Annotated in this window: 56 protein-coding genes and 1 pseudogene (2 of these 57 only partly in view); 30 read left to right on the forward strand and 27 right to left on the reverse strand. The window is 73.4% G+C overall.

The features are described 5' to 3' along the window. Together HNR25_RS21975 and HNR25_RS21980 are read left to right on the forward strand one after the other, a co-directional pair. Positions 1 to 1,167, forward strand: partial view of an SGNH/GDSL hydrolase family protein gene (locus HNR25_RS21975; protein WP_184638278.1) — the 3' portion only. 171 nt of this gene lie to the left of the window's left edge; the window shows 1,167 of its 1,338 coding nt (coding positions 172-1,338); its start codon lies beyond the left edge, outside the window; the stop codon is at positions 1,165 to 1,167. 251 nt (positions 1,168 to 1,418) lie between these two features. Beyond that, positions 1,419 to 1,880 (forward strand): hypothetical protein, encoded by a 462-nt coding sequence (locus HNR25_RS21980; protein ID WP_184638280.1) that lies wholly within the window; start codon positions 1,419 to 1,421, stop codon positions 1,878 to 1,880. Positions 1,881 to 1,934: 54 nt separating this feature from the next. Here the strand turns inward: HNR25_RS21980 and HNR25_RS21985 are convergent, their stop codons facing one another. Further along, positions 1,935 to 2,864 (reverse strand): diacylglycerol kinase, encoded by a 930-nt coding sequence (locus HNR25_RS21985; protein ID WP_184638282.1) that lies wholly within the window; start codon positions 2,862 to 2,864, stop codon positions 1,935 to 1,937. Beyond that, entirely contained in the window at positions 2,861 to 4,474 is a 1,614-nt protein-coding gene (locus tag HNR25_RS21990; RefSeq protein ID WP_184638284.1) for an FAD-binding oxidoreductase, read from the reverse strand. Before HNR25_RS21990 ends, HNR25_RS21985 begins: the two co-directional genes overlap by 4 nt. Positions 4,475 to 4,491: 17 nt before the next feature. Between HNR25_RS21990 and HNR25_RS21995 the strand changes: the two genes are divergently transcribed. Together HNR25_RS21995 and HNR25_RS22000 are read left to right on the forward strand one after the other, a co-directional pair. Then, positions 4,492 to 5,112, forward strand: a complete 621-nt coding sequence (locus HNR25_RS21995) for a TetR/AcrR family transcriptional regulator (protein ID WP_246463812.1) — start codon at positions 4,492 to 4,494, stop codon at positions 5,110 to 5,112. Between the two features lie 91 nt (positions 5,113 to 5,203). Continuing rightward, a complete protein-coding gene (locus HNR25_RS22000) occupies positions 5,204 to 6,745 on the forward strand; it encodes a glycerol-3-phosphate dehydrogenase/oxidase (RefSeq protein ID WP_184638286.1) in 1,542 nt (513 codons plus the stop codon). A 231-nt stretch (positions 6,746 to 6,976) separates the two neighbouring features. Here the strand turns inward: HNR25_RS22000 and HNR25_RS22005 are convergent, their stop codons facing one another. From HNR25_RS22005 to HNR25_RS22030, 6 genes are all read right to left on the reverse strand, one after another. Next, positions 6,977 to 8,935, reverse strand: a complete 1,959-nt coding sequence (locus HNR25_RS22005; protein WP_184638288.1) for an aconitate hydratase — start codon at positions 8,933 to 8,935, stop codon at positions 6,977 to 6,979. Positions 8,936 to 9,076: 141 nt separating this feature from the next. Continuing rightward, the gene (locus HNR25_RS22010; protein WP_184638290.1) at positions 9,077 to 9,889 is read right to left on the reverse strand and encodes an IclR family transcriptional regulator domain-containing protein; all 813 of its coding nucleotides are present in this window, start codon (positions 9,887 to 9,889) and stop codon (positions 9,077 to 9,079) included. A gap of 159 nt (positions 9,890 to 10,048) precedes the next feature. After that, on the reverse strand, positions 10,049 to 10,555 hold the full coding sequence (locus HNR25_RS22015; RefSeq protein WP_184638292.1) for a DoxX family membrane protein: 507 nt from the start codon (positions 10,553 to 10,555) through the stop codon (positions 10,049 to 10,051). A 6-nt stretch (positions 10,556 to 10,561) separates the two neighbouring features. Next, positions 10,562 to 11,425, reverse strand: a complete 864-nt coding sequence (locus HNR25_RS22020; protein WP_184638294.1) for a dioxygenase family protein — start codon at positions 11,423 to 11,425, stop codon at positions 10,562 to 10,564. Beyond that, positions 11,409 to 12,278, reverse strand: a complete 870-nt coding sequence (locus tag HNR25_RS22025) for a citryl-CoA lyase (RefSeq protein WP_184638296.1) — start codon at positions 12,276 to 12,278, stop codon at positions 11,409 to 11,411. Before HNR25_RS22025 ends, HNR25_RS22020 begins: the two co-directional genes overlap by 17 nt. Beyond that, on the reverse strand, positions 12,271 to 13,449 hold the full coding sequence (locus HNR25_RS22030; protein ID WP_184638298.1) for a CaiB/BaiF CoA transferase family protein: 1,179 nt from the start codon (positions 13,447 to 13,449) through the stop codon (positions 12,271 to 12,273). The genes HNR25_RS22025 and HNR25_RS22030 overlap by 8 nt, the downstream gene beginning before the upstream one ends. 243 nt (positions 13,450 to 13,692) lie before the next feature. Here HNR25_RS22030 and HNR25_RS22035 point away from each other — a divergent pair, with 243 nt between their 5' ends. The 3 genes from HNR25_RS22035 (at position 13,693) to HNR25_RS22045 (ending at position 17,478) form a co-directional block, all read left to right on the forward strand. Then, positions 13,693 to 15,177, forward strand: a complete 1,485-nt coding sequence (locus HNR25_RS22035) for an amidohydrolase family protein (RefSeq protein WP_184638306.1) — start codon at positions 13,693 to 13,695, stop codon at positions 15,175 to 15,177. Between the two features lie 486 nt (positions 15,178 to 15,663). Further along, complete coding sequence (locus HNR25_RS22040) at positions 15,664 to 16,701, forward strand: arabinan endo-1,5-alpha-L-arabinosidase (RefSeq protein ID WP_184638309.1); 1,038 nt, start codon at positions 15,664 to 15,666, stop codon at positions 16,699 to 16,701. Between the two features lie 141 nt (positions 16,702 to 16,842). Continuing rightward, a complete protein-coding gene (locus HNR25_RS22045) occupies positions 16,843 to 17,478 on the forward strand; it encodes a DUF5134 domain-containing protein (protein ID WP_184638311.1) in 636 nt (211 codons plus the stop codon). 86 nt (positions 17,479 to 17,564) lie between these two features. On the opposite strand, the gene HNR25_RS22050 is transcribed toward HNR25_RS22045, so the two are convergent. After that, on the reverse strand, positions 17,565 to 18,197 hold the full coding sequence (locus tag HNR25_RS22050) for an IclR family transcriptional regulator (RefSeq protein ID WP_184638313.1): 633 nt from the start codon (positions 18,195 to 18,197) through the stop codon (positions 17,565 to 17,567). Here HNR25_RS22050 and HNR25_RS22055 point away from each other — a divergent pair. After that, a complete protein-coding gene (locus HNR25_RS22055; RefSeq protein ID WP_184638315.1) occupies positions 18,168 to 18,884 on the forward strand; it encodes an FAD-dependent monooxygenase in 717 nt (238 codons plus the stop codon). The genes HNR25_RS22050 and HNR25_RS22055 overlap by 30 nt on opposite strands. Positions 18,885 to 18,977: 93 nt before the next feature. Here the strand turns inward: HNR25_RS22055 and HNR25_RS22060 are convergent, their stop codons facing one another. Then, positions 18,978 to 20,498 (reverse strand): MFS transporter, encoded by a 1,521-nt coding sequence (locus HNR25_RS22060; protein ID WP_184638317.1) that lies wholly within the window; start codon positions 20,496 to 20,498, stop codon positions 18,978 to 18,980. 125 nt (positions 20,499 to 20,623) lie between these two features. On the opposite strand from HNR25_RS22060, the gene HNR25_RS22065 reads away from it, so the two are divergent. After that, a complete protein-coding gene (locus HNR25_RS22065; protein ID WP_184638318.1) occupies positions 20,624 to 21,160 on the forward strand; it encodes a MarR family winged helix-turn-helix transcriptional regulator in 537 nt (178 codons plus the stop codon). Between the two features lie 191 nt (positions 21,161 to 21,351). On the opposite strand, the gene HNR25_RS22070 is transcribed toward HNR25_RS22065, so the two are convergent. Both HNR25_RS22070 and HNR25_RS22075 read right to left on the reverse strand, forming a co-directional pair. Next, positions 21,352 to 23,019, reverse strand: coding sequence for a sodium:solute symporter family protein (locus HNR25_RS22070; RefSeq protein WP_184638320.1), 1,668 nt, complete (start codon positions 23,017 to 23,019; stop codon positions 21,352 to 21,354). Continuing rightward, the gene (locus HNR25_RS22075) at positions 23,016 to 23,351 is read right to left on the reverse strand and encodes a DUF4212 domain-containing protein (protein ID WP_312862683.1); all 336 of its coding nucleotides are present in this window, start codon (positions 23,349 to 23,351) and stop codon (positions 23,016 to 23,018) included. Before HNR25_RS22075 ends, HNR25_RS22070 begins: the two co-directional genes overlap by 4 nt. Positions 23,352 to 23,618: 267 nt before the next feature. On the opposite strand from HNR25_RS22075, the gene HNR25_RS22080 reads away from it, so the two are divergent. From HNR25_RS22080 to HNR25_RS22100, 5 genes are read left to right on the forward strand one after another with little or no spacing between them, the layout of a single operon-like run. Then, complete coding sequence (locus tag HNR25_RS22080) at positions 23,619 to 24,035, forward strand: hypothetical protein (RefSeq protein WP_184638322.1); 417 nt, start codon at positions 23,619 to 23,621, stop codon at positions 24,033 to 24,035. 2 nt (positions 24,036 to 24,037) lie between these two features. Beyond that, entirely contained in the window at positions 24,038 to 24,394 is a 357-nt protein-coding gene (locus tag HNR25_RS22085) for a hypothetical protein (RefSeq protein WP_312862684.1), read from the forward strand. Beyond that, positions 24,394 to 26,079 carry a solute symporter family protein gene (locus tag HNR25_RS22090; protein WP_184639699.1) on the forward strand — a complete coding sequence of 562 codons (1,686 nt, stop codon included), beginning with the start codon at positions 24,394 to 24,396 and terminating at the stop codon, positions 26,077 to 26,079. Before HNR25_RS22085 ends, HNR25_RS22090 begins: the two co-directional genes overlap by 1 nt. Then, positions 26,076 to 27,365: a GAF domain-containing sensor histidine kinase gene (locus HNR25_RS22095; protein ID WP_184638324.1), complete on the forward strand. Its 1,290-nt coding sequence runs from the start codon at positions 26,076 to 26,078 to the stop codon at positions 27,363 to 27,365. Before HNR25_RS22090 ends, HNR25_RS22095 begins: the two co-directional genes overlap by 4 nt. 4 nt (positions 27,366 to 27,369) lie before the next feature. Then, entirely contained in the window at positions 27,370 to 28,119 is a 750-nt protein-coding gene (locus tag HNR25_RS22100) for a LytR/AlgR family response regulator transcription factor (RefSeq protein ID WP_184638326.1), read from the forward strand. Between the two features lie 102 nt (positions 28,120 to 28,221). On the opposite strand, the gene HNR25_RS22105 is transcribed toward HNR25_RS22100, so the two are convergent. Further along, positions 28,222 to 29,085 carry a Rossmann-fold NAD(P)-binding domain-containing protein gene (locus tag HNR25_RS22105; RefSeq protein WP_221457776.1) on the reverse strand — a complete coding sequence of 288 codons (864 nt, stop codon included), beginning with the start codon at positions 29,083 to 29,085 and terminating at the stop codon, positions 28,222 to 28,224. A 171-nt stretch (positions 29,086 to 29,256) separates the two neighbouring features. Here HNR25_RS22105 and HNR25_RS22110 point away from each other — a divergent pair, with 171 nt between their 5' ends. Together HNR25_RS22110 and HNR25_RS27170 are read left to right on the forward strand one after the other, a co-directional pair. Next, positions 29,257 to 30,252, forward strand: a complete 996-nt coding sequence (locus tag HNR25_RS22110) for an AraC family transcriptional regulator (protein WP_184638329.1) — start codon at positions 29,257 to 29,259, stop codon at positions 30,250 to 30,252. Positions 30,253 to 30,402: 150 nt separating this feature from the next. Next, positions 30,403 to 30,504: a hypothetical protein gene (locus HNR25_RS27170; RefSeq protein ID WP_376767530.1), complete on the forward strand. Its 102-nt coding sequence runs from the start codon at positions 30,403 to 30,405 to the stop codon at positions 30,502 to 30,504. Positions 30,505 to 30,552: 48 nt separating this feature from the next. On the opposite strand, the gene HNR25_RS22115 is transcribed toward HNR25_RS27170, so the two are convergent. After that, positions 30,553 to 31,638, reverse strand: a complete 1,086-nt coding sequence (locus HNR25_RS22115; RefSeq protein ID WP_312862685.1) for a 4-oxalomesaconate tautomerase — start codon at positions 31,636 to 31,638, stop codon at positions 30,553 to 30,555. 446 nt (positions 31,639 to 32,084) lie between these two features. Here HNR25_RS22115 and HNR25_RS22120 point away from each other — a divergent pair, with 446 nt between their 5' ends. The 4 genes and pseudogenes from HNR25_RS22120 (at position 32,085) to HNR25_RS26225 (ending at position 34,362) form a co-directional block, all read left to right on the forward strand. Next, positions 32,085 to 33,140 (forward strand): RNA-guided endonuclease InsQ/TnpB family protein, encoded by a 1,056-nt coding sequence (locus tag HNR25_RS22120; RefSeq protein ID WP_312862686.1) that lies wholly within the window; start codon positions 32,085 to 32,087, stop codon positions 33,138 to 33,140. A gap of 207 nt (positions 33,141 to 33,347) precedes the next feature. Beyond that, entirely contained in the window at positions 33,348 to 33,713 is a 366-nt protein-coding gene (locus HNR25_RS26215) for a hypothetical protein (RefSeq protein WP_246463813.1), read from the forward strand. After that, positions 33,644 to 34,083, forward strand: a pseudogene (locus HNR25_RS26220) (beta-galactosidase trimerization domain-containing protein); the annotation flags it as partial. The gene HNR25_RS26215 and the pseudogene HNR25_RS26220, both read left to right, overlap by 70 nt. 105 nt (positions 34,084 to 34,188) lie before the next feature. Beyond that, the gene (locus HNR25_RS26225; RefSeq protein WP_312862742.1) at positions 34,189 to 34,362 is read left to right on the forward strand and encodes a Beta-galactosidase C-terminal domain; all 174 of its coding nucleotides are present in this window, start codon (positions 34,189 to 34,191) and stop codon (positions 34,360 to 34,362) included. Between the two features lie 102 nt (positions 34,363 to 34,464). Here the strand turns inward: HNR25_RS26225 and HNR25_RS22135 are convergent, their stop codons facing one another. From HNR25_RS22135 to HNR25_RS22145, 3 genes are all read right to left on the reverse strand, one after another. Continuing rightward, positions 34,465 to 35,175, reverse strand: a complete 711-nt coding sequence (locus tag HNR25_RS22135; RefSeq protein WP_184638331.1) for a hypothetical protein — start codon at positions 35,173 to 35,175, stop codon at positions 34,465 to 34,467. Between the two features lie 141 nt (positions 35,176 to 35,316). Next, positions 35,317 to 35,847 carry a hypothetical protein gene (locus tag HNR25_RS22140; RefSeq protein ID WP_184638333.1) on the reverse strand — a complete coding sequence of 177 codons (531 nt, stop codon included), beginning with the start codon at positions 35,845 to 35,847 and terminating at the stop codon, positions 35,317 to 35,319. A 189-nt stretch (positions 35,848 to 36,036) separates the two neighbouring features. Next, positions 36,037 to 36,738 (reverse strand): TetR/AcrR family transcriptional regulator, encoded by a 702-nt coding sequence (locus HNR25_RS22145; RefSeq protein WP_184638335.1) that lies wholly within the window; start codon positions 36,736 to 36,738, stop codon positions 36,037 to 36,039. A gap of 383 nt (positions 36,739 to 37,121) precedes the next feature. Here HNR25_RS22145 and HNR25_RS22150 point away from each other — a divergent pair, with 383 nt between their 5' ends. From HNR25_RS22150 to HNR25_RS22175, 6 genes are all read left to right on the forward strand, one after another. Continuing rightward, the gene (locus tag HNR25_RS22150) at positions 37,122 to 37,505 is read left to right on the forward strand and encodes an aminoglycoside phosphotransferase/kinase family protein (protein WP_312862688.1); all 384 of its coding nucleotides are present in this window, start codon (positions 37,122 to 37,124) and stop codon (positions 37,503 to 37,505) included. Between the two features lie 170 nt (positions 37,506 to 37,675). Beyond that, positions 37,676 to 38,875, forward strand: coding sequence for an MFS transporter (locus HNR25_RS22155; RefSeq protein ID WP_184638339.1), 1,200 nt, complete (start codon positions 37,676 to 37,678; stop codon positions 38,873 to 38,875). 214 nt (positions 38,876 to 39,089) lie between these two features. Continuing rightward, positions 39,090 to 39,848, forward strand: coding sequence for a dienelactone hydrolase family protein (locus HNR25_RS22160; protein WP_184638341.1), 759 nt, complete (start codon positions 39,090 to 39,092; stop codon positions 39,846 to 39,848). Positions 39,849 to 39,920: 72 nt separating this feature from the next. Next, complete coding sequence (locus HNR25_RS22165; RefSeq protein WP_184638343.1) at positions 39,921 to 40,097, forward strand: hypothetical protein; 177 nt, start codon at positions 39,921 to 39,923, stop codon at positions 40,095 to 40,097. Between the two features lie 92 nt (positions 40,098 to 40,189). After that, positions 40,190 to 41,137 (forward strand): ABC transporter ATP-binding protein, encoded by a 948-nt coding sequence (locus HNR25_RS22170; protein ID WP_184638345.1) that lies wholly within the window; start codon positions 40,190 to 40,192, stop codon positions 41,135 to 41,137. Further along, complete coding sequence (locus HNR25_RS22175) at positions 41,134 to 41,910, forward strand: hypothetical protein (RefSeq protein WP_184638347.1); 777 nt, start codon at positions 41,134 to 41,136, stop codon at positions 41,908 to 41,910. Before HNR25_RS22170 ends, HNR25_RS22175 begins: the two co-directional genes overlap by 4 nt. Before the next feature lie 37 nt (positions 41,911 to 41,947). On the opposite strand, the gene HNR25_RS22180 is transcribed toward HNR25_RS22175, so the two are convergent. After that, positions 41,948 to 42,391: a DUF3237 family protein gene (locus HNR25_RS22180; RefSeq protein ID WP_184638349.1), complete on the reverse strand. Its 444-nt coding sequence runs from the start codon at positions 42,389 to 42,391 to the stop codon at positions 41,948 to 41,950. Positions 42,392 to 42,820: 429 nt separating this feature from the next. Then, on the reverse strand, positions 42,821 to 43,915 hold the full coding sequence (locus tag HNR25_RS22185; protein WP_184638351.1) for an NAD-binding protein: 1,095 nt from the start codon (positions 43,913 to 43,915) through the stop codon (positions 42,821 to 42,823). A gap of 268 nt (positions 43,916 to 44,183) precedes the next feature. Between HNR25_RS22185 and HNR25_RS22190 the strand changes: the two genes are divergently transcribed. After that, the gene (locus HNR25_RS22190; RefSeq protein WP_184638354.1) at positions 44,184 to 45,854 is read left to right on the forward strand and encodes a BCCT family transporter; all 1,671 of its coding nucleotides are present in this window, start codon (positions 44,184 to 44,186) and stop codon (positions 45,852 to 45,854) included. 31 nt (positions 45,855 to 45,885) lie between these two features. Here the strand turns inward: HNR25_RS22190 and HNR25_RS22195 are convergent, their stop codons facing one another. The 4 genes from HNR25_RS22195 to HNR25_RS22210 all read right to left on the reverse strand — a co-directional run bounded on the left by HNR25_RS22195 (position 45,886) and on the right by HNR25_RS22210 (position 49,438). Then, entirely contained in the window at positions 45,886 to 46,479 is a 594-nt protein-coding gene (locus HNR25_RS22195) for a CE1759 family FMN reductase (protein WP_184638355.1), read from the reverse strand. After that, a complete protein-coding gene (locus HNR25_RS22200) occupies positions 46,476 to 47,573 on the reverse strand; it encodes an LLM class flavin-dependent oxidoreductase (RefSeq protein WP_184638357.1) in 1,098 nt (365 codons plus the stop codon). The genes HNR25_RS22195 and HNR25_RS22200 overlap by 4 nt, the downstream gene beginning before the upstream one ends. A 59-nt stretch (positions 47,574 to 47,632) precedes the next feature. Next, positions 47,633 to 48,145 (reverse strand): MarR family winged helix-turn-helix transcriptional regulator, encoded by a 513-nt coding sequence (locus HNR25_RS22205; protein ID WP_184638359.1) that lies wholly within the window; start codon positions 48,143 to 48,145, stop codon positions 47,633 to 47,635. Positions 48,146 to 48,403: 258 nt separating this feature from the next. After that, complete coding sequence (locus HNR25_RS22210; RefSeq protein WP_184638361.1) at positions 48,404 to 49,438, reverse strand: zinc-binding dehydrogenase; 1,035 nt, start codon at positions 49,436 to 49,438, stop codon at positions 48,404 to 48,406. Positions 49,439 to 49,754: 316 nt separating this feature from the next. Here HNR25_RS22210 and HNR25_RS22215 point away from each other — a divergent pair, with 316 nt between their 5' ends. Together HNR25_RS22215 and HNR25_RS22220 are read left to right on the forward strand one after the other, a co-directional pair. Next, on the forward strand, positions 49,755 to 50,123 hold the full coding sequence (locus HNR25_RS22215) for an Ldh family oxidoreductase (RefSeq protein WP_184638363.1): 369 nt from the start codon (positions 49,755 to 49,757) through the stop codon (positions 50,121 to 50,123). Positions 50,124 to 50,271: 148 nt separating this feature from the next. Beyond that, positions 50,272 to 51,117 carry a siderophore-interacting protein gene (locus tag HNR25_RS22220; protein ID WP_184638365.1) on the forward strand — a complete coding sequence of 282 codons (846 nt, stop codon included), beginning with the start codon at positions 50,272 to 50,274 and terminating at the stop codon, positions 51,115 to 51,117. A 107-nt stretch (positions 51,118 to 51,224) separates the two neighbouring features. On the opposite strand, the gene HNR25_RS22225 is transcribed toward HNR25_RS22220, so the two are convergent. Then, positions 51,225 to 51,641: a nuclear transport factor 2 family protein gene (locus tag HNR25_RS22225; RefSeq protein WP_184638367.1), complete on the reverse strand. Its 417-nt coding sequence runs from the start codon at positions 51,639 to 51,641 to the stop codon at positions 51,225 to 51,227. Between the two features lie 540 nt (positions 51,642 to 52,181). Here HNR25_RS22225 and HNR25_RS22230 point away from each other — a divergent pair. Next, the gene (locus tag HNR25_RS22230) at positions 52,182 to 52,892 is read left to right on the forward strand and encodes an NmrA family NAD(P)-binding protein (RefSeq protein ID WP_312862743.1); all 711 of its coding nucleotides are present in this window, start codon (positions 52,182 to 52,184) and stop codon (positions 52,890 to 52,892) included. A gap of 59 nt (positions 52,893 to 52,951) precedes the next feature. On the opposite strand, the gene HNR25_RS22235 is transcribed toward HNR25_RS22230, so the two are convergent. From HNR25_RS22235 to HNR25_RS22245, 3 genes are all read right to left on the reverse strand, one after another. Next, a complete protein-coding gene (locus HNR25_RS22235) occupies positions 52,952 to 54,151 on the reverse strand; it encodes a globin domain-containing protein (RefSeq protein WP_184638369.1) in 1,200 nt (399 codons plus the stop codon). A 92-nt stretch (positions 54,152 to 54,243) separates the two neighbouring features. Further along, positions 54,244 to 54,705 carry an RrF2 family transcriptional regulator gene (locus HNR25_RS22240; protein ID WP_184638371.1) on the reverse strand — a complete coding sequence of 154 codons (462 nt, stop codon included), beginning with the start codon at positions 54,703 to 54,705 and terminating at the stop codon, positions 54,244 to 54,246. A gap of 181 nt (positions 54,706 to 54,886) precedes the next feature. Further along, positions 54,887 to 55,231, reverse strand: the 3' portion of a protein-coding gene (locus HNR25_RS22245; RefSeq protein ID WP_184638373.1) for a helix-turn-helix domain-containing protein. 366 nt of this gene lie beyond the right edge of the window; only the last 345 of its 711 coding nucleotides appear in the window; the start codon falls outside the window, past its right edge; the stop codon is at positions 54,887 to 54,889.

Consider the following 55,231-nt stretch of genomic DNA (forward strand, 5'->3'; position numbering starts at 1 on the left):
GCCGCCGCGCCCACCGCCGCCCCGCAGTCGGCCACCCCCGTCCTCGAGGACGAGACCGTCCGCCAGGTCGTGCACACCAGCGTCGGCGGCGACCGCATGCGGCTGCGCCTGACCAACGAGTTCGGCGAGACGCCGCTGCGCATCGGCGAGGTTCGCGTCGCGCTGCGGGACGGTTCCTCCGGCACCGACACGGAACCCGGGAGCGACCGCGCCGTCACCTTCGGCGGCCGCACCCCGGTGACGGTCCCGGCCGGCGCCCCGATGCTCAGCGACCCGGTGGATCTGCGCCTGCCGCCGCGCTCGGACCTGGTCGTCAGCATCCACCTGCCCGAGCGCACCCCCGTGACCACGCTGCACGGCTCCTCCTACCAGGAGAACGCGGTGGCGGCGGGCAACACCACCGGCGAACCCGCGGTCACCCCCACCGCCACGATGACCCAGTGGTACTTCCTCTCCGGGGTCAGCGTGCGCGCCCGCGGCACGCGCACCGGGGCGGTGGTCGCGTTCGGCGACTCGATCACCGACGGCGCCGAGACCACGACGGGCGCCAACCACCGCTGGCCCGACCTGCTCGCCGAGCGGGTGGGCGCACGCACGGGCGTGCTCAACGCGGGTATCTCGGGAAACCGGCTCCTGCACGACCCCAACCCGCCCGAAGGCGGTGAGGCCGAGGCGTATGCGGCGTTCTTCGGGCAGAGCGCGCTGCGCAGATTCGACCGCGACGTGCTGACACACCCGGGGGTCGAGCACGCGATCGTGCTGCTGGGCGTGAACGACCTCGGCCATCCCGGCACCGCGACCGCCCCGGCGTCGGAGACCGTCACCGCCGAGGAGGTCATCGGCGGGCACCGCCAGATCATCGCGCGGGCCCACGCCGCCGGCCTCAAGGTCTACGGCGGCACGATCCTGCCGTTCAAGGGCGACACGTTCGGCTTCTACAGCGCGGAGAACGAGGCCAAGCGGCAGCGGATCAACGAGTGGATCCGCACCGACGGCGAGTACGACGCCGTCATCGACTTCGCCGAGGCGATGCGCGACCCCGACGATCCGCAGCGCCTGAACCCCGCCTACGACAGCGGCGACCATCTCCATCCCGACGACGCCGGAATGGCCGCCATGGCCGACGCCGTGCCCACCCGGCTGTTCCGGCCGGGCAAGCGGCACTGACCCCGCACCTCCGCCCCGGTTGGACACGGAGCAGCCGGGGCGGAGGCGGGTCCGCGGCGGGATCGCCCCTCCCTCCGGCAGCCGCCCGCCGCAGGCCCGCCGCCGCCTCCGCGCGCCCGTGAGCATCACCGGGCGGGCGCGCGGAGGCGGATCCGTGCAGTCCCCGCGGAGGATGCGGGAATCCCCCCTTCGGGGGAGGCCGCCGCGACCGCGTCCGGGCTAGGCTGCCGACGCAGACGTGAGGAGACCGAATGGGGGGCGACGACGTGAGCGGGACCGGGGAGCCGACCGGGAGCGGGGGGCGAACCGTCGGCGGCCGGGACGTTCGCCTACCGGGCGCCGCCGCTGCCGCCACGGCCGTCGTACTGGCCGTCGCGCACCTGGCGGTCGCCGGTTCGGCGGCCGCCGGTACGGCACCGGGGCTCGGGACCTTCGCCTGGATACTCCTGCCGCCGGTGCTCGTGGCCGGCTTCGCCCTGGCCACCCTCGCGTTCGCCTTCGGCCGGACGCCTCTGCCGCGCGGCCTGCTGCTGGGAGCGGTGTGGACCCACACCGTGCTCGTGGCGGCGCTCGTGGCGCTGAGCCTGGCCGGGTTCGCCACCGGTGTGCCGGTGACCCTGTCCACGGTGTTCGGCGCCCCGTTCGCCTATGCGCTCGTGTCGCTGATCGCCTACACGGTCCTGCTGGTGCGACTGCGCGCCGGCCACCGCTGACGCCGCGCGGGCCGGGGCCCGGCCCGCCCCCGCGCTCGGGGGAGCGGGGCGCCGCTACGCCGCCGCGGGCACCAGGACCTCGACGGCGCCGGGGACGGCTTCGGCGCGCAGCGGCAGCTGCCCCGCCGGCTCGCCGTCGGCGTAGGCGCGCATGTCGGGGGTGTGCACCCGCACGGACGCGGCGTGGAACGTGTGCACCAGCGGATGGGCGGTGTGCGTGCCGCGGTAGATCCGGGGGAACGCCCGCAGCAGCTGCCCCGCCGTCGCCGGGCTCACCGCGGTGACCGCGAGGCGGCCGTCGGCGGGGTCGGCGTGCGGGCAGACCCGCATGCCGCCGCCGTAGCAGGAGGTGTTGCCGATCGCGACCAGCGCCGCCTCCAGCTCCTGCACGCGCCCGTCGGCCTCGATCGTGAACGGCAGCGGACGCAGCCGTCCCAGCTCCGCCAGGACCGCCGCCGCGTAGCGCATCCGCCCGCGCGGCCGGCGCATCCGCTCGGTGCGCTCGACGACGAGCGAGTCGAAGCCGCTGGTGAGCACGGTTCCGAACCACAACGGGCGGTCGCCGCCCTCCGGCGGAGCGCAGCGGCCCAGGTCGATCCGGCGGCGGACGCCGCCGAGAAGGACGTCGGCGGCGGCGTCGGGGGGCGTGGCCGGGATGCCCAGCACGCGGGCGAAATCGTTGCCGCTGCCGGTCGGCAGCACGGCCAGGGCGGTCGAGGTGCCGGCCACCTCCTGCAGCGCGAGGTGGACCATGCCGTCCCCGCCGGCCACGGCCAGCACTCCTGCGCCCGCGGCCACGCAGTCGCGGGCCCGCCGCCGCGTCTCGGCGGCATCCCGTCCGGCCACCACGTCGACGTCGACGCCGCGGGCGAGCAGGCGCCGCGCGGTCCGTGCCGCGATCTCGCCACCGCGCCGACCGCCCGCCGCGGGATTGGCCAGCAGCGTGACGGCGGACGGTGCGGCGTCGCCGCCGACGGGGGTCACGACCGCTCCGGGATCAGCTTGCCGGGGTTGAGCACGCCCGCCGGATCCAGCGTGTCCTTGACCGCGCGCAGGACCTCCACGCCCAGCGGGCCCACCTCGTCCTCCATCCACGGTCGGTGATCGGTGCCCACCGCGTGGTGGTGGGAGATGGTGGCCCCGCATGCGGCGATCGCGTCGCCGGCCGCGCGCTTGGCCGCGCGCCAGCGTCCGCCGGGATCCGCGCCGGCGGCCGCCGCGACGGTGAAGTACAGCGACGCGCCCTCGGGATAGACGTGGGAGGCGTGGCACAGCACCAGCGGCGCGGCACCCTCGGGTGTCGTCAGCGCACCGGCGAGGGCGTCGGTGACCGCGTCGCGCAGCCGGTGCAGCTCAGACCACGTCGTAGCGGTCTCCAAGGTCTCGGCGAGCACCCCGGCGTCCAGCAGGGAGTCGCGCAGGTACGGCGCGAGGTAGCGCCCGCTGCGCCAGTGGGCGACCCGCTCGGGGCCCAGTCCGGTGCCCCCGGCCCGCCGCAGCGTGTCCGAGCACAGCTCCCGCACGGCGGCCACGCGCTCCGCACCGCCCTCGTGGGTGACCACCGCCAGGCATCCGGGAGCGGCCTCCTCGCCGGCCAGGACGGCGTTGACCGACGTCTCCTGCTCGTCGGAGAGCCGGACGAGCGTGGGCCGCACGCCGTCCTGGGCGAGCGCGCGCAGGGCGGCGGTGCCCGTAGCGAAGTCGGGGAACGTCCAGGCCTCGTCGTGCCGCTCTTGGGGACGGGGGTGCACGCGCAGCGTGACCTCGGTGATCACGCCGACGGTCCCCTCCGATCCGAGCAGCAGCCGGCGCAGGTCCGGACCGGCGGCCGAGGACGGTCCGCGGCCCGGTTCGAGCGTGCCGCGCGGCGTGGCCGCCCGCAGCGACACCACCATGTCGTCGAAGCGCCCGTAGCCCGCCGAGGACTGCCCGCTGGAGCGGGTGGCCGCGTAGCCGCCGACGGTGGCGTACTCGTAGCTCTGGGGCCGGTGCCCGAGAGTGAACCCGTGGGCGGCCAGCAGCTCCTCGGCCTCGGGGGTGCGCAGACCCGCTTGCAGGGTCGCGGTGCGGGAGACGGCGTCCACGGCCACGAGCCGGCTCAGGCGCCGCAGGTCCAGCGCGACGGCCGCGGCGAACCCGCCCCGCAGCGGCTCCACTCCGCCCACGACGCTGGTGCCGCCGCCGAAGGGCACCACCGCTACGCCGTACCGGGCGCACGCCGTCAGCACCGCCGCCACCTCGTCGTGGCCGGCCGGCAGTACCACCGCGTCGGGCGCGTCGGACACGTCGCCGCCGCGGCGGCGCAGCAGGTCGGGTGTGCTCTTGCCGCCGGCGTGGCGGACGCGGGCGGCCGCGCCGGTGTCCACGTTCTCGTCGCCGACCGCCGCGGCCAGCGCCGCGCGGGCGTCCGGCGGCAGGGATCCGGGCGGCAGGCGCAGCTCGGCCTCGGGGGTGCGGGGCAGCCCCGCGTCGGGCGCGATGCCCAGCACCTGCCCGATCAGTTCGCGCTGGGACGGGGTCAGCGGCGCGGCGTGCGCGGGGTCGCCCCAGGAGTCCCAGGACGCCTCCCCCACGCGGTGAGTGGGCTCGGTCATACGTTACAGTTTTCCATATGGTGTCAATCAGTAACGAGGAGGAGTCTCCCTCCGACCCGATGGCGCAGAGTCTGCTCGACGCCGCCCGCGACTCCATCGCGGTGTTCGGGCTGCGTCGGCTCACCCTCACCGACGTCGCCCGCCGCGCCGGCGTGAGCCGCCCGACCGTCTACCGGCGCTGGCGCGACATGGACACCCTCCTCGGCGACCTGCTGACCCGCGAGATGCACGCGGTGGTCGCCTCGGCCGCACCCCGCGCCTCCGCCGGCGCGGCCGACGGCCGCAGCCGCCTGGTGGCCGGCGCCGCCTCCGTCCTGGCCGACCTGCGCGCCCACCCGCTGATGTCGCGCATCCTCGACACCGAACCCGAGGCGCTGGTCACCTACACCTTCCGCCGTCTGGGATCCAGCCAGCGCAACGCGCTGGCCATGGTCGAGGAGCAGATCCGGGCGGGCCAGGCCGACGGCTCCGTCCGCCCGGGGGAGCCCGCACAGCTGGCGCGGATGGTGCTGCTGCTGGTGCAGAGCGCCGCCCAGTCGTGGCGCCTGACCGAGGACGTCCTCCCGCTGGACGGGCTCACCCGCGAGGTGCGCCGCATGCTCGACGGTTACCTGCAACCGGGAGAGGACGACTCCTGATGGACCCCGCCGCGCACCCGAACCGAACCGCGCCCGACCGCACGGGCGCGCCCGCGCCGGGCCCCGCGCGCCGTGCCCGGGGCGGGCGCTCGTGAGCCCCGCCGGCGCGAGCGCCTCCCTCAGCGCCGCACGCCGTCGCCGCGACCTCGACCAACTCGACCGCGATCCCCGCGTCGACCTGCTTGTTGTGGGCGGCGGCGCCACCGGCGCCGGAATCGCCCTGGACGCGGCCGCGCGCGGACTGTCGGTGGTCCTGGCCGAAAAGCACGACCTGGCCTTCGGCACCAGCCGGTGGAGCTCCAAGCTCGTACACGGCGGCCTGCGCTACCTCGCCACCGGCCAGGTCGGCATCGCCCGGGAGAGCGCCCGCGAGCGCCACATCCTCCTCTCCCGCACCGCTCCGCACCTGGCGCGCAGACTGCCCATGCTGCTGCCCCTGCACAGCGGCATCGGCCGTCCCCAGGCCGCCGTGACCCGCGCCGGGCTGCTGGCGGGCGACGCGCTGCGGATGTCGGCGGGCACCCCCGCCTCGCTGCTGCCCGCCTCCCGCGGCGTCTCGCGCCGCCGCGCCCTCGACCTCGCCCCGGGCCTGCAACCCGCGGGCCTGCGCGGCGGGCAGCTGTCCTTCGACGGGCAACTGGTCGACGACGCCCGCTTCGTCGTCGGCCTGGCGCGCACCGCCGCCGCCCACGGCGCCCGCGTCCTGACCCGCTGCGCCGCAGAGGAGCTGCACGGCGACCACGCCCTGCTGCGCGACCGGCTCACCGGCTCCGCGCTGCGGCTGCGGCCGCGCGCGACCGTCAACGCCGCGGGAGTGTGGGCCCAGGAACTCGTTCCCCAGGTGAAGCTGCTCCCCAGCCGGGGTACGCACCTGGTGCTCGACGAGAGCGCCTTCGGCGGGCTGCGTTCGGCCCTGACCGTCCCGGTGCCCGGCGAGACGAGCCGCTTCACGCTCGTGCTGCCCCAACAGGACGGCCGCGTCTACGTCGGACTCACCGACGAACCGCTCGACGGGCCCGTTCCCGACGTGCCGCCGGTGCCCGAGCACGACGTCGGCTTCCTGCTGGACGTCCTCGGCGGTGTGCTGGCGGACCCGCCGGGCCGCGCCGACGTGGCCGGCGCCTACGCCGGGCTGCGGCCGCTGCTGGACGCCGGGGAAGGCCGCAGCGCCGACGTGTCCCGCCGCCACGCGGTACTGACCTCCCCGGAGGGGGTGGTCACCGTGGTGGGCGGGAAGCTCACCACCTACCGGCGCATGGCCGAGGACGCCGTGGACGCGGCCGTCGCGGGCGCGGGCCTGGGCGCGGGGCCGTGCCGCACCGGCCGGCTGCCGCTGGTGGGAGCGGACGCGCCGGAACGCCTGCGCCGCCTCGACGCGCCCGCGCGCCTGGTCTCCCGATACGGCACCGAGGCCCCGGCCGTGCTCGCCGAAGCCGAAGGCCGCCCCGACCTGCTGGAGCCGCTCGCCGCGGGCATCACCGCCGCGGAGCTGCGCTGGGCCGTGCGCCACGAGGGCGCCCTGGACGAGGACGACCTGCTCCAGCGCCGCACCCGCGCCGCCCTGGTCGACGGGGATGCCGACACCCTGAAGGAGGCCGCACGCGAGGCCCTGTCGCTGCCGGCGAGCGGGTGAGCGGGGACGCGGGAGCGGAGAGCCGGTCCGCTCAACGCATGGGGCACCTTCGAGCCCGGTGCGTCATCGGCCGGCGAGAAATCACCGCCGTGCCGCCCTCTCGGCAGTGATTTCTCGCCGGCCGATGAAGCGGAACGCCGGGTGCGCAACCGCTTCTAGTCGCCGGGCGGGGCGTCGTTGCGGCGCCTGTACTACCTCAGCCGGTACGTCCTGAGCCACGGGCCGTCCGCCTCAGTCCGCTTGGCGGGCCAGCAGCGGGATCTGGCCGCCGGCCAGGACGGCCTCGACCTGGGGGGCCGACAGCCGGTGCCGCAGCCGGTACTCCTCGCCCTTGCTGTCGTTGCGCACGGTCAGCTCGCTCCCGGCGGGCAGGGTCTCGACGAGGTTCTCCAGGACGAGGACGTCGCCCGCGTCGATGCGGTCGTAGTCGGCGGGGTCGGCGAACTCCAGCGCCAGAATCCCGAAGTTGGCGAGGTTCTGCCAGTGGATCCGGGCGATGGACTTGGTGATCACCGCGCGCAGACCGAGATAGCGCGGGGTGATTGCGGCGTGCTCGCGCGAGGAGCCCTGCCCGTAGTTCTCCGCTCCGACGACGAAGTGCCCCGGGCCCTCGGCCAGCTCCCGCGCCCGCCGCGGATAGGCCGCGTCGATCCGGGTGAAGGTGAACTCGGCCAGCTCGGGGACGTTGGAGCGGAACGGCAGCGCCGCCGCACCCGCCGGGGAGATCTCGTCGGTGGAGACGTCGTCGCCGACCTTGAGCAGCACCGGCGCCTCTATACGGTCGGGCAGCGGCGGGAAGTCCGGCAGCGCCGAGATGTTGGGCCCCTTGACGAGCTCGACGTGCTTGGCCTCCTCCGCCGGCGGAGGAGCCACGAGCATCCGGGTGTTGACGCTGGACCGCTCCGGCAGTTCCACCCGCGGATAGGGCATGTCCAGCTTCTCGGCCAGGTCGCGCGGGTCGGTGATCACCCCGGTGAGGGCGGAGGCCGCCGCCGTCTCCGGGGAGCACAGCCACACCGAGTCCTCCGGGGTGCCCGACCGTCCGGGGAAGTTGCGCGGGAACGTGCGCAGCGAGTTGCTGCCCGCCGCCGGCGCCTGGCCCATGCCGATGCAGCCCATGCAGCCCGCCTGGTGGATCCGGGCGCCGGCGCCGATCAGGTCGAGTGTGGCCCCCGTCTTCGTCAGGTCGGCGAAGATCTGGCGCGACGAGGGGTTGACGTCGAAGCTGACGGTGCTGTCGGTCTGGCGCCCCTTGACCATCGCCGCGGCGACGGCGAAGTCGCGCAGCCCCGGATTGGCCGAGGATCCGATGACGACCTGGTCGACCTCTTCGCCCGCGGCTTCGCGCACCGGCACCACGTTGTCGGGCGCCGACGGCATGGCGATGAGGGGTTCGATCGACGACAGGTCGATCTCGTCGGTCACGTCGTAGTGGGCGTCGGGGTCGGCGAGCAGCTCGGTGAAGTCGTCCTCGCGGTCCTCGCCGCGCAGGAAGTCGCGCACCGCGTCGTCGGCGGGGAACACGGTGGTGGTGGCGCCCAGTTCGGCCCCCATGTTCGCGATGACATGGCGGTCCATCGCGGTCAGCGTGGCCACGCCCGGCCCGTGGTACTCGATGATGCGGTTCAGCCCGCCCTTGGTGCTGTGCCGCCGCAGCATCTCCAGGATGACGTCTTTGGCCGACGTCCACTCCGGAAGCGTCCCGGTGAGCCGCACACCCCAGATGTGCGGTGCCCGGATGCGCAACGGGCGGCCGGCGATGGCCATGGCCACCTCCAGTCCGCCCACGCCTACGGCCAGCATGCCCAGCGACCCCGCGGCGCAGGTGTGGGAGTCGGAGCCGACCATCGTCTTGCCGGGGACGCCGAAGCGCTGCATATGGGTGGGGTGGGAGACGCCGTTGCCCGGCTTGGAGTACCACAGCCCGTAGCGCCGGGACGCCGACTGCAGGAACTCGTGGTCCTCGGCGTTCTTCTCGTCGGCTTGGAGGAGGTTGTGGTCCACGTACTGCACGCTGACCTCGGCCCGTGTGCGGTCCAGCCCCAGCGCCTCCAGCTCCTGCATCACGAGGGTGCCGGTGGCGTCCTGGGTGAGCGTCTGGTCGACGCTCAGCGCGATCGGTCGCCCGGGCACCATCTCGCCCTCGACCAGGTGCGCCTCGATCAGCTTGTGTGCGACTCCGCGTCCCATCTCGCTCCTTCCTCTCTCCTACAACCGAGGCTGACCGCATTGACGCGCCGCAAACGGGGACACCGGTCACAGCGGACATGCGGCGCGCGGATCGCAGCGGGCACGCGGATCCGCCGGAGCCTCGCGGCGGCCCCGGGCGCCTCAGCCGCCTGCGCCGGGGGTGACGACTTCCATCGGGTGGGCCTTCCATGCCTCCCAGTCGGCACTGATCGCGCTGGCAGCGCCCAGCAGCAGCGGCAGGTGGCCTTCGGTCAGCGTCTGCACGGGCGTCTCGGCGGCATGGGCGTTGACGTTGACCGCGGCCACCACTGCGCCCTGGCCGTCGCGGATCGGAGCGGCGACGGAGCGGATGCCCGGCGCCAGCTCCTCGTCGGTCAGCGCCCACCCGCGCGCCCGCACTTTGCTGAGTACCGTGCCCAGCTCCGCGCGCTCGTGCCGGTGCGCCGGCTCGATGCCCGAGCGCGAGGGCTCGGCGAGGGTCCGGTCGAGCTCCTCGGGTGAGAGCGCCGCGAGCAGCACCTTGCCCAGCGAGGTCGCCGGCGCCGGGAACCGGGTGCCCAGCGTGACGGAGAGGGTGACGAGCTTGGGCACCGCCACTCGCGCCACATAGACGATGTCGGAGCCGTCCAGCTGCGCGATCGAGCAGGACTCCCCGGTCTGCTTGACCAGATCGCGCAGGTGCGGCACCGCGAGGTCCCACATGTTCTGCGAGCGGATGTAGGCCATGCCGAGGTCGAGTACGCGCGGGGTCAGTGAGAACTCGCCGTCGTCGCCGCGCACGTAGCCCAGTTGCTCCAAGGTGATCAGGATGCGCCGGACCGTGGGCCGGGCCAGGTCTGTGGCCGCGGCCAGCTCCGAGAGCGTCATCGCGGGCCGTCCGGGCTCGAAGCAGCGCAGGACGTCCAGTCCGCGGGCGAGCGCCTCGATGAACTCGGGGGTGGTGTCTCGACGCATGCACGACCTTTCCTACGTCTCACCCGGTGGCGCCTGACCCGGTTGCGGCGGTTTCGGTTCAGCGTAACGCGCGGCGGCGCAGGGTGCGGCGGGCGAGGCCGTGCCGGTGCGCTGGGACGAGGGCCGCTCCGGCGGTTCCGCCGGAGCGGCCCCTGCCGTTCAGTCGGCCGCTGCGGCGCCGCGCAGCACGGCGCGCCTGCGCAGCAGGACCGGCGCCGTCGCCAGCAGACCCAGGACGACGGCGCCCGCACCGGCCCAGACCGGGGGAGCCGACATCCCCAGCGGCGCGTCGAGGGAATAGGCGCCGGCGCCGGTGAAGCCCAGTGCCGCTGCGATCAGGGCGTAGACCAGCGCGGCCTCGTAGCCGCCGTGATGGGCCCATAGCCCCTTGCCGGCGTTGGCGGCGGCCGCCACGGTCATCGTGCCGATGACGGCCGCTGCGCCCAGCGGCGTCAGCAAGCCCAGCAGGATCAGGGCGGCGCCGGCGGTCTCCGCGGCCGAGGCCAGCACCACCATCGGGCGGGCGGGGCGGAAGCCCAGACCGTGGAACATCGTGGCGGAGCCCGCGAGGCCGGCTCCGCGGAACCAGCCCAGGCTCTTCTGCGCAGCGTGGCCCAGGAGCAGGGCCGCCAGCGCCAGGCGAAGCAGGAGTAGTCCGATGTCCACGGCGGATCACGTCCTCGGCTGCAGTACGAAGTCGAACTCGGCGGTGGCGAAGGAGGTGGCGACGGTGGTGCCGTCGGGCGCGGTGCCCGCCTCGTGGCGGCGGAAGGGCACGATCAGTTCCTCTTTGGTGCCGAAGACGACGTCGGAGTCGAGGTACTGCGTGTCCTCTTCGAAGATGTGGGTGATCAGCTTCTCGTAGCCGGGTTCGTCGATGAGGAAGTGGATATGGGCGGGCCGGAAGTGACTGATCCGGGTGCGCTCGATCAGGTCGCCTACGGGCCCGTCCATCGGGATGGTGTAGCCCTTGGGAACGACGCTGCGCAGGCAGTAGGTGCCGTCCTGGCGCGTGCGGTACTTGGCGCGCAGCCGCGCCTCGTCCACCTCCGACAGCTGGGCCTCGTAGGCCCCGTCGGAGTCGGCCTGCCACACGTCCAGCACGGCGCCGCCGACCGGCTCGCCGTCGACGCCGCGGACGGTGCCGTGCACGAACAGCGGCAGGCCCTCGGCGCCGTCGGACATGTCGTGGCCGTAGGGGGCGGCGGGGGAGCCGTCGATGTAGAAGGGGCCCAGGACGGTGGCGGGGGTGGCCTCGGGGCCGAACCGGTTGTTCATCTGGACCACGAGCATGCTCAACCCGACCACGTCGGAGGCCAGGATGAACTCCTCGCGCTTGTCGTCGCTGATCCGCCCGGTCTCGGTGAGCCAGCGCATCGCCGCCATCCACTCCTCCTCGGTGAGATGGACGTCGCGCGCGAAGGCGTGCAGGTGGCGCACCAGCGCGGTCATCAGCTCGGCCAGCCTGGGGGACTCGGCCGTCGCCCAGCGCCGGGCCGCCAGCTCGGTGATGTTGTCCTCAGTCGCGTACGGCATCGTCGTCTCCGTCCCGGTCTGCGTCCTCGGGTGGGGTGTAGGTGGCGTTGCGGTCGACGAGCAGGTAGGTGTCCAGGGCCATCGGACGCCGCCGCTCCTCGGCGAGCTGTCCGAGTAGACCGCCCGCCCGCGCCAGCAGGGCGAAACCGCGCAGCAGGTCGGGGGGCAGGTCCAGGTCGGCCAGCGCCGCGCCGCACACCCCCGCGCCGTTGAGGACCAGCCGCCGCCCCAGCACGCGCTCGTGCGTACGGCCGATCGCCTCGAACAGGCGCAGGTGCGGGCCGGTGAGCCCTTCTTCCTCGGCGATGCGCAGCAGGGCCGGCGTGCGCGGGTCGCCCTGCTTGTGCACGGGGTGGCCCAGGCCGGGGATGATCCGCTTGGCGGCGCGTTCGCGGGTGACGACCTCCTCGGCCAGCGCGTCCCACTCGGCCTCGTCGGCGGGCTCGTCCGCGCGCTGTGCCAGGACGTCGGCCAGGAAGCGGCCGGTGTCCTCGGTGACGCCGAGGAACCGCGAACCGCCCCCGAGCAGGCCCGCCGCCAGGGCGCCCTGCAAGGAGTCGGGCGCGCTGAGGTAGGTGAGCCGGGCCGCGATGGCGGTGGGCGTGAAGCCGTGGTCGGCCAGGGCCACCAGGCAGGCCTCGAACAGGCGCACCCGGCCGGGGGAGGGCCGCTTCTGCGTCACCATCCACAGCACCAGCTCGCCGAAGCCGACGCGGCCCATCAGGTCCTCGGCCAGGTCGTGGCCCAGCAGCGAAATGGTCGATTCCGTCGAGGTGCCCAGTGAGGTGGGAAAGCTCGGCGCACCGCTCCCGCCGCCTCCTGCGGTGTCGCTGCGGTCGCTGCCCTCAGCCATCGTCGCCCTCCTTCTCGTCGCGGTTGGTGCTCAGCCACGCGCGGATCTGCGCGGAGTGCTCGTCGAGCCGGGGCGGCGGACGGTCGTAGCGCGTCCGGCTGCGCGAGAGGGTGATCGGATTGCGGATGCCCGGAACGGCGTCGGGCCCGCTCCCCGCCGGCACGACCGGGTCCAGGCCGAGGGAGTCGGCGAAGGCGACGCCCTCGTCGACGGTGTTGATCGGCGCGCAGGCCACCCCGTGGGCCAGGAGGATGTCGAACCACTCGGCCTTGGTGCGCGCGCTGAGCGCGTCGACCAGATGGGGGCGCAGCGCGTCGCGGTTGGCGGTGCGGTCCTGGTTGTGGGCGAAGCGGGGGTCGCCGACCAGGTCGGACCGGCCCAGGGCTGCGCACAGGCGGGCGAACTGGCCGTCGTTTCCGGCGATGACGATGAGGTCGCCGTCGGCCGTCGGCAGCGGCTCGTAAGGGAACAGGCTCGGGTGGGCGTTGCCCATGCGGTGGGGCACGGTGCCGCCGGCGGCGTAGGCGCCGGACTGGTTGACCAGCCCCGACAGTGCGGAGGAGAGCAGGTTGACCTCGACCTGCTGGCCCTCGCCGGAGTCGTTGCGCTCCTGGAGGGCGGCCAGGACGCCGATCGCCGCGTGCATGCCGGTGATCACGTCGAACACCGAGATCCCGGCGCGGAAGGGCGGGCCCTCGGGGGCGCCGGTCAGACTCATCAGTCCCGAGATCGCCTGGACCATCAGGTCGTAGCCGGGGATGGAGGCGCCTTCACCGGAGCCGAAACCGGATATGGAGGCGTAGACGACGCCGGCGTTGGCCTCCCGGACCGACGCGTAGTCCAGCCCGAACCGCTTCAGGCCGCCGGGCTTGAAGTTCTCGATCACCACGTCGGCCCGCCGGGTCAGCTCGCGTGCCGCTTCCAGGTCCGCGGGATCGGCCAGGTCGAGACTGAGCGAGCGCTTGTTCCTGTTCACCGACAGGAAATAGGTCGCCTGGTCCCCGCGGGTGGGCGGCGACCAGGTCCGCGAGTCGTCGCCGCCGGGGCCTTCGACCTTGACCACCTCGGCGCCGAGGTCGGCCAGCAGCATCGTCGCGTACGGGCCCGCGAGGATCCGCGAGAAGTCCGCGACCAGCAGGCCCGACAGCGGGCCCCCCGTAGGGTCGTTCATCAAGAGACCTTTCTCGTGGCCTGTCCACTGATCGGACTAACGTCCGCATAATCAGGATCGGTCTGGCGGAGGGGTGTGTCAACGGGGTGATTGTGCTTGATGCATGGTTACTGCAGGAAAACGGTGCTCGACTCTGCGAGGGAGGTGGATGCCATTGACAACCCAGGTGCCTCAGATCACTCTTGAGTATATATCGTGATCGCCTGACGGACGATTGTCCGTTCGTCTGTACGGGAGCTCCACATGTCTGACCCCACCCTCCGCGGCCCCGCGCCCGAACCCGGGCGCCCCCTCGTTTTCAGGAACGGCACCGTCCTGGTGATGGACGGAACCGGCCGCGTCCGCCCCGACTGCGACGTGCTGGTGGTCGACGACCGCATCGCCGCGGTCGGCCCCGGCCTCGACGCCCCCGAAACCGCCCGGGAGATCGACGCCTCGGGCGGCATCGTCATGCCGGGCATGATCGACACCCACCGCCACATGTGGCAGACCGTCATGCGCGGCTACGGCGCCGACTGGACCCTGTCGCAGTACTTCGTCTGGTACTACCTGGAGTGGGGGTCCCGCTTCCGGCCCGCGGACATGCACGCCGGCAATCTGCTCGGCGCGTGGGAAGCCCTCGACGCCGGTGTGACCACCACGGCCGACTGGTCGCACGGACTCGTCACCACCGAACACGCCGACGCCGCGCTCGATGCGCTGGAGTCGGTGCCCGGACGCTGGGTGTTCGGCTACGGCAACATCCACGCCGGCCCGTGGGAATGGGCGACCTCGCCCGAGTTCCGTGCGTTCTACGACCGGCGCATCCACGGCAAACGCGGCGACCGGCTCGGCTTCCAGATCGCGTTCGACGTGACCGGCGACGCCTCCTTCCCCGAGCGGCCCGCCTTCGAGACCGCCCGCGAGCTGGGCGTCGAGGTCACCACGCACGCCGGGGTATGGGGTGCGACCGGCGACAACGGCATCCGGCTCATGCACGAGCACGGTTTCATGGGCCCGGGGACCGTCTACGTGCACGCGGCCTCGCTGTCGGAGGACTCCTACCAGCGCATCGCCGCCAGCGGCGGCTCCGTGTCGGTATCCACCGAAAGCGAGCAGAGCGCAGGCCAGGGATATCCGCCCACCTGGCGGCTGCGGCGCCACGGCATCCCCGTCTCGCTGTCGACGGACACCAGCGTGTGGTGGAGCGCGGATCCGTTCAGCGCCATGCGGGCCACTCTGGGCGCCGACCGCTCCCGCGAGCACCTGGAGGCCCAGGCGCGCAGCGAGACCGTCACGCACAGCCACCTGCGTGCCGAGCACGTCGTCGACTGGGCCACCCGAGGCGGCGCGCACACCCTCGGTCTGTCCAGTTCGGTGGGCAGTCTGGAACCGGGCAAGAAGGCCGACGTCGTGCTGCTCAAGAACGACGCCTCGCCTGCGATGTTCCCGCTCCTCAACCCCTACGGCCACGTCGCGTTCCAGGCCCAGCGGGGTGACGTGCACACCGTCGTGGCCGACGGGCGGGTGGTCAAACACGAGCACCGCCTCGTCGGCGCCGACCTGCCGGCCGTACGCCGCGCGGCCGAGTCGACTCTGGACTACCTGCGCGACCAGCTGGGTGACGCATGGACGTCGGGGATGAACCCCGATATCCCGCCCACGAAGATTCTGGACAACCCCTACACCTACACGGAGTTCCGGGACTCCTCCACACGCCGCAGCCAAGAGCCCGCGGGCGAGGCGTAGGCCCGTCCGCGTCGTTCTGCCGGGCGCCGTCCGTCCACGGCGCCCGGCGGAACGGAACCGGGTGGGGCGGCGGGGCGATCGGTGCGCCCCCTCGGCCGCCGGGTGACCGCCCGGCGTTCACCGCGGGGGTTGACGAAGGCGAAGTGCCACCTTACGTTCACTGAAACATGACGAAGCGTATTCGCAGTGTAGTCGTCGGCCGCGGGTGCCTTCGCGTGAGGCGCCCCGGGGGCGGGGAGCGCCTGAGCGCGCGACAGGCCGCCGCGCGAGGACGATCCGCGGCGCGTGATCCGCACCGCGCTCCCCGCCGGTCGGCGTCCTGGCCCGATGCGGTGCCGTACCCGTCGAGTTCCGACGCCGGCCATCCGTTGCGCCGCAGAATGTTAGCGCTAACATGGCTTGTTCCGACCGCGGAGCGCTCCGGCGCCCCGCCCTTCGGAGCGGGAGCAGGGCCGGTCCCCAATCACGAGCCCGAGGAGCACCCCCATGACCGCACACTCCCGAACCCGTTCGGCGGGACTCTCGCGGCGGCGGCTGCTGACCGCCGCGCTGGCGACCGGTGGCGCAGCCGCGGCCGCGACCGCCGCCGGTACCGCCTACGCCACCCGCCCGGACGGTGCGACAGCGGACCTGCGCGCCGCCGACTACCCCGGTCCCGGTGCGGTGACCGGCGACGTCGAGGTGCACGACCCCGGCTTCGTCAAGCGGCCCGGCGGCGGCTACCTCGTCGCCCACACCGCCCCCGACATCGCCCTGAAGACCTCCGGTGACCGCACGGCGTTCCGCGACGCCGGGACGGTCTTCCCGGGCGGCGCCCCCTGGACCACCGAGTACACCGGCGGCGACCGCAACCTGTGGGCGCCGCACCTGTCCTACGCCGACGGGCGCTACCTGCTGTACTACTCGGCATCCACCTTCGGTTCCAACCGGTCGGCGATCTTCCTGGCGACCAGCACCAGCGGCGACTCCGGAACCTGGACCGACCAGGGGGTCGTCGTCGAGTCGTGGACCTCGCAGGACTTCAACGCCATCGACCCGCACCTGTCCGCGGACGCTCAGGGCCGCTGGTGGCTGGCCTTCGGGTCCTACTGGTCGGGCATCAAGATGATCCGCATCGACCCGGCCACCGGCAAGCGGCTCGGCGACGCCTGGCACTCGCTCGCCGGACGCGGCGGCGACTCCATCGAAGCGCCGACCGTCTTCCGCCACGGCGGGCGGTACTACCTGTTCGTGTCCTTCGGCGCGTGCTGCCAAGGCGCCGACAGCACCTACCGGGTCATGGCCGGGCGCTCCGACGACATCGCCGGCCCCTACTACGACCGCGGCGGCACCCCGATGACCTCCGGCGGCGGCACCGAGATCCTCGCTGGCCACGGCGGCATCCACGGCCCCGGCCACCAGGACGTGTTCGCCGACTCCGACAGCGACATCCTCGCCTACCACTACTACGCCGACGACGGCACGGCCCTGCTGGGGGTCAACCGGCTCGGCTGGGACGGCGCCGGCTGGCCCTACGTGCATTAGCGCGCCCGGCACCGCGCGTGTCCCCGGCGGTAGCCCGCAGCGGAGCCGGCGGCGGCCGCATCCGGTCACTGCGGGGAAACGTCGCGTGTCCGGGCCCCGGGTACACCCGGTGCGGGCGGGTCGAGCGGAGGGAGCCGGACGGTGACGGTGCTGGCGGGCGCGCACACGGATCACACCGCGCACATGGCCGGGCTGCCGGAGTGGCTGCGGATCGGCGCCGCCCTCGTGCTCGCCGCGGTCGCGGTGCTGCACGCGCGCCACGGCGCCCACATGGCCGGGCAGCGGCGATGGTGGCACCTGGGGCACGCCGTCATGGCCGCGGGCATGGCGGCGATGTACCTGCTTCCGCGCATGCGCCACGAGGGTCTCCATCAGGGCGGCCTCGTGCTGTTCGCGCTGCTGGCGGCGGGCACGGTCGCCGCGGCGGTGGGGCTGCGCTCGCGCGAGGGGGCGCTGAATCCGATCTGGACGATGTCGGCCCTGGACTACCTCGCCATGGTCTACATGCTCGCGGCCCCGGCACTGCGCCCGGCCTGGCTCGGTTACGCGTTCGCCGCCTACTTCGCCTGCGCGGTCGTGGGCTGGGTCGCGCGCGCGTTCGACCGGCTGCCCGTGTTCGCGCGCCCGGCGGCCGTCGGCGCCGGGCACGCCGGCCCCGCGCTGCTGTCGGCGCCGCCGGAGGGGGGTTCCGGCGGCCCGAGCCGCTCCCGGATGTCGGTGGCGCTGACCCTGGCCGTGATGGCGGCGGCCATGGCCGCCATGCTCGTCGCGATGTGACCCGGGCGGCGCGCCGCGGCGCCCGCCGCATCGGCGCCCGCCGCATCGGCGCCCGCGGCTCGGCCGCGCGGTGGCGAGCGGACCGCTCAGCGCGTCGGCGCCACGTCCTCGGCGACCCGCCGGGCGGCCGCGATGAGCGTGCCGCTCCAGGCGGGCAGCGCCTCGCGGTCGAACCGCGCTGTGGGAAGCGCCAGCGACAGCGCGGCCATCGGCGCGCCCGACGCGTCGGTGACCGCCGCGCCGATGGCGGTCACCCCGGTCTCGGTGCGCTGATCGTTGATGGCGAAGCCCCGATCGCGCACCAGCGCCAGCTCCGTGCGCAGCCGCGCGGGATCCACCTCTTCCGCACCGGAGTAGAGCTCGGCGACCTCCTCCGGCGGCAGCGCCGCCAGGATCGCCTTGCCGCCCGAGGCCAGGTGCGCCGGCACCGATCGGCCCATCCGGTCACCCACACGCAGCACGTGGTCGGACTCCACGGTGGCGATGAACCGCACCTCGGTCCCGGCCGGCACCACCACGTTGGCCGACTCGCGGGTGCGCTCCACCAGCCGCTCCAGATGCGGCCGGCACACCCGGCGCAGCAGCGCGACGGGCGCCTCCGTGGCCTCGGCCGGGCGCAGCACCTTCCCGGGGACGTAGGAGCGATCGCCGAGCTGCTCGTCCCGCTGTGGACCGAGATCGGCGACCTCATGCCGCCCACACCCCGCTCCGACGCGCATCCGCACCTGTGGCGGTGGAACACGCTGCTGCCGCTGGCCGAACGCGCCGGCGATCTGGTGCCCGCGGGCCACTCGGTGCACGTCCTGGAACGCGCCGCCGAGTTCGCCGAGGTCGGCGCCGGCCTGCAGATGGCGCCCAACGCCACCCGCGTCCTGCGGGAATGGGGCCTGCTCGACGAGGTCGCCGCCGCGGGCGTAGCCCCGGGGCGGCTGCGCATGAAGGACGCCCTCGACGGTGCAGAGCTGACCCGCCTGGAGCTCGACGCCGCCTTCGCGGGTACGTCCGCCGAGGTGCGCGACGGGCTGGGTTCGCTGTGGCGCGACCGGCGCTGGCCGATGTATGACCGGGTGTCCGTCGCCTCGTGGATCCGGGGTCGGCTGGTGCTCACCGGCGACGCCGCCCACCCGATGCTGCAGTACCTGGCCCAGGGGGCGTGCCAGGCGATCGAGGACGCCCACGCGCTGGCCGCGCAGGTGGGGACGGCCGGCGCGGACGCGGCCGACTGGGACGGTGCGCTCGACCGCTACGAGGCCGAGCGCACCGGCCGCACCGCCGGAGTGCAGGCCGCGGCCCGGACGTGGGGCGAGATCCGGCACGTCGACGGCGTCGCCCGCGCGCGGCGCAACGAGCTGTTCCGCGACCGGGACCCGCGCGACTACCGCCGCATCGACTGGCTGTACGGCTGAGGGGCCTCCGCGTCCCGCGGCACCCGCCCCGGACCGAGCCATGCCCGATCGGTCCGGGGCGGGTCGGACGCGGGGGAGCGGCGGGAGCGGCGTTCAGGTCCGCTCGGAGCGCCGCGCCCCGGTGTCCCCGTGTTCCTCGGGGCTCGGCGCGTCGTCGCTGCGGGGCGCGCGGGGGAGGAGGAAGGTCAGCAGTAGGCTGGCCGCAAGCAGGCCGATATCGACCCACAGAGCCGCCTGCAGACCCGCGGTGAAGGACTCCGACCGGTCGGCGCCCGATCGTGCCGCATCGGCGATCCGGGTGAAGAACACCGTGCCGACCAGGGCCACCCCCGCGGCGATGCCGAGTTGATCGGCGGTGTTGAGCAGACCGGACGCCGCACCGGCCACGGCGCCGGGAACGCGCGCCAGGACGATGTCGATGATCGGGGCGACGATGAGCCCTACACCGATGCCGCTCACCAGCATCGGGGCGACGAAGTCCCAGATGCCGGCGGTCGCGTCGACTCGGCCGACGGTCCAGACGAGCATCGCCTGCCCGGCCGCTGCGAGGGCCGCTCCGGCGGTCAGTACGCGCGGACCCAGCCGCACCGCGAGGCGCACTGCGAAGACGGAGACCGCCATGGTCGCGACGGGCGAGGCCATGGTGGCGAGTCCGGCCTGCAGCACGGACATGCCCAGGCCGCTCTGCAGGTAGATGGAGAATACGAAGAACAGACTGAAGGCGCCGCCGAAGGCCATGAGCACGACGGCGAGCCCGGCGCCGAAGGAGCGGTGCCGGAACAGTTCGGGTGGCACGAGCGGGGTCGCGCCCGAACGGTGCCTGCTTCCCTGGTGTATCCGCAAGAGCAGGAGCAGCGGCAGCGAGGCCGCCATCACGGGGGCCGTCCACCAGGGCCAGTCGAGTTCGCGCCCCTGGATCAGCGGATACAGCAGTGCGAGCAGCGCGGCGGACAGCAGCGCGACGCCGGCGGGGTCCAGGCGCAGCGGCCGCTGGGAGCGCGACTCCCGGACGAACAGCGCCGCCCCGGCCAGTGCGGCCGCTCCGATCGGCAGATTGATCAGGAAGACGGGACGCCACGCCAGGCCGAACAGGTCGGCGTGGACCAGCAGGCCGCCCAGCGGGGGGCCCAGCGCAGCCGCGCCCCCCGCTACGGCGCCGAACAGGCCCAGCACGGTGGCGCGCTCGTCCGGGGGGAATGCGACCTGGAGGATCGACAGTCCTTGGGTGATGATGAACGCTCCGGTCAGCCCCTGGAGGACCCGGCCGGTCAGCAGGGTGGCGATGTCCGGTGCGAACGTGCACACCGCGGAGGCGAGGACGAAGCCTGCGATCCCCAGCAGCGCCGTGCGTTTGCGTCCCACCATGTCGCCGATCCGGCCGGCGGTGACCAGGGTGAGGGCGAAAGCCAGGGTGTAGGTGGCCGAGATCCACTGCAACTGGGCTCCGGTCGTCTCCAGGTCCCGTTCGATGACGGGCAGCGCGATGGTGACGACGGTGGTGTCGACCATGATCATCGCGATGGCGACCAGGAGGAAGACCGCGCCGGACCAGCGGTGCCGGGCGGGCAGGTGCCCGCCGGCGCCGTCCGGGTCCGCGGCCGGTTCCGACGACATGGGCTGTCTCCCCTTCGACGCGTGCGGGATGCGGGCGGCGTGCATTAGAGTCGCTGCCGAGCGAAGTTATCTTCCGAATGGAACTATCTTCCTATTGGAAGATAATAGGGAGAGGGGGACGGGACGTGTCAACCGGATCCGCCGGCGCCGGCCACAAGCGCCTCACCGAAGACGAAGTCCGGAGCCTGCGGCGGTTCATCACCGCCACACTGCTCAACGGTCAGGTCACCGCCGACGCGGCCGGTCTGCACCCCGTCGACCTGTACGTCCTCAACCTCGTGGACGTCGATGGGGCGGCCACCGCGGGCGAGCTCGCCAAACACACCGGACTGACCACCGGAGCGATCACCAAACTGGTCGACAGGCTGGTCCGCTCCGGCCTCGTCGAACGCGCCCGGGACCCCGCCGACCGGAGGCGCGTGGTGATCCGCATCATCGGCAAGGCGACCGCCGAGACTCTCGGAGGCGCCTCGGCCCCCCTGTTCGCCCCCGTCGCCACGCGCATGGACCGGCTGATCTCCGGATTCACCGACGAGCAGCGCGCGGTGCTGGCCGAGTTCTTCGACCTGGCGGCCGATCAGCTCCGCCATGCCACCGAGGACCTGCAGCAGGGGCGCCGCGCGAGCGGCGGCGACGCCTCCCGGCCGGATCCGCGCGAATGAGCCCGCCGAGCGCCCCGATCCCGGCGGCGCCATGACAGCGATCCCGGCGGTGCCGGCGTGAAACACGCCGGCACCGCCGGGATCGCCTGGGGCCCGCCCTCGCGGGCACGGGGAGGCCCCTCCCGCTGGGAGGTGACGGGAGGGGCCGGGATGGGGGAAGGCCCACGGTGTGGCCGCCGCCCCGGGGGCGGTTAGTCTCCGCTCGGGACGCGCCGCGGCGCGGGGTAGCGGATGCTCTCCACCATTTCGGAGACGTGCCGGGCCGGAGGCGGGGTCATCAGCGACACCACGACCGCGACGACGGCGTTGACCAGAGCGCCGACGGCGCCGATGCCCTCGGGGCTGACGCCGAGGATGTAGTCGTGAGCCGCGAGCCCGAACACTTCGAGCGTGTAGAGCATGTAGACGATGGTGAAGCTCAGGCCGACGATCATGCCGGCCGCGGCCCCGATCGCGTTGCACCGCTTCCAGAAGATCCCCAGCACGATGGCCGGGAAGAAGCTGGCAGCGGCCATACCGAAGGCGAACGCCACCACCTGCGCCACGAAGGCCGGCGGGTTGATACCCGCGATCACCGCCACGAGGATGGCCGCCGCCATCGCGATACGCCCCACGAGCAGGCGCTCCTGGTCGCCCGCGGTCTGGCGGACGTAGCGGAAGTAGATGTCGTGGGACACCGAGGAGGAGATGACCAGCAGCAGACCGGCCGCCGTGGACATCGCAGCGGCCATACCGCCGGCGGCGACCAGGCCGATGATGGGCGCCGGCAGGCCGGCGATCTCCGGCGAGGCCAGCACCAGGATGTCGTTGTTGACCGTCAGGTCCGCGCCGGCGGCCGGGTCGTTGCTGACCGAGTTGACCACGTCGGCGTTCTGGTTCACCGACACCAGGCCGGTCTGCGCCCAGTTGTTCACCCAGGCGGGCAGGTTGTCGGTGGCGGTGCCGTTCACCCCTTGGAGCAGGTTGAGCTTGGTGAACGCGCCCACCGCCGGAGCGGTGGTGTAGAGCAGGGCGATGAAGAACAGCGCCCAGAACGCCGAGTAGCGCGAACCGCGGACGGTCTTGGTGGTGTAGAAGCGGATGATGACGTGCGGCAGACCGGCCGTACCGATCATCAGCGCCATGGTCACCAGGAAGATGTCGACCATCGGGCGGGAGGTGAACGGGTCGGTGAAGACCTGCATGCCGAGCTCGGTCGACAGCACGTTCAGTTCGTCGAGGATCTGCCCGAAGGACACCTGGGGGATGGGCAGGCCGGTCATCGTCTGAGCCACGGCCACGGCCGGGATCAGGTAGGCGATGATCAGCACCGTGTACTGGGCCACCTGCGTGTAGGTGATGCTCTTCATGCCGCCGAGCACCGCGTAGACGAAGATGACCACCGCGGCGATCATCACGCCGTAGGCGATGTCGATGTTGAGGAACCGGCTGAAGACGATGCCGCCGCCGTTCATCTGCCCCACCACGTAGGTGAAGGAGACGATCACGGCCGCCACCGCGGAGATGGTGCGCACCAGCTCGGAGTACCGGTCGCCGACGAACTCGGGGACCGTGTACTTGCCCCACTTGCGCAAGTAGGGCGCGATCAGCAGGGCGAGCAGCACGAAGCCGCCGGTCCAGCCCATGAGGTAGACGCTGCCGTCGTATCCCAGGAAGGCGATCAGGCCCGCCATCGAGATGAACGACGCCGCCGACATCCAGTCGGCACCGATCGCAGCGCCGTTGGCGATGGTGGGGACGCCGTGGCCGGCGACGTAGAAGCCCTCGGTCTCCTTGACGCGGCTGCGCCAGGCGATCGTCATGTAGATACCGAAGGTCACGACGATGAAGATCGTCGTCCAGATCTGGATGTCACTCATGACTCGCCCCCCTTCTCGGCAGTGCCGCCGGTGGGCTCGTCGTACTCGTAGACGCCGAACTCCTTGTCAAGGCGGTCCATGTACAGGCAGTAGACGAGAATCAGCAGCAGGAACACGTAGATCGATCCCTGCTGCGCGAACCAGAATCCCAGCGGGAATCCGGCGATGGCGATCTGGTTCAACTGCTCGACGAAGAGGACGCCCGCGCCGAACGACACGGCGAACCAGACGGCCAGCAGGACCACCATCAGCCGGAGGTTCTTCTTCCAGTACTCGCGCCTCCAGCCGTTGCCGCCCGGTGGTTCCGGGCTGTTGTCTTCCGTATCTGCCACGATCGCTTCTCCTAGTTACCGGGTAGGGACAGACTGAGGGCGGGCCCCGTACCGCTGGGGTCGACACCAACGCACGTGTGGCATGGCGCACAAGCCCGATGCCGCCGAGCGGCCGATCCGTCTTTCGAGCGGTCGTATAGGCGCCATGAATGGCGCAGATCACATCGGGATTCGTTCGTGGGTCCCGGTCGACCGCTTGCGTTACGCACCCGCCCGCCCGCCCGCCGCCCCCTCAACACCCGGGCCACCTGCGGTTAGGATGCGGCCATGTCAGCTTCCAACGGCTCCGCAGCGCCCGTCGCGCCGCGCCGTATCCTCCACGCGGGCAGCCTCCGCATGATCGGTGCCGGCCTGATGCTGATCATCGGTGCCTTCACGCCGTGGATGTACACGCCCCTGGTCACCATGCAGGCCATGCACGGCCCCGGCCTCTGGTTGCTGTGCTGCGGCGTCGTCGCCGTCGCCGGCGCCCTGCTGCCCTACCGCCGCCTCGCCCTCGCGCACGCGCTGATCCCGGCCGCCGCCGGCGGGGCGCTGGTGGTCTGGCAGCTCGGGCTGATCGCCTACCACAGCGCCGCGACCGACACTTGGGGCACGATGCTGCCCGGCGCCAGCATGGTGATCGTCGGCGGCGGCGTGGCGATCCTGATCAGCGCGGCGCGCCGCATGCACTCCGCGGGCTAGCGGTGGCCCCCGACCACGGGAGCGAGCCCTCGCTGGGATCGGCCGACGAGCACGACACCCCAGCGGAAGTCGACGCCGCGTTCCGCACCCTGCGGCGGGTCGCGATCGGTCACGTCGCGGTGTTCACGTGCGTCATCGTCGGGGTTCCGCTGCTGACCGCGGCGCTGGACTGGTGGTCGCAGGGGCGGCTCTGCGGCGGGATGAGCCCCATGTTCGCGATGACGGCCTTCGGGCTCTACGCGTTCTTCTTCGTCGTCTGCCTGGCGGCCGCCACCCTGTCCAACGCGGTCGAAGAGCGGATGCTCGGCGGTCCGGGCCGCGAGGCCCACCACGACGAGGAGGGGACGCTCCCGCCGTGATGACGAGCATCCTGCTCCTCGTCGTCCTGCTCGCGGCCGTCGTCTCGGTCGCGTTCCTGATCCGACCGCAGCGGACCTCCACCTTCGAGTTCTACCTCGCCGGGCGGCGGGTCGGCGTGGTCACCAACGCCTGCGCCATCTGCGGCGACTACTTCTCCGCCGCCTCCTTCCTCGGCGTGGCGGCGGCCGTCTACGCCTCCGGCCTGGACGGCATGTGGTACGCCACCGGCTTCGCCGCCGGGTTCGTCCCGGTGCTGCTGTTCATCGCCGCACCGCTGCGCCGATTCGGCGAGTTCTCCATCCCCGACTTCCTGGGCCGGCGGCTGGAATCCAACAGCGTGCGGCTGACGTCGGTGGCGATCGTGCAGCTGATCATCCTGGCCTACCTCGTGCCCCAGGCGGTGGCCAGCGGCATCATCTGGGAACTGTTCGTCGGCCAGGGCGTGGGCGGTCTGTCCGCCTACTCCACCGGAGTGCTCGTCTCCACCGCCGCGATCATGCTGATGGTGTCGCTCGGCGGTATGCGCGGCACCACCTGGACCCAGGCCGTGCAGTTCCTGCTGCTGCTGGCCATCTTCGTGTGGCTGGCGATCATCGTGATCGGCTCCGGATTCAGCTACCCCGAGGCGCTGCGCGAACTGTCGTCGCGCCCGCTGGCCAACCCCGCCGAGACCGGCGGCGCCTGGCAGCTGGAGGAGGTCACCAACCGGCTGCACCCCGAGTCCCCGGCCTTCTTCGGCGAGCCCGGCGGGCAGTACAGCCAACTCGGCCAGTTCGCGCTCATCTTCTCCCTGGCGCTGGGCACCGCCGGTCTGCCGCACATCATGAACCGCTACTTCACCAGCCCCACGGGCACGGCCGCGCGCATGACCACCGTGTGGGTGGTGGGCCTGGCCGGGCTGTTCTACACCCTGGCGGTGCTGCTCGGCACCGCCGCCCGGTCCGTCATCCGCGACGTCTCCGACGAGCTGCCCTGGCTGGCCGACCTGACCACCGGCGGTGTGCTGCGAGTGCCCGAGTACGCGCTGCTGGTCCTGGGCCAGGTCTTCGGCGGCCGCGCGGGCCTGGGGCTGATCGCGGTGGGCGCACTGGTGGCGGTGCTGTCGACCATAGCGGGCCTGCTGCTGGCCTCGGCCGCATCGTGGGGCCACGACATCTACGAGCGCTACATCAACCCCCGCGCCACCCAGAACCAGGCGCTGTGGGCCGGCCGCGCCGCCGTGGCCGTCGTCGCCGCGGTCTCGGCGCTACTGGCGCTGGCCGTACGGCCCGATACCCTCACCGGCCAGTTCCCGTCTATCGTGGCGACCATGGTGACCTGGGCATTCGCGTTGGCGGGATCGGCGCTGACCCCGGTGTTCATCCTCGCCATCTGGTGGCGGCGCACCACCGGTCCGGGCGCGGCCGCCGGCATGGCCGCGGGCGCCGTGACGGCGGTGGGCATGTGCGGCGCGGGAGTCCTGCTCGGCGACGCCCCGTACGCGTCGGTGCTGATGACCCCCACCCTGGTCTCCGCGCCGTGCGCGGCCGCGGCGACGGTGGCGGTATCACTGCTGACCCGCCCGCCCCCGGACATGGACCGCATCTGGGTGCGTCTGCACGGCACGGCGGCCGACCGCCGGGCCGTGCGCATCGCCCGGCTGACCGTCACCGGTATCGGGCGGCGCTCCGGGGAGGGCCGATGAGCAACGGCAGCCTGCCGCTGGCCGGCGTCGTCCTGCTCGCCTGGGGCGCGGTGTACCTGGTCACCCAGCAGATCACCGCGCCTCCGCTGGGCGCCGGCACCACGGTGCTCATCGGCGCCGGCCTGACCACCGCGCTGATCGTCGGCTACCCTTCGGCGCTGCGCGGCCCCCGCAGCAAGCGCTTCGCGCAGCCGGCCGCCGCCCGCGTCCAGCAGGGGCGCCACGGCACCACGATCGCCGCGGTGGGCCGCTCGATGCCGCTGCGTTCGGGGTTGACCGCCGAAAGCGCCCACCGCACCGCCCAACTGCTGCAGCCGCTGCTCAACGGCGCGGCGGTGGCCATCACCGACCGCGAACACGTCCTGGCCTTCGCCGGCCCCGGTTCCGACCACCACCGCTCCGGCGACGAGGCGGCCGCGCCGACGGCCCGCGCGCTCAACCGCGGCAAGGCCGTACTCGTGCGGCGCCGCGGCGAGCTGGGCTGCCCCGACGGCGACTGCCTGCTGCGCACGGCCGTCATCGTGCCGCTGACCGACGGCAACCGCACCGTGGGAACCCTGCAGGTCTACCGGACCGACGGGGCGCTGTCGCCGCAGGGGGTGGTAGAAGGGCTGGCCGGCATCCTGTCGCTGCACCTGGAGCTGGCCGAGCTCAACCGCCGCCAGAGGCTGGCCGTGGACGCCAAACTGGATGCGCTGCGCGCCCAGATCAACCCGCACTTCCTGTTCAACACCCTCAACACCATCGCCTCCAAGGTGCACACCGACACCGAGGAGACGCGGCAGCTGCTGGTGCGCCTGTCCGACTTCTTCCGCTACGTGGTCCGCCAGGAGGGCCACTTCGCCGAATTCGGCCAGGAGTACTTCTTCGTCCGCACCTACGTCTCGCTGGAACAGGCGCGCTACGGCGACCGGGTCCGGGTGCGCTACGACATCGACCCCCAGGTGCTCACCGCGCACGTTCCGGTGCTCATCATCCAGCCGCTGGTGGAGAACGCGATCAAGCACGGGCTCTCGGGCAAGGTCGAGGGCGGCACCGTCACGCTGAAAGCCAGGGTGGATCCGCTGACCCGCACCACCTCCGTCCGGGTGGCCGACGACGGTGTCGGAATCCCCTCCGACATGCTGAAACGTATTTCCGACGCCGAGCGCGGCGACGGTGACGGCCAAGGGCTGAGCAACATCGCCGGGCGCTTGGCATCGCTGTACGGCGAGCGCTATCGTCTGGACATCCAATCCACCGAGAACGGCGGCACAGTCGTGGATCTGCAGATACCCCTTGGATGAGCCTATGCGCGCGCGTTGCCTCATCGTCGACGATGAGGCCCCGGCGCGGGCGGACCTCCGTTACCTTCTGTCGAGGTTCGATCACGTCCAGGTAGTCGGCGAAGCGTCCAACTCCGAGGAAGCCCTGCTGCTGCTGGACTCCCTCGACTACGACCTGGTGCTGATGGACATACGCATGCCCGGCGGCACCGGTCTGGACGTCGCCCGCAAGCTCCGCGAGGCCGACAGTCCGCCGCGGATCATCTTCACCACGGCCTTCCCCGACTACGCCGTCGAGGCTTTCGACCTCGACGCGGCCGACTATCTGGTCAAGCCCTTCGACGCCGACCGCCTCGCACGGGCGCTGGACCGCGCCCTGGCCACACGCCCCGAAGAGGCCGAAGTCCAGGCCGTGCCGCGCCGTTCCGACGGCACCGAGTCCCCGCACCGCATCCCGGTGCACAAAGGCGACCGCACCGTGCTGCTCAACGAGTCCTCGATCATCTACGCGGGGGCGGCGCGCGGCTACTCCTACCTGCAGCTGTCCGACGAGCGCGTGCTGGTCAACTTCTCGCTCAACGAGCTGGAGCGCCGCCTGCACGGCTCCCAGTTCTTCCGCGCGCACCGCTCCTACCTGGTCAATCTCGACTATGTCCGCGAGCTGGCGCCCGATTTCCGGGGAACGCTGATGCTGCTGATGGACGACCCGCGCAAGAGCCGGGTGGAGGTCTCCCGCCGCCAGGCCCGCGAACTGCGCCGCGTGCTGGGGATGTAGCCGACCGCCGGGCCACGGGCGCGCCCGCGGCCCGGCGGTCGGCGTACCCGCGGCCTCGGAACGCGGGTGTCCCGGGCGCCGCGGGTACGCGATCGCCCCTGCTCAGGCCCTCCAGACCCCCGTGGCGGCGGCGTCGCGGGCGAAGTCGGCGAAGTCGCGCGGCGCGCGCCCCAGCGCCCGCTTCACCCCGTCGGCGAGGTGGGCGTTGCGTCCGTCCCGGATCAGCTCGAACAGGCCCGCGAACTCCTCCGGGATGCCGTTCTCCCGCAGGAAACCGCGGAAGTCCTCATCGGTGACGGGCACGTAGCGGATCGTGCGGCCGGCGGCGCCGGAGATCTCCCCGGCCGCTTCCGCGAAGCTCATCAGCCGGGGACCGGTGAGCTCGTAGACCTGCCCGGCATGGCCGGACCCGGTCAGCGCGGCGGCGGCCACGTCGGCGATGTCGTCGGCGTCCACGAACGGTTCGACGGCGTCGCCGGCGGGCAGCGCCAGCTCCCCGGCCAGCACCGGGTCCAGGAAGAAGCCCTCGTCGAAGTTCTGGTCGAACCAGCTGCAGCGGAGGATCGTCCACTCCGCGCCGGTGCCGGCGACGGCCTCCCGCACCTTCCGCTCCGCGGCGAGGGCGCCCTCCTCGCCGCGCCCCGACAGCAGCACCAAGCGCCGCGCGCCCGCGTCGGCGGCGCTGCGCGCGAACCGCGCCGCGGTTTCGTCGGCGCCCGGGAACCCCAGGTCGGGTTGGTAGGAGAGGTAGACGGAGTCCACGCCTTGCAGGGCGGCGCCCCAGGTGGAGGGGTCGTCCCAGGAGAAGGGCGGTTGTCCGGAGCGGGAACCGATGCGCACCGCCGAGCCGTGCCGGGACAGCCGCTGGGCGAGGCGCCGCCCGGTCTTGCCCGTGCCGCCGGTGACCAGTACGGGCCGGGAAGGAGAAGCAGTGGAAGAAGGAGACGTCTGTGCCTGTGTCGTCATGGGACCAGTCAATCCCGGCACCGAAAGACGGGCCATAGTCGCAAAGCGCGGCCGCATGTTCCAGCGTCTAAGTGCGTCGCCGCCGACCTTCACTGTTTCCCGGGACTGCCGACTTTTCCAACCTTCCCGGCCTTCCTCCCCTCCGACCGGGGCATCGCTTAGAATCGCACGGTGGATCCGCTCACCGCTCTGCTGGAGGGCCCCAAGGCGCGCGGGGCGTTCCTGCTGCGTTCGGTGTTCACACCGCCGTGGTCGCTGCGCGTGCAGGACCGTGCCCCGGTCTCGGTGGTGACGATGGTGCGCGGCGATGCCTGGATCCTCCCGGCCGAGGGTGCGCCGATCCGGCTGCGCCCCGGGGATGTGGCCGCCGTCCGCGGGCCCCGGCCCTACACGCTGGCGGACGACCCCTCCACCCCCGTCCGTATCACCGTCGGCCCGGACCAGCGCTGTACCACCGCCGACGGTGCGGACGTCACCGACTGCATGTCCCTGGGCGTGCGCACGTGGGGTGAGGACCGCGACCGGGACGCGCCCGCGGTCATGCTCAGCGGCACCTACCAGGCGCCGAGCGAGGTCGGGCGGTGGCTGCTGACCGCCATGCCCGAGGTGCTGGTGCAGGAGGCCGAGGCGGGCGACGCCGCGCTGGTCGCGCTCCTGGCCGACGAGATCCGCCGGGAGAAGCTCGGCCAGCAGCCGGTGCTGGACCGGCTGCTGGACCTGGTGCTGGTCAGCGTGCTGCGCGCGTGGCTGGCCGCCGACGGGGGGAGCGTGCCCGGCTGGTACCGGGCCCAGAGCGACCCCGTCGTGGGCCCGGCCCTGCGGGCGGTGCACGAGGAGCCCGCTCGTGCGTGGACGGTGGCGGCGCTGGCGGCCGAGGCCGGGGTCTCCCGGGCCGGATTCGCGCGGCGCTTCACCGACCTGGTCGGGCAGCCGCCCATGGCCTACCTCACCAGCTGGCGGCTGGCCCTGGCGGCCGATCTGCTGCACGCCCCCGAGGCCACCGTCGACGCCGTCGCGCGCCGGGTCGGCTACGGCAGCGGATTCGCGCTGAGTGCGGCGTTCAAGCGGGCGTACGGCATGAGCCCGCAGCAGTACCGTACCCACGGCCGCGCCGCCGGCCCTCCGCTGCACGGCGCGGCGCGCTCCGGGGCGTGGCCGAGCGGCTGAAGCGGCAGCCGGCCGCGGCTTCGTGCGCTGGGAAGATCGATTGCACCCCTTGACGGAAATCGCTTTCCCTGCAAATTTGCGCCCGTCGCTTCCGCGTGCACCGTGCCGTGGCGCGGCGACGGCCGGCCCTGTTCGCCGGACGAACCGGTGATGCGGCCGGGTGAGCTCCGCAGGGTCGCGCTCGTGCCCTACCGCCGCTGGGCCCGCCGCGGACCCTCCACGATGCGCATCTGGTTTCCCCGGATGGGCTGACGAGCGGACCCGGCCCGGCGTGGGCGGGACCGGCCTCCGCAGGCGGGGTCAGCGCGGGAAGACGGTTCCGTCGAACAGTTTGCGGGCGGTGCGGATGACGGCCGACCGGCCCACCTTCGGTGCGGCGGCGGACCCGCCGAGCTCGACGTCGACGGCGAGTGTGCCGGAGGGGTGCTCGATCTCCACGGGCGCACCCGAGGCGGGGGCGGCGAACAGCTCGGCGCCCACCGCACCGTCGAGCATCAGCGCGGTCACCGCGGTGACACCGCCCAGCACCCCGATCGAGGGGTGGACACGCACGGGGATGAACGTCCGGGTGCAGATCGCGCCGCCGTCGCGCGGCGCGGCCACCAGGGTGGTCTTGGGCACCGAGCTTGCGGTGACGTCGCCCAGGCCCATCAGCGCTCCTGCGCGTGTGCGCAGCGCGTCCACGCGCTCGGCCAGCGCGGTGTCGGCGGCCAGGTCGGCCGCGGTCTCGTAGCCGGCGGCTCCCAGATCGGTCGCGCGCACGACCACGACCGGCATTCCGTTGTCGATGCACGTGACGGGGATTCCGCCGATCTCGTCGCGGATCCGGCCGGTGGGCAGGAGGCTGCCGCACACCGCCCCCTCGGTGCCGGCGAAGTCGAGGGAGACCGGCGCCGCGCTGCCGGGCACACCGGATACGGCCGTCGTGCCGGAGTAGTCGACGCGGCCTCCGGGGGTGGCGAAGGTCGAGACGGCGGCGCCGCCGGTGTTGACCAGGTGGATGCGCACCGACGTGCGCTGGGGACCGGCCGGGACCAGGCCGCGCTCGACGGCGAACTGGCCGACTCCGGCGAGGAGGTTTCCGCAGGTCTGCCGATCGGAGACGGTCGGATCGTCCACACCGAGCTGCAGGAACAGGTAGTCGATGTCGTGGTCGGCTTCGGCGGCGGCCGGTGCGACGATCGCGACTTTGCTGGTGACCGACTGGGCGCCGCCGATTCCGTCGATCTGGTGCGGGTCGGGCGTGCCCATGATCCGCAGCAGCAGGTCGTCGCGTTCGGCCGGGTCGCGCGGCAGGTCTTCGGCGAGGAAGAAGGCGCCTTTGGACGTGCCGCCGCGCATCAGCATGCAGCGTGTTCCGGCGCCGGCGGTCGCGGCTGTGGTCACGGTCGGCTCCCTTCGCCGCGATCGGGTGCGGCAGAGCGGTGCGCTTGCGGCATCGGTTCCTCCTCGCGCGCGTGTGCGGCGGCTTCAGCATGCCCAGAGCACACAATATTGTCAACAATTTCGTATCCGGAAATGGAGTGGATGTGGTTCCGAGTAGGCCCGGCGGAGTGTGAATCAGGTGAGAGCACGGCGCGCGGGGGCGATGCGGCGCCGACGGCGCCGCACCCCGCCGACGCGCGGACGCCGGTGCGTGATCCCCGCGCACACCGGGGGAGCGGCGCGTCCGCGCCGGCCGCCGGCGTTCCTCCCCGACCGACGGTTCTCACATTCGTCTCAGATTCCTGCCAGAGGTCTCGCACCCCTCTCCGGCTCCATGGGGCCCGGAAGCAACCGAAGCGGCGCTGACCGCCTGGAAGAAGACCGCGGAGCCGGGGTTCCTGTCCGAGGTGTCCTCGGCGCCGCTGCAGCAGGTGCTGCGCCACCAGCACACCGCGTTTGCGAACTTCTTCGCCGGACGCGCCGCCTACCCCCGGTTCAAGAGCAGGAACGGCAAGCAGCCGGCGCACGACACCCGCAGCGCGTTCCGCATGCGCGACGGCCGGCTGTTCCTGGCCAAGCAGCAGGCGCCGCTGGCGTTCGTGCGGTCCTTCGACGAGACCGATCCGGCCGCGCTCGACCCGACGGCGGTGGTCGTCTCCCGCGAGCCGGACGGGCGCTGGTACGTGGCCTTCGCCGTGGAGGCCGAGGACCCGCAACCCGCCCCCGAGGCCGGTTCCGAGGTCGGCATCGACCTCGGGGTGACGGACCTCGCCACTCTCTCCACCGGTGAGAGGATCGCCAACCCCCGCCACCTGGAGCGCAAAGCCCGCAACCTCAAGCGCTACCGGCGGCGCATGGCCCGCACGACCCCGGGCTCGGCCAACCGGAACACAGCGAAGAAGAAGGCCGCCGCCGCCCACCGCAAAGTCCGCCACGCCCGCACCGACTCCCTGCACAGAACCACCACACGGCTGGTGCGCGAACACGACGTGATCGCGATCGAGGACCTGAACGTGCGCGGCATGACCGCCTCCGCGGCCGGCACCGTCGAGGCCCCCGGAAAGCGGGTGCGCCAGAAGGCCGGGCTCAACCGGTCGGTACTGGACGCCGGGTTGGGCGAGTTCCGCCGCCAGCTGGAGTACAAAGCCCGCCACTACGGGCGCACCCTGATCGTGGTCGACCGGTGGTATCCCGGCAGCAAGACGTGCTCGCACTGCGGGCACGTGCTGGACACGCTGTCCTTGGGCACGCGCCGGTGGACGTGCCCCGCCTGCCGCACCCGACACGACCGGGACCTCAACGCGGCGAAGAACATCCGTGCGGCTGGTCGAGTCGCAGCCCGGGAGAGACCCCCGGGCGAGGCCTGGGCCCCGCTGGGCCCCCGCTGTGCGAATATGCGGAGCTTGCGGAGCTCGCACAGTAGGGGAGGCGAATATGCGGGGCTTGCGGAGCTCGCACAGTAGGGGAGGGAGCCGATGTGAGACGGCACGGGTCCGCCCGTCCGCGGTCGGCGACGAAGCAGGAAACCGCTGCCGTGAGGCAGTCCGCCTGAGCGGGGCCGTCCCCCGTCGGGGACGGTCGGGCTCTCCCTCCTTCAGGCGGGGGAGGAAGTCAAGATGGTCATCGCCTATGCCGTCCAGCTGCGCGGCATGCGAAAGGCAGTGTGAGCGATGAGCCCCCCGACCCCTCCCCGCACCGGCGCCCCCGCCGCACCCTCCGCGGCGGTGCGCCTGCGCACACCCCGCCGCCCCGCCCGCACCGGCACCGCCCCGCGCCGCAGCGTCCTGCTCACGCTGCTGACCGGGCTCGTTCGGGTCTACTCGCTGGTCCCGCTGGCCTGGCTGGCGATCAACGCCACCAAAACCCAGCAGGACCTGTTCGACTCCTTCGGGCTGTGGTTCAGCGGCGACTTCGCCCTGTTCGCCAACATCGCCGAAACCCTCACCTACTGGACTGGTATTCGGCGCTGCTCTCGTGCGGCGTGCGCGCCGACGTGGTGCCGCTCGGCACCCCGCCGGAGGGCTACCGGATGGTAGTAGCGCCGATCCTGCACATGGTGACGGAGGAGCGAGCCGCGGAACTCGCGCGCTTCGCCGAGGGCGGCGGGCACCTGGTCGCCACCTACTTCTCCGGGGTCGTCGACGAGAACGACCACGCGTGGCTGGGGGCTACCCCGGCCCGCTGCGCGAGCTGATGGGCATCCGCATCGAGGAGTTCGCGCCGCTGCTGCCCGAGGAGCGGGTGCGTCTGGACGACGTCTCCGTCGGCACGCTGTGGAGCGACGACCTCACCGTCACCGACCCCCGGGCAGAGGTACTGGCCTCCTACGCCGACGGGCCGCGCGCCGGGCGGCCGGCGATCACGCGCCGGCCCGCGGGTGCCGGCTCGGCGGCCTACGTGTCCACCCGACTGGGCGCCCACGGGCTGCCGGGGATCCTGAACCGGCTGCTGGCTGCGGCCGGCGTCACCGGCGAGCTGCCGGCCGAGCTGGCCGGGCGCGTGGAGCTGGCGGTGCGCGCCGGCGGCGACGGCACGCGGTACCGGTTCGTCGTCAACCGCACCGCCGAAGCGGTGGACATCGCCGCGCTGGGCGGCGAACTCCTGGACCCCGCTGACGCTGAGGACGGCGGCGCCCGCCTGCTGCCCCCGCACGGCACCGCGGTCCTGCGCCACGCGGCGGGCTGAGCCGCGGCGCCGCCTCCTGGGCAGGGCGCACGGATACCGGCGGCCGCGCCGCCCGGCGGACACGGGCCGGGCGGCGCGGCCGCGTGCTGCGGCGGGCCGGACTCAGTGGGCGTGGTCGTGGTCCTCGTGGCCGGCGGGAGCCTGCCCGTCGCCGGGGGACTGCGGCGACTGCTCGGCGGAGGGGCCGCCACCGGCCGAGGAGCCGGCCGAGGGATCGGCCTCCCGGCTGCCGGAATCGCCACCGCCGTGGTCGTGGCCCGAGTGGCCGTCGCCCGATCCACCCGATTCCCCGTGGCCGCCGGAGCCTGCGTGGCCGTGGTTGTCGGACTCGGCGACCGCTGCCGCCGTGGCGAAGGTGGCAGCCAGTACCGCCGCTGCGGCGACGCCCATCGCCACCGCACCCGGCTCCGGCCTGGCGGTGCGCCACAGCAGCGCCGCGGCGACCGCGAGGATCAGCACTCCCTCCAGAGCGGCGGCCACCAGGTCGGTGGTGCCCACCGCTTCGGGCGTTCCCGCGTGCGGGCCGAAGGGCATGCCGTAGACGCGGCTGTAGCCCCACAGCACGAGGGAGCTCGCGTTGAGGGCGGCTCCGGCACCGAGCAGCAGCGGATCGCTCCAGCGCAGGACCGCGACACCCCACAGTGCTTGAAGAACGCCGAGCGCGACGAAGAAGACGCCCGAAGCGGGCCACTCTCCGGCGTGCACGGGTGCCATGACGACGTGGACTTGGGCGGCGGCGATGGAGGCCGCCGCGGCGGTGTAGCGGGCAGCGTGGCCGGCGCGCCGCTGCCGGGCGCGACGAGACTGATTCATTGTGCGCAAACTCCCGGTTCGTGGTGCTGTGTCGGGCCGGCGGGCCCGAGGGATCGGGGCGCGGCGGAGCAGCCGCGCCGGTGGTGCCATGCCGACGCGGCGCCGGTCCGCAAGGGACGGGCGCCGAGCGGCGGAGGGCATCTAGATCCGCAGCACCGAGAGTTCGGCCAAACGTAGCCGGGTACATCGCAGGCGCGTGCGCCGCCGGCGGCGTCCCCGCACCACGATCGCGCGCGGCGGGGCCGGCGCCAGGGCGCGCGGCCCGGCGGCGAGGAAGGCGGGCCAGCACACCAGCCAGAGCACGCCGGCCGAGGGCGCCACGCTCACGCAGTCGGCGTGGGAGTGCGGTTCGGAATCGGCGATCCGGGCGGCGGAGCAGTCGTCGCCGTCGGCGTGGACGTGGTCGGCATGGCCGGTGGGGGATGCGCCCGCGGCGGAACCGCCGCGGGCGTCGTGCCGAGGCGCCACGGTGAGCGAGTGGACCCCGTGGGCGGCACCGCCGCCGTCGGCGTGGGCGGCCGCCGCGGAGCCCTCCAGCGCGGTGTCGGGATGCCCGTGGGTCAGCGCGCCGCCGATCCCGTGCACGGCTGCGACGGGAACCAGCACCAGCAGCAGCACAAGCAGCGGCCACGACGACGCGGCCGCCTGCCGGGCGGTGGAGCTGAACAGCATCGTTCCTCGGCGCTTGAGAGGGACTGCGCGGAATCCGCACCGTGCCCGTGCCAGGCGCGGGGGGTGCTCGGCGACCCTACCCGTTCGGCTGCCTGCCGCCTAGATCAGTACAAGCCACGGCGAAACCGTCGTTTCCGGCAGGCTGGGCGTCCCCGGTCGGGAGGCGTTGGGCCGCTTCGCTCGCCGGCGTCAATCACGCGCCGGGGCGTCGGCGAGGCGGTCGAGGAACTCGCCGAGGAGAGCGCGCTCGCCGTGGCTGAACACGCCGTCGGTGTCGCCCAGCACCGCCTTCAGCCCGGCCGCGCGCTGGGCGCGCTCACCGGCCCCGGAAGGCTCGGTGCCGGTGATGGAGCCGATCGTCGCCTCGCGCAGCCGCCGGGACAGGTCGGGGATGCGCTCCTGGGCGGGCGTGCCGATGAGGCTGAGGGTGGCACCGACACCGGCGGCGTGGACGGCCTCCGCCCCGGTACCGACGCTGACCGCGAGCCTGCCGGCGTCGGCGACGCGTTCCACGAGCATCCGCAGCCGCTGCGTGGCCCGCTCGGCGGCCGCCGGCCGCTGTCCGGGCACCGGCTGCCCGTACATCAGCAGGTAGTGGGCCGGGTACTCCAGACCGAACTCCACGTGCAGGTCCCAACCGGTGCGCAGGTCCTCGACCGGATCCTCGGTCAGTGCCTGGTCGTGCTTGCGCGCCAGGTAGGTGTCGAACCCGTCGGAGGCCACGGCGTCCAGCAGTCCGCCCATGTCGGTGAAGAGCCGGTAGATCGCCGGCGGCTGCACCCCGGCGGCGGCGCTTACGGCACGCGTGGTCACCGAATCGCGTCCCTGCGACTGCAGCAGCTCCGCGGCCGCATCGATGATCCGCCGCCGCGCTTCGTCCCGCTCACTCACGAATCAATGCTATCAGTGGGTTGGTATCTCTGATCGGGGTCGGGGGGCGACCGGGAGCCCGTCGGTATCGAGGCGGTCAGGAACGTGCATGTCGTGCCGACCGTCGGTAGGGCGATGCTCGCGGCGCTTCGTGCATTCGAGGGTGAACCCCGCGCGCCGAGCGACCCGGCACGAGGCAACCGGTGGGACGACGGAATGAGGACGAACGATGCCGACCGGGACGGCGATCCGCGACGCACGCCAGCAGCTGTTCGGCACTGCGGAGCGGAACCTGCTTCGGGACGGGCCGAGCGCGCTGACCAGCCGTGCCGGCACCGACGAGGCGGGCTGCGCCAAAGGAGCGGTGCACCGGCCACGGCGACACCGCCCCCTACAACTGCGTGGTGCACGACGGCCGCGCGGTCGGGTTCATCGACGTCGACACCGCCCACCCGGGGCCGCGCCTGTGGGACCTCGCCTACGCCGTCTACCGGTTCGCCCCGCTGCACGCGCCCGCCAACCCCGACGGCGTCGGCGGTCCCCAGGGCCAGGGCCGCCGCGCCGCCCTCTTCTGCCGCGCCTACGGCCGCCCCGCCGACGCGGAGCTGCTCGACACGGCGGCCGAGCGGCTGCGTCGGCTCGCGGCCCACATCCGCGAGCGGGCCCGGCAGGGCAGCCCGGCGTTCCGCGCCCACATCGCCGACGGCCACATCGACCTCTACGAATCCGACATCGCCTACCTGGAAACCCACCGGGCCGCGCTGCTGCGCGCCTTCGCCGCCGGGTGAGCACGCGGACGCGGCGCGGCGCCGCCCGCCCCCAGGCGCCTGCCGCGGGCGCTCGTACCGGGGCGGCCGCGAGACCCGGTGCGCTCGGCCCCTAGGATGACCGGACCTCAGGTGCCGTCCCTGTTCAGGAGGAAACGCATGGCCGCCGCACCACCGCGCCGGGGCCGTACGTGAGCACTGCACCCCGCTCCGCCCGGCCCCGCGGCTGGCTGTGGTGGCTGCTGGTCACCGTGGTCGCCACCCAGACCACGCTCAACCTCTGCCGGCCCCTCATCTCCTACCGCTCCGTCGCGCTGGGCGCCGATGCCCTGCACGTCGGGCTGATCACGGCGGCTTTCGCCCTGCTGCCGCTGTTCGTAGCAGTCCCGCTGGGCCGGCTCAGCGACCGGCTGCGGCGCACAGCCTGGATCGTCGCCGCGGGAATCGTGCTGATGGCGCTCGCGCCACTGCTACTGGCCCTATCGCAGCGGCTGACCACCGTCGCCGCCGGCAGCGCCGTCCTGGGGCTGGGCCATCTCACCTTCATGGTCGCCGCGCAGCGCATGATCGCCCAGCGCTCGGGCGAAGACGCACTGGACCGCAACTTCGGGCTGCTCACCGCTTCAGCCGCCCTCGGGCAGCTCGTCGGGCCGCTGCTGTCCAGCCTCCTGCTCGCCGACGCCTCCTCCGGCCAGGGCCTGGGCCCGCAGACACAGCAGGCACTGCTCGTGGCGGCACTGACCGCGGCGCTGGGCCTGCCGGCCGTCCTCGGCGTGTGGTCGGCGACCCAGCCCCGTGCCGAGCGCGGGGCGGCGGCCCTGCCGCTGCCGGACCTGCTGCGCCGCCCCGGCGTGCCCGCCGGGCTGTTCACCAGCCTCGCGCTGCTGTCGGCGGTGGACCTGCTGATCGCCTACCTCCCGCTCGTCGCCGACCAGCGCGGCATCACCCCCGCCGCCGTCGGCGCCCTGCTGGCCGCCCGGGCGGCGTCCTCGATCCTCTCGCGCCTGATCGTGGAGCGCCTCGTGCAGCGCTGGCGGCGCCACATCCTCATCATGGCCAGCACCCTGGGCTCGGCCGCGGCGCTCAGCGCCGTGGCTCTGCCGGTGTCGGGAACGGCCGCCATGGCGACCGCGCTGGTGCTGGGCGGATTCCTGCTGGGGATCGGGCAGCCGCTGACCATGACCATGATCGTGCGCGCGGTCCCGGTCGACACGCGCGGCACCGCACTGTCCCTGCGGCTGTGGGGCAACCGCCTGGGCCAAGTCGCCATCCCCGGCGCCGCCGCGCTCGTCGCCGGAACCGCGGGTGCCGCCGGTGCGCTCTGGTTCGTCAGCGCCGTCCTCCTGGCGGCGACCGCGGCCGTCCGGACCTCCGCCGCCCGCCGCCGGTGACCGGAGAAACCGTACGGCGGTCCGGGGGAGCGGGCCCGCGGCGCGCCCCTCCCAGCCGTGCCGCTCTCCGGCGGCCGCGGGAGTAGGCTGCTGACCGGTTCCGGCGGCTCCCCGCCGGTCCGGGGCCGGGCACGGTCCGCCGGGGCGCCGTGTGCTCGGCGCCTCCTCCGGCCCCGCCCGCACACCCGTCGCCGCGCCTGCAAAGGGAGCGCACATGGCCACCGTGAACGGCACCGCCGTCGACGTCACCACCGAGGACGGCACCGCCGACGCCTACCTCGCCCACCCCGGCGACGGCGGCGGCGCCCACCCCGGCGTCCTGCTGTACATGGACGCTTTCGGCCTGCGCCCGCAGCTGGAGCGGATGGCCCGGCGCCTGGCCGGGGCCGGCTACACGGTGCTGGTGCCCAACGTGTTCTACCGCCACGGCCGCTCGCCGGTGGTGGAGCTGCCGGAGTTCATCGACCCGGGACAGCGCCCGGAGATCTTCCAAAAGCTCGGGCCGATCATGCAGTCGCTGACACCCGACCAGGCGATGCGCGACGCCGACGCCTATCTGCGCTACCTGAGCGGCCTGCCCCGGACCGCCGACGGGCCGGTCGGCGTCCTCGGTTACTGCATGGGCGCCGCTCTGGCGCTGCGCACCGCCGGAACCTACCCCGACCGGGTGGCCGCCATGGCCGGATTCCACGGCGCCGAGCTGGCCTCCGACGCCCCGGACAGCCCGCACCTGCGCGCCGACCGCATCAGCGCCGAGCTGTACTTCGGCCACGCCGACGAGGACCCCGGCATGCCGCCAGCGCAGATGCGGCGCCTGGATCAGGCCCTGACCGCTGCGGGTGTGACCGCCACCGCCGAGGTCTACACGGGCGCGCGCCACGGATTCACGCAGGCCGACACCGCTAGCCACGACCCCGAGGCCACCGAGCGCCACTGGCGGGCGCTGCTGGACCTGCTGGGCCGCACCCTCTGAGGGCTCGGGGCCGGTTGCCGCACCGCGGCGCGGCAACCGGCGGCGACCCCGCCGGAGCACCCCGATCCTCCGGTGCTGGAGCTGGTCGCTCGGGGGCGCTCCAACGAGGAGAGTACCCCTGAGCCGCGTGTGGGTGCGGCCACCGTCAAGCCCCGCATCAGCCGGCTGCCGGCCGAGACCTGTTCCCGCGGCCGCGCTCAGCCGGTGATCGCCGCCTACGAAGCGGGACTGGTCCGGCCCGGGACCTGACCCCGAGGTGGCGGGCATCCGCCTGCGGGGGGACTGCGGGCCTCCCCCCGCAGGGTGACGACGCGGCCGCGGTCCGCTGCCAGTCTGGCGGCATGATCCAGGTGGACGACCTCACGAAACGCTATGGAGCCGCGACCGCCGTCGACGGCGTCGGCTTCTCGGCGCCTGCGGGCAGGGTGACCGGGCTGCTGGGCCCCAACGGAGCGGGCAAGACCACGACCGTCAAGATGCTGCTCGGACTCGTGCGCCCGGACCGGGGAAACGCGCTGGTCGACGGCCGCCCCTATCCGAGCCTGGCCGATCCGCTGCGCACCGTCGGCACCCTGCTGGAAGCCGACTCCCTCCACCGCGGCCGAACCGCCCGCCAGCATCTGCGCTGGCTGGCCCAGAGCAACCGGATCCGGCCCGGGCGGGTCGGCGCTGTGCTGGACCAGGTCGGGTTGGCGGACCAGGCCCGCGCCCGGATCGCGACGTTCTCCCTGGGGATGCGCCAGCGCCTGGGCCTGGCCGCCGCTCTGCTGGGGGAGCCGAAGGTCCTGCTGCTGGACGAGCCGATCAACGGCCTGGACGCCGAGGGCATCGTCTGGATGCGCGCTTTCCTGCGCGAACAGGCGGCCCGCGGCACGGCGGTGCTGGTTTCCAGCCACCACATGACGGAGGTGGCCGAGACCGCCGATCACCTCGTCGTGATCGGCTCCGGCCGTCTCCTGGCGGACCTGCCCACCGAGGAGGTGATCAGGCGCTACGCCCGGCCGAGCGTGCGGGTGGCCAGCGGTGAGCGCGACCGGCTGGCCGCCGTCCTCGGGGACGCCGGCTACCCGGTGCACACTCGGTCCGACGGCGGGCTCGCCGTCTCGGGAGCGTCGGCCGCCGCGATCGGAGCGCTGGCGGGCGAGCACCGCATCGTGCTGGAGGGGCTGAGTCGGGAGTCGGGATCGCTGGAGGAGGCCTACCTCGGCCTCGTCGGCAGCCCGGCCGCCGAGGCCGCCTCCGGCACCGAACCGTCCACGACCGCCGACGACCCGAAGGGCCGACAGTGAACCGCGGCATCCTCGAATCCGAAGTCACCAAGATCCGCACGCTGCGCTCCGCTGCCGGCGCACTCGCCGTCATGCCGGCGGTGAGCGCAGGGCTGGGCGCAGTGAGCGGGTGGTCGGTGCGCCGGGCCATGGACGACGGAGCCGCGATGGTCCGGGACTTCGACCCGGTCTCCGCCGGGGTGGCGGTCACCGGGTACAGCCAATTCGCTCTCATCGTCTTCGGCGTCGTCATTGTCACCCACGAGCACGGTTCGGGGATGATCCGCCAGGCACTGACGGCAGTGCCGCGCCGGGGCGCCTACTACACCGCGAAGCTGCTGGCGGGTGCCGGGGCGGCGCTCGTCGCCGCGGTGCCGGCGGTGCTGCTGGGCTATCTGGCGACGCAGTGGGGTCTGGCTGCGCACGGGGCCGGTATCGGCGAACCCGGTGCCGTTGCGGCGCTGGCGGGCGCCGTGGCCTATCTGGTGCTGACGGCGGTGTTCAGCATCGGCGTGGCGGGCCTGCTCCGCAGCCCGGTCGCGTCCCTGGCCGTGCTGGCGCCGGTGTACTTCATCGTGTCCCAGCTGCTCACGACGATCGAGGCCACGGCCTGGTTCGCGAAGTACCTGCCGGACCAGGCCGGTATGCGGATGTTCGCGGCCGGCTCCGGCCAGCCGGCCGCCGCGTCGGTGGAGGCACCCCTGGACCCTGCCGTGGGCGGGGCCGTTCTGGCGGCGTGGGCGGGTGCCGCAGCCGTCTTGGGCTACGTGCGGCTGCGGCGGCTGGAACTGTGAGCCCGGGACCGCTGGGCCCGGCCGCGGCCGGGCGCGCTCACTGGGCGAGGATCCGGTGGACGTCGACGGCGACCGGGTCTCCCGGCTCCGTCGGAAGGCTCAGGCGGCCGGCGAAGAAGGCGGTGTTGAGCCATGTCGGTCCCCCTTCGGGGACCTCGAAGACCGGGTGCGTGGGGCATGCCCGGGCGGCGCCACCGCCGGGCGGGCCGGCGGGGTCGGCGAGGCCCTCGTTGACGACGGTGATCACGGCGCCGTCGGCGGAGCGGATCTCATAGCGCGCCCAGACGTGCACGGCACCGTCCGGGCGGACGAGGTTCCAGTCGGCGCCGCCGGGCAGGACCTCGCCGGTGAGGGCCGGGCCGTCGACGGTGCCTCCGGCGATCGGGATGACGCGGCGGAACCCCGCGTAGGTCGTACCGACTTCCCGCGGTTCGCCGAGTTCGACGGTGACGGTGAAGGCGTACTCCAGCGTGAGCGGCATGGGGCTCCGTCCTGGTCGGGGCCGCGGGCCGCCGGCGAGCGGCGGGGGCGGCGGGCACCACGCATACTGGCGGTCCCGGAATCCGGACGTTCAGCCGTCGGCAGCCGTGTGACCACCGCCCCGGCACGCATGGCCGGGACTCCACCCGGCGCACCCCGCGGCGCCGTACGAGGACCGGGGACGAGACCGCGCCGCTTGCGGCGCGCAGGCGCGCCCGTCCGCTCGGCGGCGCTACCGGTCGGCCGCCGGCCGGGCCGACGCCACCCACACCACCGCCGCCACCGCAGATTCCGGCGTGCGGGCGAACTCGCCGGTAGAGCCGAACGCGACCAGCGCCGGCGCACTGCCCAGCCAGAACATCGTCCAGGACGCGACGATCGCCCGACTGTAGGGGCGACCGTGTCCGGCAGCAGCGCGCTCGCGCGCGGGCTAGTGCCACTCCGAGCGGATCATCTCGCGGTCGTCGAACATCAGGGCCCGCTCGGCCCGGTCGACGAGGCGTTCCAGGTCGGCGGCGGTCAGGCGCTTGCGGGCGAGGTAGAACAGCCGGGCCCCGCGCGGTACCTCCCGGGTCCAGGACGGGCTCAGCAGGAGCTCTCCCCGGTCGCTGAAGCCCAGTACGGTGGCGGCGTTCCACCGGCCCAGCGCCATCTGGAACTGGCCGTAGGTGCGTTCGGCCAGCGCGTCGGGCACGTCGATGGAGTAGCAGCCGCGGTCGTCGTGGCCCAGCAGCCGGTCGACCACGCGGGACATGCCCTTGTCGTGCACCTCGGCGGCCAGCAGCCGCACGTCGTGCCGCGACACGCACCGGGCCTCCGGCGCGACGCGCGACATCGTGCGGGTGTGGGCGGTGTCGTGCAGCGCGACCACGATGTGGGCGCGGGGGGCGGCGTGGGCCGCGGCGACCGTGGTTTTCAGAGCTTCGTCGTCGTCGCGGGCGTCCACCAGCACCGCCGCCGCACTCGCCAGCCCCGCCCGCGCCAGGACGCCGTCTTCAGTGAGGTCGCCCCGGACGAACGCCACGTCGTCGCGGTGGGCCAGGGGATGAGCCTCGGCCTGGTCGGGCCAGGCGCACAGGGCGATCTGGTGATCCTCCTCGGCGGTGAGTCCGTCGACGATGCGTTCGGTGCGCGTGGGCGTGTACCCGAGCACGGCGATGTGCCCGCTGGACTTGACCGCCGCCCGTCCGTGCATGCGCAGCTCCTTGGCCTTGTCGAGCATCCGCGCCAGGCGGGTGAACAGCATGGTGATCGTGACGATGCCGCCGACGATGACGTAGATGCCGATCCCGCGTCCGGCCGGCGTGCCGGGGTAGTGCTCGCCCGGTCCGGGGGCGGCGGGCGTGATCGTTCCCGCGAACCACCACCAGTAGGCTCCCGGTTGCACGACGGCCGAGCCGCGCGGCTCGACCCAGGCCATCAGCAGCCAGCTGCTGACGAACACGAACATCAGCAGCCAGAGCGGAAGGGCCCAGGTGGCGCGGCGCCACATCCGGTCAACCAGGCGCCCCGGCCACAGCCGCATCGTGCACTCTTTCCCAGCGGAAGCGGGAAGGCCCGGATCACGCTGCTCGGTCGCTCAGCCGACGATCAACGGTTCGACGGTCGAGTCCTACCCCGAAGGCGAAGAGACGATTCCCGGCCCCGTCCGCCGGACGTGCCGGGAGGAGCGGCGAGCTATCGCGCACCGGCCGTGCGGGTACGGGTACGCATGGCGGCTGTCCGACACCGCCGTGCACGCGGTGTCGGGATTCTCCGCGCAGTGCACGGCGACAGCGGGAGCGTGGTCGAGGATGCGGCAGTCGGCGCGGGGCGCGGCCAAGCCGGGGGTGTTCGTCCCGGCCGCCGTGGTCATCGCGGCGTTCGTGGCGTTCGCGATGGGGGCGCCCCACGTGGCGTTCACGTGGATGACCGCGGCCCACGACTGGATCGTGGCCTCACTGAGCTGGTACTACGTGGTCGTCGTCGCCGGGTTCGTGGTGTTCGCGCTCTGGGCGGCCATGGGCCACACGGGAGACATCCGCCTGGGCCCCGACGACGAAGACCCCGAATTCGGGCGCGGATCGTGGTTTTCGATGCTGTTCGCCGCCGGAATGGGCATCGGCCTGATGTTCTGGGGTGTCGCCGAGCCCCTGCACCACTTCGCGGGCGTCCCCAACCGCGCCTCGGGAGTGGACGGGCCGCCGGCGGAGGCCGCCGAGGGGGCTCTGGTGCAGACCCTGCTGCACTGGGGACTGCACGCCTGGGCGGTCTATGCGGTGGTCGGGCTGGCGGTCGCCTACACCGTGCACCGCCGGGGCCGGCCGGTCTCGGTGCGCTGGGTGCTGGAGCCGTTGCTGGGCAGCCGGGTGAACGGTCCGGTCGGCGACGCCGTCGACGTGGCGGCGGTCGTCGCCACGGTGTTCGGGGTGGCGACCTCGCTGGGCCTGGGGGTCTCCCAGATCGCGACCGGTCTGGAAGTGCTGGAGCTGCTGGCGGCCCCGGGAACGGCGGCCAAGGCCGCGCTGATCGGCGTGATCACGCTGGCGGCGATCGTGTCCGTGGCTACCGGGGTGCACCGCGGGATCCGCGTGCTGTCGGGGCTGAACTTCTCGATCGCCGCGGTACTGCTGGTGTTCGTCGCCGTGGCCGGACCGACCGTCTTCCTGCTGCGCGAAGGGGCGCAGCTGATCGGGGCCTACTTCCAGAACATCGTCGCCATGAGCTTCGACACCGCCGCGACGGCCGGAGCCGGCGGCGCCGAGTGGCAGAGCTGGTGGACGATCTTCTACTGGGGCTGGTGGATCTCCTGGGCCCCGTTCGTGGGCGTGTTCATCGCCCGCATCTCCCGCGGGCGCAGCGTCCGGGAGTTCGTCGCCGGGGTGCTGATCGTGCCCACCGCCGTGACCCTGGTGTGGTTCACGGTGTTCGGCGGGAGCGCCCTGTGGCAGCAGGTGCGCCGCGGCGGGGACGCCTTCGCCGGGGGACTGATCGGCGCCGACGGATCGGTGTCGCAGACGGGTGCGCTGTATGAGCTGCTGGGCGGGCTGCCGTGGGGCGGTGCGGCGGTCGTGGTGGCCGTCGTCCTCGTGGCGCTGTTCTTCGTGACGTCGTCGGACTCCGGATCGCTGGTGGTGGACATGCTCGCCTCCGGCGGCGACCAGGACCCGCCGGTGGGCAGCCGGATCTTCTGGTCGGTGCTGGAGGGCGCGGTGGCGGTCGCGCTGCTCACCGCCGGCGGGGACGACGCGCTGACCGCGCTGCGGTACGCGGCGGTCGTGGTGGCGCTGCCGTTCAGCGTGGTCATGATCGCCATGTGCGCGGCGCTGGTGCGCTCGTTCCGCCGGGAACGGCGCCGCCAGCTGCGCCTGCAGCGGGCGCTGCAGCGCGAGGAGCTGGCGGCGCAGGTGCTGGAGAACCTGGCCGGGGAAGGGCTCGTCGACACCCCGGGCGCCACCGGTGACACCCCCCGGAAGGACGGTTGATGCACGCAGGACCGGCGGAACGCCCGGCGCCCTAGTGCTGCGTCGTCCCGTTGAGCAGCTGCTCGAAGGGGACCGGTTCGTCGAACGAGCCCTCCTTCGTCCGCGCGGGAGCGGGACGGCCCTGTGCGGCCGCGGCGAGTTCTCCCGCCGCGCGGGCGATGCGCCGGTCGAGGTCGGCGTCGTTGCCCCAGTCGGAGGCGGCGGCGTAGACGGCGGTGGGCACGGGCCGGGCCCGCAGGTAGGCCGCCAGCGGGCGCAGCGCGTGCTCCAGCATGAGCGAGTGCCGCTCGGTGCCGCCGGTCGCGCCCAGCAGTACGGGTTTGCCCTCCATCGACTCGGGGTCGACCACGTCCAGGAAGGACTTGAACAGGCCGCTGTAGGAGGCGCTGAACGTCGGGGTCACCAGGATGAGCCCGTCGGCGGCGTCGAGTCGGTCGAGTACCCGCTGCAGGCGCGCGTCGGCGAAGCCCGTCAGCAGGTGGTCGGTGATGTCGTGGGCGTAGTCGCGCAGCTCCACCACGTCGGCCCCGGTCCCGACGTCGGCGGCCGCGGCCAGCCGGTCGGTCAGCAGCCGGGTGCTGGAGGGTTGGGACAGGCCCGCGGAGATCGCGAGGATGCTGGTCATGCCGGGTTCTCCTCCGTCTTCTCGCGCTGCGCCCGAAGCAGGGACGCATGGGTGGGGGCGTCGGGGACGTGGGCCGGGCGCGCCGCCTCGAACTCCTTGCGCAGCACCGGCACCACCTCTTCGCCCAGCATGTCGAGCTGCTCCAGTACGGTCTTCAGCGGCAGGCCGGCGTGGTCGATCAGGAACAGTTGGCGCTGGTAGTCGCCGACGTAGTCGCGGAACCCCAGCGTGCGGTCGATGACCTGGGCCGGGCTGCCGACGGTGAGCGGGGTCCGCTCGGAGAATTCCTCCAGCGACGGCCCTCCGCCGTAGACCGGGGCGTCGTCGAAGTAGGGCCGGAACTCCGCGACGGCGTCCTGGGAGTTGCGGCGCATGAACACCTGTCCGCCCAGACCGACGACGGCCTGGTCGGCGCGGCCGTGGCCGTAGTGCTCGAAGCGCCGGCGGTACAGCTCGACCATCCGCTCGGTGTGCTCGGGCGGCCAGAAGATGTGGTTGTGGAAGAAGCCGTCGCCGTAGTAGGCGGCCTGCTCGGCGATCTCGGGGCTGCGGATGGAGCCGTGCCAGACGAACGGCGGCACGCCGTCCAGCGGCCGCGGAGTGGAGGTGAAGCCCTGCAGCGGAGTGCGGAACTCGCCCTTCCAGTCGACGACGTCTTCGCGCCACAGCCGGTGCAGCAGGTGGTAGTTCTCCACGGCCAGCGGGATCCCCTTGCGGATGTCCTGGCCGAACCAGGGATAGACGGGCCCCTGGTTGCCGCGGCCCATCATCAGGTCCACCCGCCCGTCGGCCAGATGCTGCAGCATCGCGTAGTCCTCGGCGATCTTGACCGGGTCGTTGGTCGTGATCAGCGTCGTCGACGTGGACAGGATCAGGCGCTCGGTCCGGGCCGCGACATAGCCCAGCATCGTGGTCGGCGAGGACGGAACGAACGGCGGGTTGTGGTGCTCGCCGGTGGCGAACACGTCGAGCCCCACCTCTTCGGCCTTGCGGGCGATGGCCACCATCGCTTGGATCCGCTCGGCTTCCGTCGGTGTGCGCCCGGTCGTCGGGTCGGGCGTGACGTCGCCGACCGTGAACACCCCGAACTGCATGGCGACCTCCTCGGTCGTTCAGATTTGAACCGATTGTCAGAACGGTGGCGGGGGGCGGACTATTCCCCCGGTCGGTGATCGGCTGCGGGGGCCGCGGCGCGGCCCCCGCCGGCCGGGGCGCGCGACTCCTCCAGGCGGCACCGCAGGCGAGTGAACACGCGGGCGATCACGTGCAGGTCGTCCTCGCCGAGGTCGGCGGTGAACAGCCGCTGCACGGTCTCGATGTGGTGGCGGTCGGCGCCCCGGAACGCTTCGAGCCCGGTGGCGGTGAGTACCGCGTAGCTGACCCGCTTGTCGTCCGGCGACGGGTGGCGCAGCACCCATCCGCGCCGCTCCAGCACCTTGACCTGGTAGGTCAGTCGGCTCGGGGAGAACACCATGCGCGCCGCCAGTTCGCCCATCCGCAGCCGGTGCGCGGGGCTCTCCGACAGAACCAGCAGCAGGTGGTAGTCCACCAGGCTCATCCCGGCGGTCGTGCGCAGGTCCTCGTCCAGCCGGGTCTCCAGGAGCAGGCTCGTCTCGATGTAGGGCCGCCAGGCCTGTCGCTGCAGCGAGTCGTGCCAGTCCACCATATCGCCAGCTTAGCAAGAGCTTCAAATGGTGAAGTAACGGGCGACTGCACCGCCGGACCCGTGTCGGGGCGCCCGCCGGAGCCCGCCGCCGGCATCGCGGGGGAGGGGCCGCTGCACCGGTGTCGCCGGGGGCGCCCGGTCTGTGTCCTCGGCGACCGCCCCGGGGCGTCGCCTACCGGCCCCTGCCGGGGCGCCGGCCGCGGGCGCGCGCCCGCCGGCGCGCGCCCGCCGGTGCGCGCCCGCCGGAATGCGTATGGTTCAGGGCCGGACCAGGACCTTCAGGGCCTCGCGGTCGGCCATGGCGCGGTAGCCGTCGGGCACCTGGTCGAGGCCGACGGTGCGGTCGAACACCCGCCCCGGCTCGATCCGACCGTCCAGTACGTCGGGCAGCAGCTCGTCGATGTAGGCCCGCGCGGGCGCGACACCGCCGGTGAGGGTGACGTTGCGGAAGAACGTGCCGAAGCCCATCGGCACCTGCTCGTACTGCGGGGCACCGACCCGGCTGACCACGCCGCCGTCGCGCACCGCCCCCAGCGCGGTCTCCAGCGCCGGGTCCAGGCCGACGCATTCGAGCACCGTGTGCGTGCCGTCACCGCCGGTGAGCTCGCGGACGCGTTCGACTCCCTCCTCGCCGCGCTCGGCGACGACGTCGGTCGCGCCGAACTCGCGGCCGAGACCGGTGCGGTCGGTGTGGCGTCCCATGAGGATGATCCGCTCGGCGCCGAGCCGCTTGGCGGCCAGTACCGCAGACAGGCCGACCGCACCGTCGCCGATCACCGTGACCGACGTGCGCGGCGACACCCCGGCGGTGACGGCACTGTGGTGGCCCGTGGGGAACACGTCCGACAGCGTCAGCAGCGACGGCAGCAGCGCCGCGTCCTCGCCGACCGGCATCTTCACCAGCGTGCCCTGGGCGTGGGGCACCCGCACGGCCTCGCCCTGGCCGCCGTCCGTGCCGCCCGTGCCCCACATGCCGCCGTGGCGGCACGACGTATGCAGGCCCTCCGAGCAGAAGTCGCAGGTGTTGTCGGCCCACACGAACGGTGCGACGACCACGTCGCCCGTCCGCAGTCCGGAAACCTCCGATCCGGCCTCCTCGACGACGCCGAGGAACTCGTGACCGATGCGCTCGCCCGCCGCCGAGTCGGGCATCGACCCGTAGGGCCACAGGTCGCTGCCGCAGACGCAGGAGCGCAGCACACGCACGATCGCGTCCGTGGGCTCGTGCAGCTTCGGGTCCGGAACCTGCTCCACCCGGACGTCGCCGGCCCCGTAGATGAGCGTCGCTCGCATATGAAACCTTCTCGATTCGATGGTGGTTCTCCGCCGCACGGAATGATCGCCGCGGCGGCTCCCGGCCGCTTGCGATCACCCCCGTCGCAAAACGGCTACCCACCACTCAACCAGGCATCCCGGGTGCAACGGGCAGGCAAGACGAACGGGGCGGCAGCAGGCCCCCGAGCGCGGCCGCGGCCGCGCAGTCCCGATCCGGGACGCTCGGCCCCGGCGACGCGCCTGCGAGGAGGCCACGGCTGCGGCCGAGGGCCTGAACGCGCGAATCCGCGTGTCACGCGTGGCCGGGCGGCGGGTGGAGGATCTCACTGCGCACATGACCCGGGCGGTACTGGGCGGTCCGGGTCGGCGGGTTTCGCCGCGTGCGGAGCGCGGCAGCGACGATCCCGACGGCGCGGTCCACCGGCAGAACGCTCTGTCGACCGACCTCGACCAGGCGGCCTTGGGCGACGGGGACGGCTATGCCGGGTTCGTTCGCGACACCGTGGAAGCGCTGAAGGACCTGCCCCGGGCCGAGGGCACGGAGGAGATCCTCCACCCCGGTGAGCGCAGCGCGGACATCGCGGAGCAGCGCGGCGAGCAGGGGGTGCCCGTGGGGGCGAAGGTGTGGGCCGACGTCAGCGCCGCCGCCGAGCGGCTGGGTGCGGCACTGCCCCCGACCGCGGCCGCAGCCGCGCAGTCCTGATCTGGGACGCTTGGCCCATCGGCTCGACCGAAGGCCCGGCCGCGTCGGCGGGGCCGGGACACCGGGCGGAGACCGCCCCCACCGGTGTCCCGGCCCCGCGCCGCATGCGCGGGGCCGTTTCGGCAGCAACGGCGAGGAAGGAACCACCATGGCCCAGCGCCCCGAACGCACGAGCCCGCGCGCCAGACGCGCCCGGGTGCAGCGTGTCGAACCGCTCACTCCGCACATGATCCGCGTGGTCCTGGGCGGCCCCGGACTGGACGACTTCGCCCTGGGCGACTGCACCGACCACTACATCAAGCTGCTGTTCCCCGCCGACGGCGGCGCCTACCCCGAACCCTTCGATCTGCAGCGCATCCGCGAAGAGCAGCCGCGCGACCAGTGGCCGGTCATGCGCACCTACACCGTGCGCCACTGGGACGCCGACGCGGGTGAGCTGACGGTGGACTTCGTCCACCACGGCGACAAGGGGATCGCGGGGCCGTGGGCCGCGGCGGCCCGCCCGGGAGACGACCTCTACTTTTCCGGGCCCGGCGGTGGCTACGCGCCCGATCCGGCCGCGGATTGGCATCTCCTCGCCGGCGACGAGAGTGCGCTGCCGGCCATCGCGACCGCGCTGGAGAACCTGCCGCGGGGCGCCCGGGCCCGCGTTTTCGTCGAAGTCGCCGGGCCGCAGGAGGAGCAGAAGCTGGAGACCGCCGCCGACGCCTCGATCACCTGGCTGCACCGGGGCTCCGAGGGTGTGGGCGCGCCGCTGGTGCGCGCGGTCGCCGGGATGGAGTTCCCGCCCGGCGACGTCCAGGTGTTCGTGCACGGCGAGGCCGGCTTCGTGAAGGAGTTGCGGCGCGTGCTGCGCACCGAGCGGGGCATCGACCGCGAGCGGCTGTCGATCTCGGGCTACTGGCGCCTGGGCTTGAACGAGGACGGCTGGCAGTCCGCCAAGCGCGAATGGAACCGCGAGGTCGAAGCGGAACAGGAGGGCGCCGAGAGCTGAGGGCCGGCGGCACCGGGGCAGGGGCTTCCTGCGGTTCGGGCGGCCGCCGGGCGGGAGCGGCGCCCGCCGCCGCACGGGCCGCTCGATACGGCCGGGCCGCGGGCGCTTCACCGGTCCAGGTAGGTCTCCTGGAGGTGTCGCCACCGTAGCCCGTGCGGCGCGCTCGGGTCGCGTTCGAACACGGCGGTGCAGCGGCGCGAACGCGCGTCGGGAGTCCCGCTGTGCTGTTCGGTGAACGACGCGACGAGCAGGCGCGTGTCCGCGGCCGCGAGGCGGGTGCCGTGTGTCCGGATCCGCAGCCGCTCCGCAGACCCGTGCGCGCTCCGGACGGATCCGATGACCTGGTCGCGCGTCAGCTCCGCCCCGTCACCGGTGATCAGCGTGAACTCCGGGATGTGGGCGTCGGAGAACGCCGCGAACTCCTCGGCGGAACACGGGACGGCGCCCGAGAGCCACCCCTGCAGGACCCGGTGCAGGCGCTCGATCTCGGCGGCGCAGGCGTCGGTGGATTCGGCTTCTCCCATGCGGTCAGTGTGCCAGGCCGGGCCCCGGCGCGGAGGCGACCGCGGCGACGCCGGCCGATGCCCCCGGTGCGCCGCCGCTCGGTCCGGGCGGCAACGCCGATCCGGTCGGCCGGCGCACGGCGGCGCCGGGGACGCGCGGCCACCGGCGCCCGGAACGGGGTCCGGAAAGAAAGCTGCGCGAATCGCGAATCGGCTCGGCGGCGGGCGGGCGTCGTGTCCGGCAGTTGCCGTATTCGTCTGCGGTGGCGGAACGCTTTACCGGATGCGTGCCGCACCAAGGTCACCCTCGTCTTCGACCCCGAGGACGTGCGCCGGGTCCTGGACGAGGCGCCGACCCCGGGTTCGTGCTCGGCTACGGCCACCACCGCGCGGAAAACGGCGCGGGCCTGGTCGGCATGACGACGCACACCGCCTCGATCGCCCCGGTGGGATCCTTGCCGGCGCCGGCCGACTCCGAGCGCTCCGTGCCCGGCACCGAGGTCGCGGTCGTCTGGGGCGAGCACCCGGGCCCGGCGAGAACTGGAAGACGTCGCCGCCCGGATCAGCCCGGTTTCCGGGGAGCCGGTCACCGCCGCGCTGAAAGGCGTCGACGCGGCCTTCCTCAACAGCCCTTCGGCCGAGGACGCCGCCGCGCTGCAGATGCGATTCGCCGACCTGGCCCGCGGCGCCGGACTGCACCGGCTCGTGGTGCTCTCGCAGTACGGCGCGGAAACCGGATCGCCGGTGCGGTTCCTGCGCTGGCACGCCGAAGTCGAAGCACACGTGCGGCGGCTGGGCCTCGACCACACCGTGCTGCGTCCCAACCTCTACATGCAGGCGCTGCTCGCGTTCGCCGGCACCGTCGCCCAGGGGCGGTTCGCCGCGCCCGTCGGCGGGGCCGCCGTGAGCGCCGTCGACACCGGGGATATCGCGGAGGCGGCCGCCGCGGTGCTGACCGGCGCGGGGCACACGGGCCGAACGTACACACTGACCGGGCCCCGCGTTGTGACCCACGACGGGATCGCCCGGGCGCTGTCCGCCGCCACCGGGCGCGCCGTCACGTTCCGGGACGCGCCCGCCGACCGGTTTGCGGCCGCGTTGGCCGGCGTGCTTCCGCCGTGGCAGATCGCCGGTCTCGTGGAGGACTACGCCCACTACGCCCGCGGCGAGGCCGCCGACGTGCACACGTCGGTCGCCGATCTCACCGGGCGCCTCGCACGCGACATCACCGACTTCGCGCGCGACGACGCCGCGGTGTTCGTCCCGGTGTGACGCCCCGCGCGATCGTCGCGGCGGCCGCTTGGGCGTACGTCCCGGCCGTGCGGCGCGAATCAGGCCGGTGCTCCGTCGGGCAGCCACAGGTCCGGGCCGAAGACCTCGTAGTGGATGGAGTGCGCGGGCACGCCGGCGCGCAGCAGTTGCGTGCGGACGTCGCGCATGAACGGCAGCGGGCCGCACATGTAGACCTCCGGGGCCTCGGGAAGCGCCACCTCGGACAGGTCCATGCGGCCCTGCCGGTGCGCGCCGGCCGCGTCGTGCTCGTACCAGACGGCGCTGTCGGCGCGGGGGAGGCGGCCGAGGGCCTCCTCGGTGTCGGCGCGCAGCGCGTGGGTGCCGGGGGAGCGGTCGGCGTGCAGCAGGAGCACCCGCCGGGTGGAGCGGGCGTCGGCGAGGGCGTTGAGCATGCCGACCACCGGCGTGCATCCGATCCCGGCGGAGACCAGGACGAGGGGGCGGTCGCCGCCGGCGGGCGTCACGTCGCCGGCGGGGATGGAGACGCTGAGGGCGTCGCCGGCGCCGACCGCGGTGTGGATGCGGGTGGAGACCTCCCCGGCGGGCTCGTCCGCGGTCGCGTCCGTGCGCTTGACGGTGATCCGGATCCGCTCGCCGTCGCTGTGGGAGACCGAGTACTGCCGGGCCTGGTGCACGCCGTCGGGCAGGCGCGTGCGCACGCTGACGTACTGCCCGGGGCGCACCTCGGGAACGGGTGCGCCGTCGGCCGGCCGGAGCGCCAGGGAGACGACGTCGTCGGTCTCGGCCCGGCGCTCGGCGACCTCCCACCGGCGCCACGCGGAGTGCCCGTCGACGCCCGAACGCGCGTAGAGGCGGGCCTCCTGGGCGATCAGCGCACCCGCCATCAGCCAGTAGACCTCGTCCCAGGCCGCGACCACGTCGGGTGTGGCGGCGTCGCCGAGCACGTGGGCGATCGCGCCGAACAGGTACGTGTGCACCACCACGTACTGGTCCTCGGTGACGCCCAGGGAGACGTGCTTGTGGGCGATGCGCGACAGGAGCGCGTCGGGGCGCTGATCAGGGTGGTCCACCAGGGCCGAGGCGAAGGCGGCGATCGCGCCCGCCAGGGCCCTGCGCTGTTCGCCGTTGGCCTGGTTGGCCCGGTTGAACAGACCGTCCAGGAGTTCGGGGCGGTCGGCGAACATCGTGTCGTAGAACCGGGCGGTGACGGCGTCGAGGGATCGGGCCAGCACGGGAAGGGTGGCCCGGACGGTCGCGGCGGACTCCTCGGAAAGCATGGGACCTCCATCGGCCGCGGGCGCCGGGGGTGTCCGCGCCCGCATTTAATTTGCATCCGAGATGCATATTAAAGTGTCCGCGGGAGCCCCCTTCACCGGGGTGCCGCATCGCCGTCTGCGACCGCGGTACCCAGGGAGACCAGGATTTCGCGCGTGGGCGAGGCGGCCAGGTCCTGCACGGTGATCCCGTCCAGGGACGCGAAGAACGCCTCTTGGGCCTCCCATAGCGCCCGGCGCAGCCGGCACGCCGCCCGCAGCGGGCACGGCGGGTCGTCCGTGCAGCCCACCACGTCGCCCGCACCCTCCAGTTCCCGCACGACCGCTCCCACCGAGGCCTGCCGCCCCGCGCCGGTGAGCCGCAGTCCGCCGCCGCGGCCGCGGCGCGCCTCGATCAGCCCGAGTTCGGACAGCCGGGCGACCGCCTTGGCGGTGTGAGCGTAGGAGACCGCGAGCATGTCCGCGGCGGCCCGCGTGGTGAGCCGCTCGCCCTCCCCGGCCACGGCCAGCCGCATGACCAGGCGCAGGGAGACGTCGGTGAATTCGGTCAAGCGCATGCTTCACGATAGGCCGCCGCCTGCGACGAGTCCGAACCGCCCACGGGATGCGCCCCCGCGGCCGCTCCGCGCCGCCGGAGCCGGGCGGTCGCCTCGCCGGTCCGCGCGGCGACCCGAGCGGCACCGCCCCGGCGCCCCCGCCGGGCGGCGAAGGCGGAGGGCGGAACGCCCCCGGATCCCCTCAGGGCCCGGGCGGCCGCTCCTCGAACGCCGCCTGCGGGCCCGCGGTGTGCCCGCCGACGCGGCGGCCGGTGACCCCGTCGGCCTCGATGCGGACCCAGGCGTGGCGGTCGCCGCCCGCCCACGGGCGCAGGGCGTGTCGCTCCCGCAGCGCCGCCAGTTCGCCCTCGTCCTCGACGAGGCGGGCGCGCCCGGCCACGAGTACGCTCCACCCCTCGCTCATGGCGTCGTCGATCCGGTCGACCTGGAAGCTCATCGGCCCGGAGGCGTTCCGGGCGATGATCCCGCCGGCGGCGGTGCGCACGACCACGGCGTCGCCGTCGAGGGCGTAGTTGACCGGAAGCAC

The sequence above is a fragment of the Streptomonospora salina genome, assembly GCF_014204715.1.
GTDB classification, from domain to species: domain Bacteria; phylum Actinomycetota; class Actinomycetes; order Streptosporangiales; family Streptosporangiaceae; genus Streptomonospora; species Streptomonospora salina.

Coding starts and splice junctions, on each gene's coding strand:
- HNR25_RS22020 (WP_184638294.1), bottom strand. CDS start 11,425: ATGCCGTACGCGACTGAGGACAACATCACCGAGCTGGCGGCCCGGCGC.
- HNR25_RS22135 (WP_184638331.1), bottom strand. CDS start 35,175: ATGAATCAGTCTCGTCGCGCCCGGCAGCGGCGCGCCGGCCACGCTGCC.
- HNR25_RS22030 (WP_184638298.1), bottom strand. CDS start 13,449: ATGAACGACCCTACGGGGGGCCCGCTGTCGGGCCTGCTGGTCGCGGAC.
- HNR25_RS22210 (WP_184638361.1), bottom strand. CDS start 49,438: ATGCGAGCGACGCTCATCTACGGGGCCGGCGACGTCCGGGTGGAGCAG.
- HNR25_RS22060 (WP_184638317.1), bottom strand. CDS start 20,498: ATGTCGTCGGAACCGGCCGCGGACCCGGACGGCGCCGGCGGGCACCTG.
- HNR25_RS22040 (WP_184638309.1), top strand. CDS start 15,664: ATGACCGCACACTCCCGAACCCGTTCGGCGGGACTCTCGCGGCGGCGG.
- HNR25_RS22160 (WP_184638341.1), top strand. CDS start 39,090: ATGGCCACCGTGAACGGCACCGCCGTCGACGTCACCACCGAGGACGGC.
- HNR25_RS22100 (WP_184638326.1), top strand. CDS start 27,370: ATGCGCGCGCGTTGCCTCATCGTCGACGATGAGGCCCCGGCGCGGGCG.
- HNR25_RS27170 (WP_376767530.1), top strand. CDS start 30,403: ATGCGGCCGGGTGAGCTCCGCAGGGTCGCGCTCGTGCCCTACCGCCGC.
- HNR25_RS22005 (WP_184638288.1), bottom strand. CDS start 8,935: ATGGGACGCGGAGTCGCACACAAGCTGATCGAGGCGCACCTGGTCGAG.
- HNR25_RS22205 (WP_184638359.1), bottom strand. CDS start 48,145: ATGGTGGACTGGCACGACTCGCTGCAGCGACAGGCCTGGCGGCCCTAC.
- HNR25_RS21990 (WP_184638284.1), bottom strand. CDS start 4,474: ATGACCGAGCCCACTCACCGCGTGGGGGAGGCGTCCTGGGACTCCTGG.
- HNR25_RS22195 (WP_184638355.1), bottom strand. CDS start 46,479: ATGACCAGCATCCTCGCGATCTCCGCGGGCCTGTCCCAACCCTCCAGC.
- HNR25_RS22240 (WP_184638371.1), bottom strand. CDS start 54,705: ATGCGCTTGACCGAATTCACCGACGTCTCCCTGCGCCTGGTCATGCGG.
- HNR25_RS22220 (WP_184638365.1), top strand. CDS start 50,272: ATGGCCCAGCGCCCCGAACGCACGAGCCCGCGCGCCAGACGCGCCCGG.
- HNR25_RS22105 (WP_221457776.1), bottom strand. CDS start 29,085: ATGACGACACAGGCACAGACGTCTCCTTCTTCCACTGCTTCTCCTTCC.
- HNR25_RS22200 (WP_184638357.1), bottom strand. CDS start 47,573: ATGCAGTTCGGGGTGTTCACGGTCGGCGACGTCACGCCCGACCCGACG.
- HNR25_RS22010 (WP_184638290.1), bottom strand. CDS start 9,889: ATGCGTCGAGACACCACCCCCGAGTTCATCGAGGCGCTCGCCCGCGGA.
- HNR25_RS22190 (WP_184638354.1), top strand. CDS start 44,184: ATGCGGCAGTCGGCGCGGGGCGCGGCCAAGCCGGGGGTGTTCGTCCCG.
- HNR25_RS22090 (WP_184639699.1), top strand. CDS start 24,394: ATGACGAGCATCCTGCTCCTCGTCGTCCTGCTCGCGGCCGTCGTCTCG.
- HNR25_RS22170 (WP_184638345.1), top strand. CDS start 40,190: ATGATCCAGGTGGACGACCTCACGAAACGCTATGGAGCCGCGACCGCC.
- HNR25_RS22225 (WP_184638367.1), bottom strand. CDS start 51,641: ATGGGAGAAGCCGAATCCACCGACGCCTGCGCCGCCGAGATCGAGCGC.
- HNR25_RS22035 (WP_184638306.1), top strand. CDS start 13,693: ATGTCTGACCCCACCCTCCGCGGCCCCGCGCCCGAACCCGGGCGCCCC.
- HNR25_RS22140 (WP_184638333.1), bottom strand. CDS start 35,847: ATGCTGTTCAGCTCCACCGCCCGGCAGGCGGCCGCGTCGTCGTGGCCG.
- HNR25_RS22235 (WP_184638369.1), bottom strand. CDS start 54,151: ATGCTTTCCGAGGAGTCCGCCGCGACCGTCCGGGCCACCCTTCCCGTG.
- HNR25_RS21995 (WP_246463812.1), top strand. CDS start 4,492: ATGGTGTCAATCAGTAACGAGGAGGAGTCTCCCTCCGACCCGATGGCG.
- HNR25_RS22080 (WP_184638322.1), top strand. CDS start 23,619: ATGTCAGCTTCCAACGGCTCCGCAGCGCCCGTCGCGCCGCGCCGTATC.
- HNR25_RS22055 (WP_184638315.1), top strand. CDS start 18,168: ATGCCGCCCACACCCCGCTCCGACGCGCATCCGCACCTGTGGCGGTGG.
- HNR25_RS22180 (WP_184638349.1), bottom strand. CDS start 42,391: ATGCCGCTCACGCTGGAGTACGCCTTCACCGTCACCGTCGAACTCGGC.
- HNR25_RS22185 (WP_184638351.1), bottom strand. CDS start 43,915: ATGCGGCTGTGGCCGGGGCGCCTGGTTGACCGGATGTGGCGCCGCGCC.
- HNR25_RS22070 (WP_184638320.1), bottom strand. CDS start 23,019: ATGAGTGACATCCAGATCTGGACGACGATCTTCATCGTCGTGACCTTC.
- HNR25_RS22050 (WP_184638313.1), bottom strand. CDS start 18,197: ATGCGCGTCGGAGCGGGGTGTGGGCGGCATGAGGTCGCCGATCTCGGT.
- HNR25_RS21980 (WP_184638280.1), top strand. CDS start 1,419: ATGGGGGGCGACGACGTGAGCGGGACCGGGGAGCCGACCGGGAGCGGG.
- HNR25_RS22025 (WP_184638296.1), bottom strand. CDS start 12,278: ATGGCTGAGGGCAGCGACCGCAGCGACACCGCAGGAGGCGGCGGGAGC.
- HNR25_RS26215 (WP_246463813.1), top strand. CDS start 33,348: ATGAGCCCCCCGACCCCTCCCCGCACCGGCGCCCCCGCCGCACCCTCC.
- HNR25_RS22095 (WP_184638324.1), top strand. CDS start 26,076: ATGAGCAACGGCAGCCTGCCGCTGGCCGGCGTCGTCCTGCTCGCCTGG.
- HNR25_RS22215 (WP_184638363.1), top strand. CDS start 49,755: ATGACCCGGGCGGTACTGGGCGGTCCGGGTCGGCGGGTTTCGCCGCGT.